Here is a 55,619-nt window from a genome sequence, read left to right as displayed (position 1 = left end):
CTCATGATCGATGTAGAGATAGTGATTCTTTGATATTTTTACAGTTTCGAATTGATTTATAGACGTTGAATTTTCTGAGTATTAATTGAAGTATAGCCATAGATTGATTTATCATTTTATGAATAACAGCGCGATATAAGGGCGATATCGAAAATTTGAGGGGAGATCTGGCGCTGCGCGTGCCGGCGCCAACCGGATTTACCGGGATCTCGCAGCCTTTCGTTGACTCTCTCGCCTCGACGGCAACCTGTGGGGTAAAATATCCGGTCCGGCCTCTTTCCAGGCGTCGCCTTCCACGCTTAAGCTTGCCGCGTTCCAAAGTCGTCCGCAAGTCTCGTCCGGGAAGGTTCTGTTCATGATGAAGCATTGTCTGGTCGTGGCCTGCCTCGCGGGCGCCTTCGCGCTGGCCGGGGCAGCACCGTCGCGGGCGCAGAGCGCCGGCTCCGTGCTCGGCGGCCTCGCCGGCGGTGTCATCGGCGGCATGATCGCCGGCTCGATCGCCGCGCAGGCGGCCCGCCAGCGTCCGGTCGTCGTCTACGCGCCGCGTCGGCGGACGCGCGTCGTGCGCTACGCCCGTCCCCGCCCCGCCTACCCGGCCGCCGGCCCGGCCCGGGTGCAGGCGGTGAACGCCTCGGGCGATCCCTTCGCCTCGCCCCGCAGCGGCGTAACCGTCGTCAACCAAGCCCGCTGACGCGCCCCCTCGCACGCCGGATCCCCGCCCCATGCTCCGTCCGATCGCCCTCGCCTTCCTCGCCGCGGCCGTGACCGCCTTCCCGGCGGCGGCCTCCCCGGCCCCGCCGCGGCTGACGGTCGACAAGAGCTTCGGCAAGGTGGCGGGGTGGTCGATCGGCTACAGCGAGAGCCTCGGCGGGTGTCTGGCCGCCGCGAGCTACGGCGACGGCACCACCCTGTGGTTCGGCATCGGCGGGACGCGGGGAACGTCGTACCTCGCCCTCACCAACCCGAAATGGCGCTCGCTCGAGGTCGGCGGCCAGTACGAGCTCCACATGCTCGCCGGCCGCGAGCGCTGGCACGGCACCTTCACGGGCTTCGAGCGCGACGAGGCCCGGGGCCTGTTCCAGGCGGGCCTCAAGGAGCGTTTCGTCGCCGACCTGTCGCGGTCCGGCAGCATCGCGGTGCGGTTCCAGGGCCGGCAGATCGCGACGCTCTCCCTCGTCGGCTCGACCGAGGCCTTCGATGCCGTGCTGAGCTGCCAGAAGGAGGCGGTGACCGCCGCCGCCAAGGCGGGGCCCGACCCGAAGCCGGGTCCCGACGCGCCGCGCAAGGCCGGCATGGTCAGCACCGGCACCGGCTTCTACGTCTCGGAGCGCGGCCACCTTTTGACAAACCACCACGTCGTCGCCGGCTGCACCGACATCCAGGTCCGCCAGCCCGGCTCCGGCATCCTCAAGGCGCGGCTCGTGGCCGGTGACGCGGCCAACGACCTCGCGGTCCTCGCCACCGACGTGCCGCCCAAGACCGTGCCGCCGCTCTCGGTGCGCGCGCGCCTGGGCGAGAGCGTCTACGTCTACGGCTTTCCCCAGAGCAGCATCCTGGCCTCGACGGGCAACTTCACCATCGGCAACGTGACGGCGGTGGCGGGCTCGGGCGACGACACCCGCAAGATCCAGATCTCGGCGCCGGTCCACCAGGGCAACAGCGGCGGCCCGATCCTCGACCAGTACGGCAACGTCGTCGGGGTGGTGCAGTCGAAGCAGGTCGCCTTCGCCTCCGGCGACGTGCCGCAGAACGTGAACTTCGCCATCAAGTCGGCGATCGCCCTGAGCTTCCTCGAGGCGAACGGCGTCGAGGCGCCGATCACCGTGCGCACCGCCGACGCGCTCGACGGCGCGGCGCTGGCCGAGAAGGCACGGGACTTCACCGTGCAGGTCGTGTGCGAGTGAGCCGTCCGCGGGCGTTCCGCCGGCCCCCGCTCACGGATAGCGGACCGGCGGCGGGTCCTCGGGCAGCGGGATGAACTCGGCGTCGTTCGGCACCGTGTCGAACCGGCCCTGGCGCCAATCCTCCTTGGCCTGGGCGATCCGCTCGGGCCGCGAGGAAACGAAGTTCCACCACAGGTGGCGTGGACCGTCCATCGGCTCGCCGCCCAGCACCATGAAGCGGGACTTTTCCGTCGCCCGCACGCTGATCCGGTCGCCGGGGCGGAAGACCAGGAGCTGGCCCGGGCCGAAGCCGTCGCCGGCGATCTCGATCGCCCCCGACACCGTGTAGATCGCCCGCTCGTCGTAGTCGGCATCGAGCGGCAGGACGGCCCCGGCCTCGAGCGCCACGTCGGCATAGACCATCGGGCTCGAGGTCCGGACCGGCGAACGCGCGCCGTAGGCCTCGCCGGCGATCAGCCGCACGGTCTTGCCCTCGGCGGAGACGACCGGCAGGGCGGCGGCGTCGTAATGATCGAAGGCCGGGGCGGTCTCCTCGTCCCGTGCCGACAGGGCGACCCAGCTCTGGAGGCCGAACAGCCGCGAACCCGTCCGGCGCAGGGCGCTGCCGGTGCGCTCCGAATGGGTGATGCCGCGTCCCGCCGTCATCCAGTTCAGCTCGCCCGGGCGGATCGGCAGCTCGGTGCCGAGGCTGTCGCGGTGCATGATCTCGCCGTCGAACAGGTAGGTGACGGTCGACAGCCCGATATGCGGGTGAGGCCGCACGTCCATGCCCTGGCCGAGCAGGAACTCGGACGGGCCCATCTGGTCGAAGAACACGAACGGGCCGACCATCCGGCACTCGGTCGAGGGCAGCGCCCGCCGCACCGCGAACGAGCCGAGGTCGCGCGAGCGCGGCACGATCAGGGTCCGGATCGCGTCGCAGCTGAAGGCATCGCCCGGGACGGGGTCGTCGGCACCGTGCCAGCTCATCGCATCTGCTCCTTCCGAAGGGGCCTCGCGAGGTTTTATGTCGCCCTCCGGGAGGCCGTCCCGTGAGCCAGCATCCTGGCTCCACCGGATCGGCCTGAAAACAGAAACGATCGAAACGCATCGTTTCGATTTGCAGCCATGGGCCGGACAGGGGTTCCATCGGGCGCAAGCTTCGCGCAATCCAGCTCCGGCACGCTGGGCGCTCCGGTGAAGGGAAGGCGGGCCATGGGCGACGAAGCACTGACGGAGGAGCAGGCCGCCGAGCGCCTGGCCCATTACCTCCTGAAGGAGGCCTACCACGACCTCGCCGCGGTGCTGCTCAGCGCCAACGCCAAGGCGGCCGAGACCCTGTTCTACGCCGTCGAGAAGCGCACCGCCGACGCGTTGCGCGCCATCGTGGCGGATCGGACCGAAGGCACCGCCTCGACCCGCATCGCCCGCACCGTCGGCGGCGAGCTCAACGAGCTGTTCGCCGGCGCGCACGGCCGCACCGGGGCCCTGGCGCCGCAGCAGGTCGCGTAAGCTCGACACGGGGCGGGCCCCGGGATTACGCTGGGGCACCACGACGCCTCTCGCCCGACGGTCCGCCATGCGCAGGCTCCTCGTCACCGCGCTCCTCCTCCTGTGCACGGCGGTGCAAGTCCGCGGGCAAGTCCGCGGGCAAGGACCGGGGGAGAAGCCCCGGGAGGAGCCGCCGCCGCTCTGGCTGCGCGAGCCGGCCCTGTCTCCGGATGCAAGCCGCCTCGCGTTCCGGTACCGCGGTCGGATCTGGACCGTTCCGGCGGCGGGCGGCGAGGCCCGGGCCCTGACCGAGGCCGGCGCCCACGCGGAGACGCCGGTGTGGGCGCCCGATGGGCGGAGCCTCGCCTTCGCCTCCGATCGGTCCGGCGCCCTCAACCTCTACGGTGTTCCGGCGGCCGGCGGCGAGGCCCGGCGCCTGACCTGGTACTCCCTCGACGAGCGGCCGATGAGCGTGACGCCCGACGGGCGCTCGGTGCTGTTCGCCTCCGCGCGCCTCGGCGATGCCACCCGCACCTTCGCGCCCCCGCTCCGCTCCGAACTCGCGAACCAAGTCTACGCCGTGCCGCTCGCGGGCGGGCGCGAGACGCTCGTCCTGCCCAACGCCGCCCTCGACGCAACCTGGGATCCGGAGGGGCGGCGCCTCCTCTACACCAGCCCCAATATCGAGCAGCGCTTCCGCCAGCACCAGGTCTCGCAGGCGGTGCGCCAGGTCTGGCTCTACGATGCGGCCACCGGCCGCCACGAGCGGCTGACCGCCGGTACGCGCGAGAGCCGCGGCGCGGTCTGGCTGCCGGGCGGCGAGATCGCCTATCTGAGCGAGACGTCCGGCTCGCTCAACGTCTGGCGCCTGTCCCTGGCCGACCGGGTGCCGCGCCAGGTCACGCGCTTCGACGGCGCGCCGGTGCGCTTCCTCTCCGCCTCCCGCACCGGCGACCTCGCCTTCGCCCGCGACGGGCGGGTCTATCGCCTGCGGGCGGGGGGCGAGAGCCCCGAGCCCGTGCCGATCACGGCGCCGGAGGCGACCTTCGCCGACGAGGTGGCGGCCCGCACCTCCGACTTCGCCGACCTCGCCCTGTCGCCGTCGGGTCACGAGGTCGCCCTGGTGGCGCAGGGCGAGATCTACGTCGCCGCCCGCGACGGCAAGTCGGTCAAGCGGATCACCCGCACGGCGGGCGAGGAGCGCAACCCCGCCTTCTCGCCCGACGGCCGGCGCCTCGCCTACGCGGCCGAGCGCGACGGGCGGTGGGGCCTCTACGAGGCGGTGCCGGCCGATCCCGACGAGCGGGGCTTCGCTCAGGCGACCCGCCTGATCGAGCGGGCGCTGCCGACCCCGCCGGGCGACGCCTTCCTGCCGACCTGGTCGCCGGACGGACGGCGGCTCGCCTACATCCACGACCGCGGCGCGGTCCACGTCCTCGATCCCGCGACCGGTGCCGACCGCGAGGTGGTGCCGCCGGGCCGGTTCTACCCCTATCGCGACGCGTCGTGGTGGCTGTCCTGGTCGCCGGACGGGCACTGGCTGGCGCTGCCGGTCCAGCTCGACCGGGGCTTCACAGACAACGTCGCGGTGGTGCCGGCGGACGGCTCGCGACCGGCCGAGCGGGTAGCGCCGGCGGGCGAGGGCCAGGGCGAGGCGCGCTGGAGCCCGGACGGCGGCATGCTGGTCTGGCGCAGCGAGCCGGAGGACCTCCACTCCGCCTCCGGCGCCACCGAGCCGGCCGACATCGACGCGGTCTTCGCCTCGCGCCGGGCCCGGGACGCCTACGAGGCGCGCCTGCGCGTACCCGTCGAGCCCGAGGCGCCCCGCCCGGCCGACCCGCCCCGGGGAACGGAGCCCGACACCACCGAGATCAGAAGCGCCGAGCCCGGGGGGCTGCCGCAGCGGGCCGCCGCGCGGCCGGCCGCCCCACCTCAGCCCATCGACCCGGACGGCCTCGAGGACCGGCAGCACCGGCTGTCGCAGGGCCATGTCGACGTGGTTCTCGCCGCGATGCTGCGCGACGGGACGAGCCTGCTCGTCGTCGAGCGCAGCGAGCGGCCGAAGGGCGAGGGCTACGCCCTGACCGGCACCATCCGCGACCTGCGCCGGGGTACCCGGCGCACGGTCTTCTCGGACCTGGCCTACAAGGCTTTCACGCCGGTGCGGCTGAGCCGCGACCAGAAGATCCTCGTGGTCCTCTCCGGGACCGGCTTCACCGAGATCGACCTCGCCAAGGGCACCCCGCACCACGTCCGGGTCGAGGCCGATGCGAGACACGACCCGGCGGCGCGCCTCGCGGCGGGCTTCGATCAGTATTGGCGCCTGACGCGGGCGAAGTTCCTCGATCCCGGCATGCACGGGGTCGACTGGGATGCGGTGCGGACCCGCTACGCCCGCTTCCTGCCGGCGCTGGCCGACGCCCGCGACCTCGCCGAGCTCCTGTCCGAGATGGCGGGCGAACTCGATGCCTCGCATACCCGGGCCTTCGTCGCCCCGAGCGTGCCGGCGGGCGAGCAGACCGCCTCCCTCGGCCTCTACTACGACGAGACCTTTGCCGGTCCCGGCATGCGCGTCGCCGCGATCCTGCCCGCCGGCCCGTTCGACGCCGGCGACACCCGGCTCGCCCCCGGCGACGTGATCACGGCGATCGACGGCGAGGCCGTGCCCGACGACGGCGGCCTGCGCCGCCTCCTGCGCGGCGCCAGGGACCGGCGGATCGAGGTGGCATTCGCCAAGCCGGACGGGACCGCGTTTCGCGAGCGCCGGGTGCCGGTGAGCCTGGAGCGGGAGCGGGACCTCGCCTTCGAGCGCTGGCGGCGCCGGCGCCGGGACGCGGTGGCGGCGCGCTCCTGCGGCCGCCTCGGCTACGTCCACGTCCGGGCGATGAACGCCGCTTCCTACCGCAGCACCTTCGCGGAGGTCTTCGGGCGCTTCGGCCGCGCCGAGGGGCTGGTGGTCGACGTGCGCTTCAACGGCGGCGGCAACCTGCACAACCAGTTGCTGACGATGCTCTCGGGCCGGCCCTATCTCACCTTCGCGCCCCGGACCGGCCCGGTCCAGAGCGACCCGCGCGACCGCTGGAGCCGCCCCTCCGCCGTGCTGATGAACGGCGCGAGCTACTCCGACGCCTCGATCTTCCCGCAGGGCTATCGCGACCTCGGCATCGGCCCGCTCGTCGGCGAGCCGGTGGCCGGCACCTTCGTCTGGTGGGTGCCCTCCCCGATCGTGCCGCGCCTCACCTACGGGCTGCCGCAGGTCCCGCTCCATCGCATCGACGGCACGCGGCTGGAAAACACCGACGTGCTGCCCGACCTCGCGGTCCCCTCCGACCCCGCCGCCTGGGCGGAGGGCCGCGACCCGCAGCTCGACGCGGCGGTGGACCGGCTGCTCGGCGGGACGGGCGGGGCCTGCCGGCCGTCGGGGGCGGCGCCGGGATGACCCAGGGCCAGAATCGGGCCGGTCTGGCGATATGAGTAGCTAACTTCGATCTCTTGCGGACAATACGAATCAGCTGAGCCAAGATGGTAGTGGAGATCAGGATGGCTTCGCCCGGCGAACTGGATCTCGTGAGGGGCTTGGAAGAACGTCTGCATGATCCCGCCATTCGTAGCTCGCCGGATAAGGTGGCCGCACTCCTGGCAGATGATTTTCTTGAATTTGGAAGATCTGGTGAGGCATACGGGAGAGATGAAATTGTTCGCAGACTGGCCACAGAGCAGGGCCGCGAGCGATCGGAGCTGACCGCCTACGGATACGAGCTGAGGCCACTCTCTACGGGCGTCGTGCTTTTAACCTATAGAACCTTCCGAAAGGAGGAAGGAGTGCCGGACCTGCACACGCTGCGCAGTTCAGTTTGGAAGCTGATCGACGGCAACTGGCAGATGGCATTCCATCAGGGAACGCCAACCGTTGCCAAAATCTAACGTCTGCCCACACCCCAAGCGGTCCTCCGCGCGGTCAGAGTGTTTGGGTTTCCACGCTACAGAAAACTCTGCGGATCGACGTCGATCCCGACCCTGAGATTCCCCCGCACCTTCGGTCCCCGGGCGAGCCAGTCGCGAAGATAACCCTGGAGGTCGATCTCGCGCTCGGTCTTGACCAGGAGGCGGAAGCGGTAGCGGCCGCGCACGAGCGCCAGCGGCGCCTCGGCGGGGCCGAGCACCATCACGCCGGGCGGCGGCTCGGCGACGCGGGCGAGCGCACGGCCATGGGCCTCGGCCGCCTCGCGGTCGGTGCAGGAAATGACCAGAGCCGCGAGCCGGCCGAAGGGCGGCAGGCCGGCGACCTCGCGGGCGGCGGTCTCCTCGGAATAGAAGCGCTCGGCGTCACCCGAGATCAGCGCCGAGATCACCGGGTGCTCGGGCTGGTAGGTCTGGACCAGCGCCCGGCCCGGCTTCTCGCCGCGCCCGGCGCGGCCCGTCACCTGCTGCAGCAGCTGGAAAGTGCGCTCCGCGGCGCGGGGATCGCCGGAGGTGAGCCCGATATCGGCGTCGAGCACGCCCACCAGCGTCAGGTGCGGGAAGTTGTGGCCCTTCGCGACGAGCTGGGTGCCCACCACGATGTCGCAGCCGCCCTCCGCCACGGTCTGGAGCTCGGCCCGCAGCCGCTCGGCCCCGCCGGGAAAGTCGCTCGAGAGCACGATCACCCGCTTGTCCGGGAAGGTGGCGGCGACCTCCTCGGCGATGCGCTCGACGCCCGGACCGCAAGCCGTCAGGTTGTCGAAGGTGCCGCACTCGGTGCAGGCCTCGGGCCGGCGCTCGGCGTGCCCGCAATGATGGCAGACGAGCGCCCGGCGGAAGCGGTGCTCGACGAGCCAGGTCGAGCAGTTCGGGCATTGGTAGCGGTGGCCGCAGGCGCGGCAGAGCGTCAGCGGCGCGTAGCCGCGCCGGTTGAGGAAGAGCAGCGCCTGCTCGCCCCGGGCATTGGTCTCGGCGATGGCGGAGACGAGGCTCGGGGACAGGTAGTGTCCGCGCGGCACCTTCTCGCGCCGCATGTCGATGGCCTGGATCTCCGGCAGGCGCCGGCCGCCGAAGCGCTCGGGCATCACCACCCGGCGGTAGCGGCCGCGCTCGGCATTGACCCGGGTCTCGATCGCGGGCGTCGCCGAGGCCAGCACCACGGCGGCGTGTTCGAGCTTGCCGCGCACCACCGCCATGTCGCGGGCGTGGTAGCACACCCCGTCATCCTGCTTGTAGGCGCCCTCGTGCTCCTCGTCGACCACGATGAGGCCGAGCCTGCGGAACGGCAGGAACAGGGCCGAGCGGGCACCGACCACCACCTGCACCTCGCCCGACGACACGCCCGCCCGGATCTTCTCGCGACGGCGCCCGCCGACGCCGGAATGCCACGCGGCGGGACGCACGCCGAAGCGCTTGGCGAAGCGGTCGAGGAACTGGGCGGTGAGCGCGATCTCGGGCATCAGCACGAGCGACTGCACGCCCCGGCGCAGGGCTTCGGCCACGACCTCGAAATACACTTCCGTCTTGCCCGAGCCGGTCACGCCCTCGAGCAGCGTCACCCCGCCCTCGCCCGCCGCACCGCCATCCGCCGGCGGCGCGGTCAGGGTGGCGATCAGCGCCCGGGCGGCCTCGGCCTGGGGCCCCGAGAGGGGATCGTGCGGATGGTCGGGGTCCGGCGGCTCGGCGACCCGGTCGGGGGCGAGCGCCACGGTCTCGAGCACCCCGTCGTCGATCAACCCGTCGACCACGCTGGCGCTGACGCCGGCTTCCAGGCTCAGCGCGCGCTTGCCGCGCACCACGCCGTCGGCCGCCACCGCCACCACCTTGCCCCGGGCCGGGGTCATCCGGCTCGGCGGCATCCCGGTCGCCCGCACGCCGACCTTGGCGGTCTCGGTGCGGCCCTCCTCCGGCAGGCGCAGGGTCATGGCGAGCGCCAGGCCCTTCGGCGCCAGGGTGTAGCGGGCGATCCACTCGACGAGGCGGCGCAGCGCCGGGCTCAACCCCTCGACGCCGACCCGCCCGCTGACGCGGCGCAGGTTCGAGCCGGCCCCGTCGCGCAGGGACCAGACCACGCCCACGGTCTCCCGCGGGCCGAGCGGTACCTGCACCACGTCGCCCTCCTGGAGGGTGAGGTCGGGCGGCACGGCGTAGCTGTAGGCCTGGTCGAGGGCGAGCGGGATCAGGACGTCGGCGATCGGGGCGGTCATCGGACTTCGAAGGTCGGGCGGGGCTGCCTCGTCATATAGGAACGGTCACGCCGGCTCGCCCCCGGAGGTTCCGGATCCTGCGGTGTCCTCGTCCTCGCCGATCCGCCGCCGCACGCCCCACTCGGCCAGCACGGCGTTGAGGTCGTCGAGGACGAAGTGGCGGGCGCTGTCTTGGTCGTAGCCCTCCTCAAGGAGGGAATCGTACTCGGTGAAGACGTGGCGGGCATACGACACCAGGCCGAGCCAGGCGGCGGTCTCGGGCGCGGCATTGCGCAGGCCGGTGCTGGCCAGCGCCCGGTCGACGATCGCCTCCGATTCGAAGTCCGGCACCCGGGGCGCCAGGCGGACGAGCGCCGCCGTCACCGCCTCGCGGCGCGTGGGCAGCGCGCGGGGCGCGGGATCGGGGCGGCGGGTCATCGGGGCCTCCGGCGCGGGCGGGAGGGTGACCCTGCCGGAGCGGGCCCGCCCTGTCACCCCCGGCGGCCACGCTGCGAACAGGGCACGCGGATGCGCCGATCGGCGCCGGTGTCGCGCGCTGCGGAAACCGCATAAGGTGCGACGCCCGTTCCTTGTCCCAGCCTCCCGCGACGCGGCGGGCGGCTCCGAGACCCCGCCATGCGCCTCCTGCTCGCCAGCACCCTTCTCGCCCTCGCCGCCGGCACCGCCGCGGCGCAGACCGAGGCCCCCGCCCCGGCCGGCGCGGCCCCCCTCGGCGTGACCGCGCCCGCGGCGAACCCGGCTCCCGCGAACGGCCGGCGCCAGCCCCGCCGGGGCGACGCCGCCCAGGCGGCGGTGAAGCCCGAGGGCGCGAAGCCCGACATGGCGGAAGCCTCCCGCAAGGCGCAGGCCGCGACCGCCGCCCGCGACAAGGCCTGGGACGCCCGGATGAAGCGCACCCTCGGGTCGATCTGCCACGGCTGCTGAAGAATCCGGCGATCACCCCGATGATCCGCTTCGAGGGCGCGGCCAAGACCTATCCCGGGCAGTCCCGTCCGGCGCTCGACGATGTCGACCTCACGGTCGAGGCCGGCACCACCTGCGTGCTGATCGGCCCGTCGGGCTGCGGCAAGTCGACCGCCCTGCAGATGGTCAACCGCCTGGTGACGCCGAGCGCCGGCCGGGTGCTGGTCGAAGGCCGGGACGTCGCCGGGCACGACCCGATCTCCTTACGCCGGCGCATCGGCTACGTGCTCCAGGGTGTCGGGCTGTTTCCCCACCGCACGGTCGCCCAGAACGTCGCGACGGTGCCGGGCCTCCTCGGCTGGGACCGCCGGCGGATCGCCGAGCGGGTCGACGCGATGCTCGACCTCGTCGGCCTCGATCCCGGCGAGGTCCGGGACCGGCGGCCCGACGCGCTCTCGGGCGGCCAGCGCCAGCGCGTCGGCGTCGCCCGGGCGCTCGCCGCCGACCCGCCGGTGCTGCTGATGGACGAGCCCTTCGGCGCCGTCGATCCCGTGGCCCGCGCCCGCCTGCAGGACGAGGTCCGGGGCATCCTGGCCCGCCTGAAGAAGACCGTGCTGATGGTCACCCACGACCTCGACGAGGCGGTACGGATGGGCGACACGGTGGCGCTGATGCGCGAGGGGCGCCTCGTCCAGGTCGCTCCCCCGGAAACGCTCCTCGCCGCGCCCGCCGACGCCTTCGCGGAGCGCTTCATGGGCGCCGATCGGTGGCTGCGGCGCCTCTCCCTGATCCCGGCGACGACGGCCCGGCTGGCGGAACGGGTGCCGGACGGCGCCCCACGCCTGCCCGGCGGGGCAACTCTCAAGGATGCCCTCGGGCTGCTGCTCGCGGGCGAGGCGGAGCGCATCGGTCTCGCCGAGGACGGAAGCGTCACGCTCGCATCCCTGCGCATCGCCGCGGCCCGCCACGCCTCCTGAATGAGGGGGACGATGCGGCGTCGCGCCCGGGGTATAAAAGACTTGCGGCGCGAACGGCGACCGTGTGCGAGCCCGTTTGACTTGAGCAGAAGATTTTGTCCCACACGAGACCTCATCCTGAGGTGTCAGTCCATCAAAGATGGACTGACCTCGAAGGAGGGCTCCAGGGATCACTGTGCCTGCTGGAGGTCTCCTTCGAGGTCAGTCGATTTTCAATCGACTAACAACTCAGGATGGGGTTGCGCGTGGAGGCAACATCATCCGCTGAACCATGGCGTGTGTCGAATAGGCTTTGACGCTGCGTAGGTCCTATGCTCAAGCGGTTCGCGAGCTCAGGACGTCCATCCATTCCCTGCGGAAGACGACGCTCCTCCGGCCCGATCGACACAGAGGAGATTTCGCAATCGTGAACGCGCTTCGGATTCGCAACTTCAGTCCCGAGGACATGCGGGCCGTCATCGGGATCATCCTCCCGATCCAGCGGGACGAGTTCGGGTTCGCGATCACCGAAGACGACCAGCCCGATCTGCACGATATCCCAGGCTTCTATCAGGTCGGGCGCGGGGCCTTCCTGGTCGCGGAGATCGACGGCCGGCTCGTTGGTACCCTCGGCCTGAAGGATATCGGTGCGCGGCAGGGCGCCCTTCGCAAGATGTTCGTGGCGCCCGAGTTTCGCGGGCGCGAGCACGGCGTCGCCCAGGCCCTGCTGCATCGCCTGATCGATGACGCCAGGGTGCAAGGCCTGCGCGAGATCTATCTCGGCACGACCGAGAAGTTCCTGGCCGCGCACCGCTTCTACGACAAGAACGGCTTTCATGCCGTTGCGGCGGATACGCTGCCATCCGCCTTTCCCAGAATGGCCATCGACACCCGGTTTTATCGCCTGGCCCTCGCGTGAGGCACGCCCGCGCCGGGTGGCCCGACGGCCCACGCGGCCGCGCCGCCGCGCCGGGCCGGCTTCACCTCGGCTCCCCAATGGTGTAGCGCGACGGCTTCGCCCCGCCCCGAGCCCGCGCGTGATCGACACGCTGGCCGCCGCTCCCGGAGGCCTGAGAGATCGCATGACCACCCGTCTCGCCGATACCTTCGCCCGCTGCCGTGCGGAGAACCGCGCCGCCCTCGTCACCTACGTGATGGCGGGCGATCCCGACCCCGAGACCTCGCTGCAGGTGCTGCGCGCCCTGCCGGAGGCCGGCGCCGACATCGTCGAGTTCGGCCTGCCGTTCACCGACCCGATGGCGGACGGCCCGGCGATCCAGGCGGCGGGCCTGCGCGCCCTGAAGATCGGCCAGACGCTCGCCGGCACCCTGGAGCTGGTGCGCCGCTTCCGGGCCGAGAATGCCGGTACGCCCGTGATCCTGATGGGCTACTACAACCCGATCTACATCTACGGCGTCGCCCGCTTTCTCGACGAGGCCAAGGCGGCCGGCATCGACGGGCTGATCGTCGTCGACCTGCCGCCGGAGGAGGACGACGAGCTCTGTCTTCCGACGCTCGAGGCCGGCCTCGCCTTCATCCGGCTCGCCACGCCGACCACCGACGAGGCGCGCCTGCCCGCCGTGCTCGCGAACACCTCGGGCTTCGTCTACTACGTCTCGATCACCGGCATCACCGGCACCGCGACCCCGGATTTCGGCGTGGTCGGCGGCGCGGTCGAGCGCATCCGCCGCCACACCGACCTGCCGGTGGTGGTCGGCTTCGGCGTCAAGACCGGCGAGCACGCCGCCTCGATCGCCCGCTATGCCGATGGCGTGGTGGTGGGCTCGGCGATCGTCGACACGCTCGCCCGCACCCTCGACGGTGAGGGCCGGGGTGGCGCGGCCGCGGTCGAGGCGGTGACGGCGCTGGTGCGCGAACTCGCGGCCGGGGTGCGCGCCGGTCGCGCCGGCTGAGCCGCGTCCCCATCTAGAACCGATACGATTCCGACGACCGAGGAGCGATCATGGTCGAGGCGATGAACTGGATCTCCGAGGTCGTGCGCCCGAAGATCAAGACGCTGTTCAAGCGCGAGACGCCGGAGAACCTCTGGGTGAAATGCCCGGAGACCGGCCAGATGGTCTTCCACAAGGAGGTGGAGGCCAACGGCTGGGTGATCCCCGGCTCGGAGCACCACCTGCGCATCACCGCCCAGCAGCGCCTGAAGCTGATGTTCGACCAGGGCACGTGGCTCGACGTGCCGCTGCCCGACGCGCCGGCCGATCCGCTGAAGTTCCGCGACGAGAAGCGCTACGCCGACCGGCTGAAGGACGCCCGGGCCAAGACCGGCATGACCGACGCCTTCAAGGTCGGGTACGGCCGCGTCGCCGGCCTGCCGATGACGCTGGCGGTGCAGGATTTCGGCTTCATGGGCGGCTCGCTCGGCATGGCGGCCGGCGAGGCCTTCGTGCGCGGCGCCGAGACGGCGCTCGAGAAGCGCACGCCCTACGTGCTGTTCGCGGCCTCGGGCGGGGCGCGGATGCAGGAGGGCATCCTGTCGCTGATGCAGATGCCCCGCACCACCGTGGCGGTGCGCCGGCTGAACAACGCCCGCCTGCCCTATCTGGTGGTGCTGACCAACCCGACCACCGGCGGCGTCACCGCCTCCTACGCGATGCTCGGCGACGTGCACCTCGCCGAGCCCGGCGCCCTGATCGGCTTTGCCGGCCCGCGGGTGATCGAGCAGACCATTCGCGAAAAACTGCCCGACGGGTTCCAGCGCGCCGAGTACCTGAAGGAGCACGGCATGGTCGACCAGGTCGTCCACCGCCGCGAGATGAAGACGACCATCGCGGGACTGTGCGGGCTCCTGATGCAGGTCCCTGTCGCGGCCCCGGCCGAGGCGGTGTCCGAGCCGAAGGCCGAAGCCGGGCCCGAGCCGAAGGCCGAGTCGAAGCCCGAGCCCCGCGCCGTCCCGGCCTGAGCCGGATCGCGCTCGCGCTTTAGTACCGCGCGGGGGCCGATCTCTGTCTTGCCGTCCGCTCGCCCGGTCGTCGTATGATCCCCACTCGCGCCCGCCGCACCGGCGGCGGGCCGGATGGAAGACCCCGCGGAACACCCCGATGGAATCCTCCGACGCCTTGATGGCGCGCTTCCTGGCCCTGCATCCGCGCACCATCGATTTGTCGCTCGGACGGATCGAGCGCCTGCTCGCGGCGCTGGGCCACCCGGAGCGGCGGCTGCCGCCGGTGATCCACGTCGCCGGCACCAACGGCAAGGGCTCGACCATCGCGACCATGCGGGCGATCCTGGAGGCCGGCGGCCTCTCGGCCCACGTCTACACCTCGCCCCACCTCGTGCGCTTCCACGAGCGCATCCGGCTCGGCGCCGTCGGCGGCGGCCGCTTCGTGCCCGAGGACCGGCTGGCCGAAGCCTTCGCCCGCTGCGAGGCGGTGAATGCCGGCGCCCCCATCACGGTGTTCGAGATCACCACCGCGGCGGCCCTGCTGCTGTTCTCCGAGGCGCCCGCCGACGTGCTGCTGCTCGAGGTCGGGCTCGGCGGCCGGGTCGACGCCACCAACGTCATCGACCGGCCGGCCTGCGCCGTGGTGACGCCGATCGGCCGCGACCATGCCGAGTATCTCGGCGACACCGTCGAGGCGGTGGCGGGCGAGAAGGCCGGCATCTTCAAGCGCGGCTGCCCGGCGGTGATCGCCCCGCAGGACTACGCCCAGGCCGACGCTGTGCTCTGCGCCCGGGCCGAGGCGGTCGGCGCCACGCCGATCCTCGTCGGCAACCAGGATTTCTCCGCCCACGAGGAGCGCGGCCGGCTGGTCTACCAGGACGAGGACGGGCTCCTCGACCTGCCGCGGCCGAAGCTCGCCGGGCGCCACCAGATCGTCAATGCCGGTACGGCGATCGCGGCCTTGCGCGCCGCGGGCTTCGGCGACATCGGCACCGAGGCGTTCGAGGCCGGGCTTTCCGCCGTCGAGTGGCCGGGCCGGCTCCAGCGCCTGCGCCAGGGCCGTCTCGCCGGCCTGCTGCCGCCGGGCTCGGAACTCTGGCTCGACGGCGGCCACAACGTCGATGGCGGGCGCATCCTCGCCGCCGCGATGGCCGACCTGCAGGAGCGGGGCGACGCGCCCCTGGTCCTCGTCTCGGCGCTGCTCGGCACCAAGGACGCGGAAGGGTTCCTGGCCAATTTCAGCGGGCTCGCCCGCTTCCTGGTGGCGGTGCCCCTCGCCGGCCAGATGGCGGCGCGGCCGCCCGAGGAGGTGGCGGAGATCGCCGGCCGGGCCGGCCTCACGGCCGCGACGGCCCCGAGCCTCGAGGCGGCGCTCGCCTCGCTCGGCGACCGGGCCTGGGAGCGCCCGCCCCGGGTGCTGATCTGCGGCTCGCTCTACCTCGCCGGGGCGGTGCTCGCCGCCAACGGCACGCCGCCGGTGTGACGCCGGACCTTCGTCCCTGCCCGCATCCGCGCCACCGCCGCCCGGTGGATCCCTTGGATCGTTTGCCGGCAGGCTTGACATTTCCCGCGGAAGCCCGGCCGTCGGCCGTGTCGTTGCCTCCCCGATGTGACCTAACTGCTACATCGCGCGCCACGGAAATGGTCTAGCTTGGTTTCGATAGGGGAACCTGCTGGGGACCATCATGAAGAAACTCCTGAGTGCTTTCGCTGCCTTCACCGCGCTGACCGCCGCCGCTTCGGCCGCGGACCTGCCGCGTCGCGTCGCCCCGCCGCCGGTCTTCACCCCGGTGCCGGTCTTCACCTGGACCGGCTTCTACGCCGGTTTCAACGCCGGTTACGGCTTCAACACCGCTGACACCCGCGCCCCGACCGTCGTCGGCGTGCCGGCCGGCGTCAACGCCGCCAGCAGCGTGTTCGTGACCGCCGCCGGCGCCCCGACCACCGGCGTGCTCGCCTTCGGCAACCGCAACAGCAACGACGGCTTCGTCGGCGGCGGCCAGATCGGCTACAACTACCAGTTCACCCCGGGCTCGGGCGTGGTCGTGGGTATCGAGGCCGACGCCCAGTACGTCGACTTCGGCCGCAGCCGCAACCAGTACGCCTTCGCCACCGTCGCCGGCGGCGCCATCAACCCGGGCACCCTGGTCTTCAACCCGAACGGCATCTCGGGCCTGGACTTCTTCGGCACCGTGCGCGGCCGCCTCGGCTACGCCTGGGACCGCACCCTCGTGTACGCCACCGGCGGTTTCGCCTACGGCTCGGGCGGCGGTCGCGACTTCGGCCTGCCGAACAGCTCGCGCGACACCTTCCAGACCGGCTGGGCCGTCGGCGGCGGCGTCGAGTACGCTCTGCCCACCGACTCGTTCCTGAACTTCTTCCGTTCGTCGGCCGTGACCCTCAAGGTTGAAGGCCTGTACGTGAACCTGGATCAGGGCAACCGCAACAACGGTGTGTTCGCCCAGACCGTCAACGGCACGCAGTACTCGGTGTTCTCGCCGGGCGTCGTGTCGGTCGGCCCGGCCAACCTCTACCGTCGCGAGACCGAGTTCGCGGTCGTCCGCGCCGGCCTGAACTACAAGTTCGGCTCGTACTAAGACCCGACTTTCCGTCCCCGGATGGAGCGGAGCCCGGCCTCACGGCCGGGCTCTTCGCGTTTGGGACATCGAAAGACGTCTTCGGGGCGGCCTGCTGGGTTGGACGATCCCGTCGCTTGACAGTGGACGGGCACGCCGCCGCATCTGCGGAACGACGGCACGGGGCGCACCGGCACCGCCGCGGCCTCACCCGATCCCGCCTGCCCTCGCCGCGCTCCCGCCGTTCCGGCATCGCGCCGCGGCCGATACCTTTGCGTCATCCGGGCGAGGGCGCACGCTTGGCGAGCCACCTTCGCTCAAAGGACGGCGACGCCCACCGAAGAGGCGTGCACCGCACCTTTAGGACGACCTGCGGGCTTCCACACCGAGGCCTTCCGGACCGGCCTGCGCCTCCAGCCTCAGCGATAGTCGTTCGGGTCGAGGCCGTGGCGGGCGATCTTGTCGTAGAGGGTCTTTCGGGGTGTCCCGAGCGCCTCGGCCGCCACCCGGACATCGCCGCCGGCCATGATCAGCTCGTCGCGGATCAGGCCGCGCTCGTGGCGGTCCATCTGCTCGGCCAGCGTCGCGGCCTTGGCCGGCTCAGGCACGGCCGGGCCGGTCGGGTTGAGGCCGAGCGCGCAGCGCTCGGCGAAATGGCCGAGCTCGCGCACGTTGCCTGGCCAGTCGTGCCGGCTCAGGTGCTCGCGGATCGACGGGGTGACCGGCGGCGGCTCGCGGTTGAAGCGGGCGGCGGCCTTGCGCAGGAAGTGCTCGAACAGCAGCGCCACGTCCTCGCGCCGCTCGCGCAAGGGCGGGATCGTCACCGAGACGACGTTCAGGCGGTAGTAGAGGTCGTCCCGGAACGTCCCTTGCGCAGCCGCTTGGCCGAGGTCGATCTTGGTCGCGGCCACCACCCGCATGTCGACGGGCTGGACCGCGTTGGTGCCGAGCGGCTCCACCACCCGCTCCTGCAGCACCCGCAGGAGCTTGACCTGGATGGTCAGCGCCATGCTCTCGATCTCGTCGAGGAACAGCGTGCCGCCATCCGCATGCGCGATGCGCCCGACCCGCTTCTTGAGCGCACCCGTGAAGGCGCCGGCCTCGTGGCCGAACAATTCGCTCTCGACCACGGTGTCGGGGAGCGCGCCGCAATTCATCGCGACGAAGTTGCCCTTGGCGCGCCGGCTCCAGCGGTGGAGCGCGCTCGCCACCACCTCCTTGCCCGAGCCGGTCTCTCCCAGCACCATCACGTCGACGTCGGCCTCGGCCACCTCGCGCACGAACTGGCGCAGGCGGGTGATCGCCGGCGAGACGCCGAGGAAGGCCGGGTCCTCCGCCACCGCGGCATCGAGGCGGGAACGCAGGGAGCGGTTCTCGATCACCAGCTTGCGGCGCTCCAGCGCGCGCCGCACCGAAGCGACCAGCGTCTCGGCCGGGTAGGGCTTGGCCAGGAAGTCGTAGGCGCCGGCTCGCATCGCCCGCACCGCCATGGTGATGTCGCCGTGGCCGGTGATCAGGATCACCGGCAGCTCGGGATCGGCCTCCTGCAGGGCGGAGAACAGCCCGAGCCCGTCGAGGCCCGGCAGGCGCACGTCGGTGACGACGACCCCCGGCGGATCGGCGAGGACCGCCCGCAGGGCCGATTCGGCGTCGCCATGGGTCTCGACGGAAAAGCCCGCGAGGTCGAGGCTCTGGCCGTTGGCCCGTCGCACCTCCTCCTCGTCGTCGACGAAGACCACGCGGTCGGACGGCGCTCTCATGCGGCGGTTCCCTCGGTTGCGGACTTGTGGGGTCCGGGCGTCCCGGATCCGGTGGGCGAGGTGGGGGCCAGCGGCAGCTCGACCCGGAACAGCGCCCCGCCCTCCGGCGAGGCGCCGGCCGAGAGGCTGCCGCCGTAATCCTCGACGATGCCGCGCGAGATGGCGAGGCCGAGGCCGAGGCCGCCGGTCTTGGTGGTGAAGAAGGCGTCGAACACCTGGGCGCCCCCGTCGGGCAGGCCGCCGCCGTTGTCGCCCACCTCCAGCACCGCGCGCTCCCCCGCGACCCGCACCGTCACGGTGACGCGGGGATCGGCGACGCCCGCGACCGCGTCGAGGGCGTTCTGCACCAGGTTGACGACGACCTGCTCCACCCGCGGCCCCTCCCCCAGCACATAGGGCGAGGGTTCTGGCAGCGCGAGGTCGAGGGCGATGCCGGCGAGCCGCCCATCCACCACCTCGAGGCTCGACCGAACCACGCCGGCGAGCGCGACCGGATCGCGCCGGCCCGAGGCCTTGCGGGCGAAGCCCTTGAGCTGGCGCGTCAGGCCAGCGATGCGCTCGGTCAGGCGGCCCACCGCCGCGAGGTTCTCGCTCGCCTCCGGCAGACGCTCGCGCTGGATCAGGATGCCGGCATTGTCGGCGTAGGAGCGGATCGCCGCGAGCGGCTGGTTGATCTCGTGCGCCATGCTGGCGGCGAACTGGCCGAGCGCGGCGAGGCGGCCCGCATGGGCGAGCTCGCGCCCGAGGCGCTGGCGCTCGGCCTCCGCCCGCCGGCGCTCGGCGATCTCGCCCTTGAGCTTCTGGTTGGCCTCCGTCAGCGCCCGGGTCCGCTCGCGGACCCGCGCCTCCAGCTCGGTGCGCCGCGCCGCCGCCTCGGCGAGGCTCGCCCGCAGGCGCCGGCGGCGCCCGACGATCTCGGCGAGGCCGAGGCAGGCGAGGCCGACCATCAGGCCGGCGATGACCTGGGCCTGGATCCGCTCGCGGGCCACCGCCACGCCGATCCGCGTCAGGGTGTGGAGTCGCCAGGTGGTGCCCGGGATCGCGGCGTCGAGGGGCATGGCGAGGCGCGCCGGCTCGGCCCCGTGGCCGACCCGCACCAGGGTCCCGTTGGCCGCCGGGTGCAGCGGCAGCGCCTGGAGCGGCGCCTCGCCGAATTCCAGCCGCTCGCGGATCAGCCGGCGCTCGTCGTCGGGCACCGGCCGCAGGGCTCCGAAGCGCCAGGCCGGCTCGCTCGCCACCAGCACGATGCCGCGGGGATCGGTCACCATCACGGTCTCGCCGCCGGTCTCGGCCCCTTTTCGCCAGGCGGCCTCGATGGCGTCGAACTCGACCTTGACCACCACCACCCCGGTCTGCCCGCCGGGCCCGGCGACCCGGCGGCTGAGATAGAGGCCGGGCCGGCCGCTGACGGTGCCGAGGGCGAACTGGCGCCCGGCCCCCTCGGCGAGCGCCTGCTGGAAGTAGGGCCGGAAGGCGTACATCGCCCCGACGAAGCTGCCCGGCTCGCCGGCATTGCTCGCCGCGACCGCCCGCCCGTCCCGGCGGATGACGTAGACGACCGCCGCACCCGACGCCCGGGCGATCTCGGCAAGGCGGTCGTCGACCCGGGCGACGAGGGCCGGGTCGGGCGAGGCGCCGACCACCGCGGCGATCTCCGGGTCGCTGGCGAGCGCGAGCGGCAGCGAACCCTGCTTCTGCATCTCGGTGCGGAAGGCGGCGACGTGGAGCGCGAGCGTCGCGGTGGCCGAGCGCCGCACGTCCGCGAGCGCCGCCCGCTCGGCGTGGCGGCCGGCCAGCACCGCGGCGGCCAGCACCGCGGCGAGCCCCAGGAGCCAGGGCAGCGCCGGCGAGCGCGGCAGGGCGCGCCAGCCGGTCACGGCCGCCCCGCGCGGCACGCCCGGACGGTTGCGGATTTCCGCACGGTTTCCATCCCGCCGTTGCGGCGCGCCGGACCGGTGCGGCGGGCGGTTTCCCCCTGTGTCATGAAAACTCTTTTATTCTGTTGGGTTTAACAAAAAATTTCGGCTTTTCGCCGGCTGGCACGCCGGTTGCCATTGTGTGTCCGTCCGCAGCCTTCCGGTGCGCGGCCGGCCTGTCGCCAGGCCGAAGTTCCCGCCGCAAGGCCAGAGACCCGCCGCAAGGCGCAACAGCAAGAGCATCCCGCGGTCCGCCGCCAACGCCCGTCCTTTCAACGAGCCATTATAGGGAGAACGTCCGATGGCTACGATCCCGTCCCCGCTGACCGCGCCGCACGCGCCGCCGGCCCCCAAGCCGCTCTACAAGACCCTGTACTTCCAGGTCCTGGTCGCCGTCGCGATCGGCATCGCGCTCGGGCACTTCTACCCGCAGCTCGGCGCCGACATGAAGCCGCTCGGCGACGCCTTCATCAAGCTCGTCAAGATGATCATCGCCCCGGTGATCTTCCTCACCGTGGTCTCCGGCATCGCCGGCATGACCAACCTCGAGAAGGTCGGCCGGGTCGGCGGCAAGGCGCTGATCTACTTCCTCACCTTCTCGACGCTCGCGCTGATCGTCGGCCTGGTCATTGCCAACCTCGTCCAGCCGGGCGCGGGGATGCACATCGATCCGAAGTCGCTCGATCCCAAGCAGATCGCGATGTACGCCGACAAGGCGAAGACGCAGACGATCACCGACTTCCTGATGAACATCATCCCGTCGACGGCGGTAGGTGCGTTCTCGGGCGGCGAGATCCTGCAGGTCCTGTTCTTCTCGGTGCTGTTCGGCTTCGGCCTCGCCTTCCTGGGCGAGCGCGGCAAGCCGGTGCTCGACTTCATCAAGATCCTGTCCGAGGCGATCTTCGGCGTCGTCCACATCATCATGAAGGTCGCCCCGATCGGCGCCTTCGGCGCGATGGCCTTCACCATCGGCAAGTACGGCATCGCCTCGCTCGCCAACCTCGCCTACCTGGTCGGCGCCTTCTACCTGACCTCGGCGATCTTCGTCTTCGGCGTCCTCGGTCTCGTCGCCCGCTACAACGGCTTCTCGATCGTCAAGCTGATCCGCTACATCAAGGAGGAGCTGCTGCTCGTGCTGGGCACCTCGTCCTCCGAGTCGGCCCTGCCCTCGCTGCTCGAGAAGATGGAGCGTGCCGGCTGCTCGAAGCCCGTCGTCGGCCTGGTGGTCCCGACCGGCTACTCGTTCAACCTCGACGGCACCAACATCTACATGACCATGGCGGCCCTGTTCATCGCCCAGGCGACGGACACCCCCCTCTCCTACGGCGAGCAGGCCCTGCTGCTCCTCGTCGCGATGCTCTCCTCGAAGGGCGCGGCCGGCGTCACCGGCTCGGGCTTCATCACGCTGGCCGCGACGCTGGCGGTGGTTCCCTCCGTGCCGGTCGTCGGCATGGCGCTGATCCTCGGCATCGACCGCTTCATGTCGGAGTGCCGCGCGCTCACCAACTTCATCGGCAACGCGGTGGCCTGCATCGTGGTCGCCCGCTGGGAGAACGAGGTCGACATGGACCGCCTGAAGGCCGCCCTCGACGGCAACCCGATGCCGCTGGAGGCCCTCCCGCCCCTGCAGCCGACGCTGCAGCCGGCCGAGTAAGGCACGATCCCGGGGTCTCACGACCCCGGATTCCGGATGGGGGCGGCCCTGCGCGCGGCGCGGGGCCGCCCCTTCGCGTTTCCGGGTATCGTCACGCCGAGAGCTTGTCCGACCGGAACGACGCGCGTCCTCCCACCCACGACCTCCTTCGAGGTCGGTCCATCGTTGATGGACCGACACCTCAGGATGAGGTCCTGGGTGGGGAAAAGACACGTGTTCTTCTCGTTCGATGAGTTTCGAGATTCGCTCGGAGGGCGACGATGGCGGGCGGCGACTGGCGCGGGATGGACCGCGCGACCTTGAGCAGGGCCTACGACAATTCCGGCGCGGTGGCCGGCAGCGGCGCCTTCATGGCCTCCCTGCGCGCGCGCAGCGCGGCCTTCCGCGAAGCGAGGGCCGGCGAGCTCGACATCCCGTACGGCACGGGCGAGCGCCAGCGTTTCGACCTCTTCCGATGCGGCCGTGACGGCGCGCCGCTCCTCGCCTTCATCCACGGCGGCTACTGGCAGCGCAACGACAAGGCCGGCTTCGCGGCTTTGGCCGAGGGCCCGCTCGCCCGCGGCCTCGACGTCGCGATGGTCGGCTACACCCTCTGCCCGGAGGCGACGATGACGGCGCTCTGCGCCGAGATCCCGGCGGCGCTGGCGCGCCTTCGCGCCCATGCCGCCCCGCCGCGCCTCGTCGTCTCGGGCTGGTCGGCCGGCGGTCATCTCGCAGCGCTCGCCATGGCCTGCCCGGAGGTCGATGCGGGGCTGGCGGTCTCCGGCGTCTTCGACCTCGCGCCGATCCGGCGCACGGCGCTCGACGACGCGCTCCGCCTCACCGCGGACGAGGTCGCGGCGCTCTCGCCGATCCGGCACCTGCCGCGTCGCGCCGGTCCGCTCACGGTGGCCTACGGCGCCGGCGAGCTGCCGGAGCTGTGCCGGCAGTCGCACGTCTACCAGGCGGCCTGGGCCGGGACCGGCCTCCCCGGCGACCTCCTGCCGCTTGCCGGCGACGACCATTTCACGGTGCTCGACCAGATGGCCCGGCCGGACGGGGCTCTGACCGAGGCGGCCTTGCGGCTGGCGACCGGGTGACCCTGCCCGGGCGGGGCTCGCCGCTCCGCCCTTCCCGCCCTAAAGCTAACGGCGCCGCGACGACCGCGCGGGCCCCGAGGGCGGCCCGGGGGAGGAACAGGAACCGGGCATGGGCCAGCACCACGACCACGCGCACGATCATGGCGACCACGATCACGGCCACGATCACGAACATGCAGGGCACCGCCACGGCCCCGGCCACGTCCACGCCCCGGCGAGCTTCGGCCGCGCCTTCGCGATCGGCATCGCGCTCAACACCGGGTTCGTGCTGATCGAGGGGGCCTACGGCTTCCTCACCGATTCGGTGGCGCTGCTCGCCGATGCCGGCCACAACCTGTCGGACGTGCTCGGCCTCGTCGTCGCCTGGGCGGCGGCGACGCTCGGCCAGCGCCGGCCGACGGCGCGGTTCACCTACGGGCTGCGCTCGTCCTCGATCCTCGCCGCCCTGTTCAACGCGGTGTTCCTGCTGGTCGCGGTCGGCGCCATCGCCTGGGAGGCAGTGCAGCGCTTCCAGGAGCCCGCCCCGGTCCCGGGCCTCACCGTGACCATCGTGGCGCTGATCGGCATCGCGGTGAACGGCGTCACCGCCTGGCTGTTCGCCTCGGGCCGCAAGGGCGACCTCAACATCCGCGGCGCCTACCTGCACATGCTGGCCGATGCCGCGGTGTCGGCCGGCGTGGTGGTGGCGGGCCTCGTCATCCTGTGGACCGGCTGGACCTGGGTCGACCCGCTGACCAGCCTCGTCATCGTGGCGGTGATCGTCGCCGGGACCTGGGGCCTCCTGCGCGACAGCGTCGTGCTCTCGCTCGACGCCGTGCCCCCGGGCATCGACCCGGCGGACGTGCGCCGCTGCCTCGCCGAGCGGCCGGGCGTGACGGAAGTCCACGACCTCCACGTCTGGCCGATGAGCACCACCGATACGGCGCTCACCGCCCATCTGGTGATGCCGGAGGGCCACCCCGGCAACGCCTTCCTCAACGACTGCGCCGCCACCCTACGCGGCCGCTTCGGCATCGCCCACGTCACGCTCCAGGTGGAGCTGGCCGGGGGACCGGCCTGCGCGCTGGCGCCGGACCACGTGGTGTAGGCGGCGCACCGGCCCGGGACGGGGTCCAGACGGCAGCTGTGCGGGCGCGAAGAGCCGTCGCTATAAGGGCGAACAGGCCCGGGACGGCGGGCAACGACGGGAGAGTGCCGGATGCCCGAGATCGATATCGACCATCTGCGCGGCTGGATCGGGCGCAGCCGGGAGGTCGAGGACATCGTGACGCCGCGCCTCGTCGCCGAGTACCGGGCGACGCTCGCCCCCCATCTCGCTCCGGTGGCGTCGGGCGAAGCGCCGCTGGCGCTGCACTGGTGCCTCGCCCCCGAGACCCCGGCGGCCGACGCGCTCGGGCCCGACGGCCACGCGGCGAAGGGCGGGTTCCTGCCGCCGGTACCGCTGCCGCGGCGGATGTGGGCCGGCGGCGAGATCGAGACCCTGGCGCCGCTGCGGATCGGCGACAGGGTGGTGCGGCGCGAGACGGTTTCGGACGTGGCGGTGAAGCACGGGCGTACCGGTATACTGTGCTTCGTCACCGTGCGGCACGAGTACGAGACCGCGCGCGGCCTCGCGATCCGCGACCGGCAGGACATCGTCTACCGCGAGGCGAGCCGGCCGGGCGACGCCGCGCCGACGGCGAAACCCGTTCCCGCCGAGGACGAGGCCGCCTGGTCGGTCGAGGCGAATTCCGTGCTGCTGTTTCGCTACTCCGCGATGACCTTCAACGGTCATCGCTTCCACTACGACCATCCCTACGCCACGCAGGTCGAGGGCTATCCCGGCCTCGTCGTGCACGGGCCGATGCAGGCGAGCCTGCTCCTCAACCTCGCGGCTTTGCGCCTCGGCCGGGTGCCGGCGCGGTTCCGCTACCGCGGCGTCGCGCCGATGATCGCCGGCTCGCGCTTCGCGGTGGCGGGGCGACGCGAGGGCCAGGGCGAGGCGTTCCAGGGCTGGACCGCCGTCGACGGCGCGGTGTGCATGGAGGCGGAAGCCGAGGGCTGAGGATGGAGGCGGAGGCTGGGAGTTAGGCGATCGGCGCATTGCGCCGCGGGGCCCGAACTGTCAGCCTCGCGACCAAACCAGAACGCGAAACAGACCGCGAAGACGAGGAAACGCCATGCCGACCCTGACCCGCCGCGCGCTCGCGGCCGGCACCGCCCTGCTGCTCCTGTCGGGCGCCGCCCTGGCCCAGGCGCCGATCGTGATCAAGTTCAGCCACGTCGTGGCGCCCGACACGCCGAAGGGCCGCGGCGCCGACAAGTTCAAGGAGCTGGCGGAAAAGTATACCGGCGGCAAGGTGAAGGTGGAGGTCTACCCGAACTCGCAGCTGTTCAAGGACAAGGAGGAGGTCGAGGCGCTGCAGCTCGGCGCGGTGCAGATGCTGGCGCCGTCGCTGGCGAAGTTCGGCCCGCTCGGCGCCAAGGAATTCGAGGTCTTCGACCTGCCCTACATCCTGCCCGACAAGGCGGCCCTGCGCCGTGTCACCGACGGGGCGCTCGGCAAGCGGCTGTTCGACAAGCTGCAGTCGAAGGGCATCACCGGGCTCGCCTATTGGGACAACGGCTTCAAGGTGATGAGCGCCAACAAGCCGTTGCGGATGCCGGCCGATTTCCGCGGCCTGAAGATGCGGATCCAGTCCTCGAAGGTGCTGGAGGCGCAGTTCCGCGCGCTCGGCGCGCTCCCGCAGGTGATGGCCTTCTCGGAGGTCTACCAGGGCATGCAGACCGGCGTCGTCGACGGCTCGGAGAACACCCCCTCGAACATGTTCACCCAGAAACACCACGAGGTGCAGAAGTTCATCACCCTGTCCGATCACGGCTATATCGGCTACGCGGTGATCACCAACAAGAAGTTCTGGGACGGCCTGCCGGCCGAGATCCGCACCGAGCTCGACAAGGCGATGACGGAGGCGACCGTCTACGCCAACCAGGTCGCCGACAAGGACAATGCCGACGCGCTCGAGGAGATGAAGAAGTCGGGCAAGACCACCTTCGTCACCCTCACCCCCGACGAGAAGGCGGCCTGGAAGGCGGCCCTGGAACCGGTCACCGCCGACATGGCCAAGCGCGTCGGCAAAGACGTGATCGACGAGTTCCAGAAGGAGGCGAAGGGCGGGACGCAGTAGCCGCCCGTCACGACACCACGCCTCATGGTTCCCGTCAGGCGGTCGTCGAGCGCGGTGCGGCAGCGGTGGACCCCGCTGGCGCCGGCTTCGACGCCGCGCTGCGGGTCGCGGGGCCACCGGATCTGTCGCTGGTCTCGCGCCGGGGCATGCCCGTCGCGGCCCCGGTCGTGGCTTCGCCCGCCGATCTCGCCTGCCATTGCCGGCCGTCCCACCCGGACGATCTCGATCCCGGGCACTGCCTCGGCGACGCCTACCGGGCGCTGCGGGGCGTCCGGCATTTCGACGGTCCCGGCGGCGCGCACGCGACAATCGTCCCGTCGGGTCGCGTGTGCGTCACCAATGCCGACGCGCCGATGGCAGCGATGAAGTCCGGCCGCTCGACGGCCTCGGCAGCGCCGAGCGGCCGGACTTCATCGCCGCCGAGCACCTCGCCGACAGGCGGCGCGCTGTCCTTCGTGACCCGCAGCGAATCAGGCGCGGCCTGCGAATGGCGCGGCCCGTAGACCCCGTGCCCGAGGTCAGCCCGGCTCGACCGCCGCCCGCGCCTCCGTCAGCCGGGCCGCGTAGCGGGCGATCAGGTCGACCTCGAGGTTGAGCCGGTCGCCGACACGGCGCTCGCCCCAGGTGGTGACCGCGAGGGTGTGGGGGATCAGCAGCACCGTGAAGGTGTCGCCCGCGACGCCGTTGACCGTGAGCGAGGTGCCGTCGAGGCAGACGGACCCCTTCTCGGCGATGAAGCGGGCGAGCGCCGCCGGGGCCCGGAGCACGAAGCGCTCGCTCGGCGCCCAACTGTCCCCCGCCCCGGACGCGTCGCCGGCCTGGCCGGTCACCGGCTCGCGGGCGACGATCTCGGCCAGCCCATCGACATGGCCGGTGACGAGGTGGCCGCCAAGCTCGTCGCCGATCTTGAGCGAGCGCTCCAGGTTCACCCGCATGCCCGGGGCCCACGCACCGACGGTGGTGCGCGCCAGGGTCTCGGCGGCGGCGTCGACCTCGAAGGTACAGCCGCCCTCGCGCGGCGTCACCGTGACGGCAGTGAGGCAGGGGCCCGCGCAGGCGATCGAGGCGCCGATCAGGATGCCGGCTGGGTCGTAGGCGCAGTCGATGGCGATGCGCTTGAGTTTCGAATCGCCGGACACCGCGGCCACGCGGCCGACATCCGAGACGAGGCCGGTGAACATCTAGGGGCTCCGTGCGTGGCAGGTGAAGAGATCGGTGCCGATCCGGTACTCCTCGGCGACCGGGAAGTCCGGCGAGGCGAGGCGCGCGGCGAGGTGCGGACCGACCGCCGGCAGGCCGGGCTGCCCGAGGGCGCGGTCGCCGGTGACGAGGAGGCACTCGTCGACGAGGTTCTCGCGCGCGAGCGCCTCGGCGAGCGTCGGCCCGCCCTCCGAGCAGATCCGGGTCAGCCCGAGGGCGCCCAGGATCCGCATCGCCTCCGGCAGGTCGATGCGGCCGTCCGGCGTCACCGGCACCCGCTCGACCTCCGCGCCCGCGGCGACGAGGGCGCCCTCCGCCAGGGCGGGGGCATCGGGACCGCACAGGATCAGGGTCGGGACGACCGCGCTGGTGCGCACCAGGCCGGCGCTCGGCGGCGTGCGCAGGGCGGGGTCGAGGACGATGCGCAGGGGCGAGCGGTCCGCCATCCCGGGCAGGCGCACGGTGAGCTGGGGATCGTCGGCGAGCACCGTGCCGACGCCGACCATGATGGCGTCGCAATGGGCCCGCTGCAGGTGGATCTCCGCGGTGGCGCGGGGGCCGCTGATCATCAGCCGCCCCTCCCCGCCCGCCGCGTAGCCGTCCGCCGTACGGGCGAGCTTGAGGAAGAGCGCCGGCCGGCCGCGGACGACCCGGCTGACGTGACCGCGCTGGTCGCGCGCCGCCTCGGCCCCGAGCAGCCCGACCGAAACCGCAAGTCCCGCCTGTGCCAGCCGGGCGTGGCCGCGCCCGGCGACCCGCGAATCGGGATCGTCCATCGCGCTCACCACCCGGGCGATCCCCGCCTCGATGGTGGCGTCGGCGCAAGGCGAGGTGCGGCCGTGATGCGAGCACGGCTCGAGGGTGACGTAGAGGGTGGCGCCGCGGGCGGCCTCGCCGGCCGCCGCGATCGCGACGCGCTCGGCATGCGGGCGGCCGCCGGCCTGCGTCACGCCCTGGGCGAGGATCCGCTCGGCGCCCGGGGGACCGCCGACCAGCACGGCCCCGACCGACGGGTTCGGCCAAGCGCGGCCGAGATGGCGCCGGCCGAGGGCGAGGGCGAGGCGCATGTAGCGCCGGTCGGCCTCCTCGCGCGTCGGGTCCGGCGCGCTCACGGCGCGCGGCTCCGGGGCCGGCGGGCCGGCGGCGGCTCCTCGGCGGCCGGCTCCTCCCCGGGCGTCGCCGCCGGGAGCGCGGCCTGCGCCGCACCGGCGGCGAGATGGCCGAGCAGCTCCTCGAAGTCGCGGGCCTCGCGGAAGTTCTTGTAGACCGAGGCGAAGCGCACGTAGGCCACGTCGTCGAGGCCCTTCAACCCCTCCATCACCGCCTCGCCGATCGCCTCGCTGGTCACCTCGGCCTCGCCGGAACTCTCCAGCCGGCGGGTGATGCCGCTCACCAGGCGCTCGATCCGCTCCGCCTCGACCGGCCGCTTGCGGAGCGCCGTCTCGACCGAGCGCTGGAGCTTGTCGCGGTCGAACGGGACCTTGCGGCCCGAGCGCTTGACGACGATCAGCTCGCGCAATTGCACCCGCTCGAAGGTGGTGAAGCGGCCGCCGCAATCTGGGCAGATGCGCCGGCGCCGGATCGCCGAGCTGTCGTCGCTCGGCCGGGAATCCTTCACCTGCGTGTCGAGGCCGCCGCAATAGGGGCACCGCATCGGCCGCCCGTTCCTCTGTGTACGGAAAAAGGGCCGGTCCCGCGAGGGACCGGCCCCGGAAGGGCCGTGTTCTAGAGCGCTCCCGGCAGAAGGGGAAGCCGGGAGATCGCTCCCGCGATCAGGCGTAGATCGGGAAGCGGTCGGTCAGGGCGTGGACCTCGCGCTTGGCCTGCTCCTCGGCGCCGGCATCGCCCGTCTCGCCGGCGCGGTGCAGCCCGTCGAGGACCTGGACGATCAGCTCGCCGACCTTCTTGAACTCGGCGACGCCGAAGCCGCGCGAGGTCGCGGCCGGGGTGCCGAGACGGATGCCCGAGGTGATGGTCGGCTTCTGCGGGTCGAACGGCACGCCGTTCTTGTTGCAGGTGATGCCGGCACGGGTCAGCGCGGCCTCGGCCGCCTTGCCGGTCAGCTCCTTGGCGCGCAGGTCGACCAGCATCAGGTGGTTGTCGGTGCCGCCCGAGGTGATGTCGTAGCCGCCCGAGATGATGGTGTCGGCGAGCGCGCGGGCGTTCTCCACCACCTGCTTGGCGTAGAGCTTGAACTCGGGGGTGAGCGCCTCGCCGAAGGCCACCGCCTTGCCGGCGATGACGTGCATCAGCGGACCGCCCTGGAGGCCCGGGAACACCGCCGAGTTCAGCTTCTTGGCCAGCGCCTCGTCGTTGGTCAGGATCATGCCGCCGCGCGGGCCGCGGAGGGTCTTGTGGGTCGTGGTGGTGACGACGTGGGCGTGCGGGAACGGCGACGGGTGCACGCCGCCGGCCACCAGGCCGGCGAAATGGGCCATGTCGACGAAGAAGATGGCGCCGACGCTGTCGGCGATCTCGCGGAACTTGGCGAAGTCCCAGTGGCGCGGATAACCCGAGCCGCCGGCGATGATCACCTTGGGCTTGTGCTCCTGGGCCAAGCGCTCGACCTGCTCCATGTCAATGCGCTGGTCCTCGCGGCGCACCGTGTAGGAGACCGGCTTGAACCACTTGCCCGAGACGTTCGGGGGCGCGCCGTGGGTGAGGTGGCCGCCGGCCGCCAGATCGAGACCGAGGAAGGTGTCGCCCGGCTGCATGGTCGCCATGAACACGGCCTGGTTCGCCTGCGAGCCGGAATTCGGCTGCACGTTGGCGAAGTCGCAGCCGAACAGGCGCTTGGCGCGCTCGATGGCGAGGTTCTCGGCGATGTCGACGAACTCGCAGCCGCCGTAGTAGCGCCGGCCCGGATAGCCCTCGGCGTACTTGTTGGTCAGCACCGAGCCTTGAGCCTCGAGCACGGCGCGCGAGACGATGTTCTCCGAGGCGATCAGCTCGATCTCGTGCTGCTGACGGCCGAGTTCCTGCGCGACCGCGCGGGCGAGCTCGGGATCGGCATCGGCCAGCGACGCGGAGAAGAACGAATTGGACCGGGTGTTGGCGGCGGTGCCCACGCTCATGATGGCCTCGGAGTTGTCGGGAGCCGCCCGGGCGACGCGCCGGTGCGGAAGTCAAGGACGGGGATCGGCCAGCTTCTACACGCGGGCGACGGGGGAGTCCAAGGCCGGAGCGCCGCACATTTGTCTGTGAGCGACATCTCCCGCCGCCTGCGGGTCGAGGTCCCGGACCTCGCATCGGGGCGATCGGTGCCGGCGACCGGTCGGCCGGGACCGATCCGCGTGCAGGGTGGATTTGAAACGTCGGAAAAGGAACTCAAAAAATTCTAAAGCGCCGTTGATGAAAATTCGTGGTCCGCCGGACGTCCCGCACGAGCCGGCACGGCTCGCGCGATCACGGACCGGCCCGGCCAAAAGCCCCGATCAGGCCAGTCGTACCACTCGGCGCCGGCTCTGCCGTCGCGCCTCCACCAAGAATGCCTGCCTTAATCCAAGGTCACGGAAATTTTATCGACATCCCATTCAGTGCGAAAACCTGTGTCGGCCAGATCACTCGGCGCGAGAAACCGAAGAGAAACCGTCCGTATCTGGCAAGGAAGCACGGCACCGTAGCCTGTCAGCCCTAGGCAGCGCAGCGTTGCGGCGTCACAGATCGTCCGCCTTTTGATTGCACGAGAGGGAAACCGCGCTTCATGTTCAAGTCGCTGCTCACCGCCGGCGCCGCCGTCGCCCTGTCGGTCGGCGCCGCCTCGGCCGCCGACCTGCCGCGCCGGGTCGCGCCGCCGCCGGTCTTCACGCCGGTGCCGGTCTTCACCTGGACCGGGGCCTATTTCGGCATCAATGCCGGCTACGCCTACACGGAAGCCGATACCGTCCGCACGGTCGGTATCGGCGCGCTCCAGGCCAACGTGACCAACGGGCTTCGCCGCGAGGCGGTCCCGCTGGCGCAGGACGGCTTCACCGCCGGCGGCCAGGTCGGCTACAACTACCAGTTCACGCCCGGCTCCGGCATCGTCGTCGGCCTCGAGGCCGATGCGGCCTACACCGACCTGAACCGCCGCCGCACCGAGTCGATCTTCCTGCCGGCGTTCAACGCCAACCAGCTCACCAACACCTACCGGGCGGATCTGAGCTTCCTCGGCACGGTACGGGGCCGGATTGGCTACGCCTTCGACCGGTTCCTGGTCTACGGGACCGGCGGCTTCGCCTACGGCGACGTGACCCAGACGGTCGCCTTCCAGACCGGCGTGCCGCAGACCTACTTCGGCAACCGCTCGCGGATCGAGACCGGCTACGCCTATGGCGGCGGCGTCGAGTACGCCCTGCCGACCGACTCGTTCCTGAACTTCTTCAAGTCGAATGCGGTGACGGTGAAGGCGGAATACATCCGCTACGACCTCGGCAGCCGCAACCTCCTGGTCGCCTCGACCGGCGGTCCGGGCGTCGGCTACATCTCGCGCTTCCGCACCGAGGGCAGCCTGGTGCGCGCGGGCCTGAACTTCAAGTTCGGCACCTTCTAGAGCATTTCTCGACGAGGCGGATGCCGGCTCGTCGAAGGAAATGGGGCGAAAGCGAAAATCCAGAGAGCTTCGCGACTGCAACGCGATCGCGGAGCGCTCTGGCGCCTGCTCCGCCCCGGGCTTCAGGTCCGGGGCGGTTCTCCTTCAGTAATGCGGCGGGGGAGGCTCGTCCCCTGCCTCGGTTGGCCGCTCGGCCATCTCGCGCACCCGCTCGCGCAGGGCGGCGAGGTGCCGCGTCAGGAGGTCGATCGCGCTCCACTGCTCGGTGACGATGCGGTTCAGGTCCTCGATCGTCGCGTCCTGGTGGGCGATGCGGGCTTCCAGCGCGTCGAGGCGGGATTCGGGATCGGGAGTCATGAGGGTGTCCACTCACGCGAAAACGGCCCGGGCGCAAGCCCGGGCCGTTTTCGATTCGGACTGTCGAAGGGCGATCAGTTTGTCTGATCGTCGTCGGGCGCGTCGGGGTTGAAGTTGCGCGGGCCGGCGGCGGCGGCGGCCATCGAGGCGGTCGGGGCGCCGGCGCCGTCGCGCTTGTAGATGTCGTCGCGGAACTGCACGAGGCCGTCCGGGGTCGACCAAGCGGTGATGTAGGTCCAGTAGACCGGGATCGGCGCCACCGGTCGGGCATCGACCCGCTGGCCGCCCTGGATGATCGCCTCGATCGTGTCCGGGTTGGCGTTCGGGGTGCCCTGCAGGATCCAGGACACGTACTCGCGCACGTTCTGCACGCGCACGCAGCCCGAGGAGACGAAGCGGAAATCGTCGCCGAAGATGCCCTTGGCCGGCGTGTCGTGCATGTACACGCCGTGCGGGTTCGGGATGTTGATCCGCACGAAGCCCATCGAGTTCAGGTCGACGCCCGGATCCTGGCGGAAGCGGTAGCGGGTCGCCTCGTCGGAATGCCAGTTGACCTGGGACGGCGGGATCTCGCGGTCGCCGTTGAAGATGCGGATCTTGTTGTCGGTCAGGTAGGCCGGATCCTTCTGCATCTTCGGGATCAGGTCCTTCTTGATGATCGAGGCCGGCACCGTCCAGTAGGGGTTGAAGTTCACCTCCTGGATCTTGGCGTTCATGATCGGCGACTGGCGGTCGATCTTGCCGACGCCGGCGGCGTGGCGGGTCGCGACGTGGTCGCCGTCGACCGTCTCGACGAGCGCCGCCGGGATGTTGACGATGACGTAGCGCTCGCCGAGGTTGCCCGAGTACGACCGCAGGCGCACCGCGTTCAGCTCGAGCTGGCGCAGGCGCACGTCCGCCGGGACGTTCATCGCCTGGACGGTGGTGACGTTCATCGCGCCGGTCTGGTTCAGGCCGTGGCGGGCCTGGAACCGGCGCACGCCGGCCTCGACATAGGAATCATAGACCGGCGAGGAGCCGGCCGCCGGGTCGAGGTCGCCGGAGACGATCAGGCGCTGGCGCAGGGCGGTGACCGCCGGGCTCTTCGAGCCGACGCGCAGGCGCTCGGCGCCCGCCACCGCCTGCCAGCCGCCGCGGGCGACGATGTCGCGGTAGCGCTCGACCATCTGCTCGGTCGCCGCCAGGGTCTGGGGCGAGAGGATCGGCGTGTTCGAGCGCTGCACGCGCATCGTGGCGGCCGAGTCGTAGTTCTGCGCCCACTCCGCCTGGGCCAGCGAGCCGCCCCGGTCCTGGGCCAGGGCCGGGAAGGCGGTGGCGGCCAGGAGAGCCAGGCCGAGCGAACCGGTGAGGGAAACGCGTGTCAGCATGGGAAATTTGCTCTCGAACCTGTGACGCGGGGCGAATAGTTCGGCATCGTGCCGCTTGCGCCCCATTCTATGGCCCGTGACGGTGCCGGTGTGCGGTTAAGACTCCATGAGGAGCGGGCCAGATTGTGGCGCCGGGCGGGCGCCGCTGTGGAGCGGTCAGCTGGGCTGTGGACTGCGGCAATCGCGCAACAGGATGCAGACGATGCGGCTGTGGATCCCGGACCCTGGACATTCCGCGCCATGGCGCGACCGCGACGCCTGGGCTATGTCGGACGCATGAGCGATCTCGGGCACGGACGGAGCGGGAGGACGGCGCGCTGGCGCGCTGTCGCCGCCGTGCTGTCGCTCTACGGTCTCGTGCTCCAGGCCTTCCTCACCGGCCTGGCGCCGGTGCCGGCTGCCGCGGGCGCCGGCATCATCTGCCAATCCCATCAGGGGGCCGGCGGGAGCGAGGCTGTCGCCCACGCCCATGCCTGCTGCACCGTCGCCTGTCCGGGGCTCGCCGCCCCGCCGGAGCCGGCTGCCGCCGAGGCGTGGCCCGCCCGCACGGCGACTGACCTGTCCTGGCCCGGCGAGGCCGCCGCGCCGATCCGCGGTCCACCCGCCCGTCCCGCTTCCGCGCGCGGTCCACCGGCCGCGTGACGCCCATCGGGCAGCGCCGCTGCCCATGCCCCGTCACGCTCGTTGTCCGGACCCGATTCCCATGACCTTCTCGCTTCGCGCCGGCCTTACCGCCGCGCTCTCCCTCGCCGCCGCTCCCGCCCTCGCCCACGCCGTCCTGGCGATCACGCAGGCGAGCCCGAACCAGACCTATCGCGGCGTGGTCCAGATCGGGCACGGCTGCGACGGCCGGGCCACCAAGTCCGTCACCGTCACGATCCCCGAGGGCGTGATCGCCGCCAAGCCGATGCCGAAGGCCGGCTGGGAGCTCGCCACCGCGAAGGGGCCGTACGCCCGCGCCTACCCGTCCTACCACGGCACCGTCGCGGAGGGCGTGAAGACGATCACCTGGACGGGGGCGCTGCCCGACGACCAGTACGACGAGTTCGTGTTTCAGGCCCGCCTCACCGACGCCGTGGCGCCGGGCGGCACGGTCTACTTCCCGGTGCGCCAGGATTGCGACGGCGCCGTCGCCGACTGGCGCGAGATCCCGGCCGCCGGCCAGTCCGCCCGCGACCTGAAATCGCCCGCCCCGGGCGTGCGGATCGTGGCGGCCGCCACCGCGGCTCCCGCCGCCGCGCCGGCCGCGTCCCCGGCGACGATCAAGGCCGGCGACCTCGCCATCACGGCGCCGTGGATCCGGGCGACTCCCGGCGGCGCCAAGGTGGCCGGCGGCTATCTCGAAGTCACCAATACCGGCAAGGAGCCGGACCGGCTGCTCTCGGCCTCGATCCCGCTCGCGGCCCGCGGCGAGGTGCACCAGATGTCGATGGACAAGGGTGTCGCCAAGATGGCGCCGGTGGAGGGCGGCCTCGTCGTCAAGCCGGGCGAGACCGTGGCGCTGAAGCCCGGCGGCTACCACCTGATGTTCCTCGACCTGAAGGGACCCGCCAAGGCCGGCGAGACCCTGGAGGGCACCCTCACCTTCGAGCGCGCCGGCACCGTCCCGGTCCGTTTCGCCGTCGGCGCCATCGGGGCGTCGGCGCCGGAGGCGGGCGGCCATCACCATCATTGATGGGGTAGCCGGCGCCTCTCCGGATCGTAGGGCTTGTCCACCTCTCCGCTCGAGCGACAGGGCTGACCGGACAACGGGGAAGGCGCGGGTCTCCCCTCTCCAGGCATACCGGGCTTGCCCGATATCGGCTGGAGAGGGAATCCCGCCGTCGATCTTCCAAGGATTGACGCATCCGGTCCTGCGGGAGCGGTCAGTCGGACTCCGCCGGGACGGCACTCGGGTCTTAAAGACGAGATCTAAAAGCCCAAGTCTCGAACCCCGAGTCTCGAAGCCCAAGTCTCGAAGCCCAAGTCTCGAAGCTCAAGACGACAACGGTGAGCGCGCCTCTCGACCGATCCCTCCCCGGTCGGCGCGCTGCCTCCACTCGAAGAACTCCCATCCCGTCTCCCGCGCCGTCGAGCCCCGCCCGGCTCCGGCCCGAGAAAGGTCGCGCCTCATGTCCCTCGTTCTGCGGGGCGGCTCCGTGCTGCCCGCCCTCCTCTGCCTCGTCCCGCCGGCCTTCGCGCAGGATGCCGGCGCCATCCCGCTGGAGCAGATCGAGGTAGCGGGTCGCGCCGCCACCGCGGCCGGCCCCGGCTCGGGCTCGCTCACCGTTCCCTCGGTGGCCGAGCAGCGCCGCAGCCTCAACCAGACCGTCGGCTCGGTCGGGTTCGTCGACGCGGCCGGCATCCAGAACCGCTACGCCAACACCCTGCGCGACGTGATCAAGGACGTGCCGGGCGTCACCGTGCAGGAGCGCTACGGCCAGGAGGTGCGCCTCTCGATCCGCGGCTCGGGCGTCGCCCGCGGCTTCCACCTGCGCGGCATCGAATTGTTGCAGGACGGGATCCCGCTCAACCTCGCCGACGGGTCGGGCGACTTCTACCAGATCGACCCGCTCGCCCTGCGGTCGGTCGAGGTCTACAAGGGCGGCAACGCCCTGACCTTCGGCGCGACGACGCTCGGCGGCGCGGTCAACCTCGTCACGCCGACCGCCCGCACGGCGCTGGCGCCGACCATCGTGCGGATCGACGGGGGCAGCTTCAACGCGGTGCGGGAGAATTTCCAGGTCTCGCGGGTCGTGGGCCCGGCGGACTTTCTCGTCAACGGCACGATCACCAACGCCGACGGCTTCCGCCAGCACGAGGTGCAGCGGACGCAGAACTTCAACGCCAATCTCGGCTACCAGATCGCCCCCGGCGTCGAGACCCGGTTCTATGCCGGCCTCTACTTCACGGACCAGAAACTCCCCGGCGCGCTCACCCTCGACGAATCGCTGCGCACGCCCCGGATCGCCAACCCGGCGGCGCTGTCCGGCAACCAGTCGCGCCAGGTCGCGACCGAGCGGATCGCCAACCGGACCTCGTTCCTCCTCGACGTCGGCAAGCTCGACATCGATTCCTGGGCGATCCACAAGTCGCTCTACCACCCGATCTTCCAGGTCATCGACCAGGACGGATGGACCTACGGCGTCTCACCGCACTGGGCCGGCACCTTCGACGTGGCGGGATTCCGCAACGATACGATCCTGGGCCTGCGCGCCTATGCCGGCCAGAACGCGGCGCTGCAATTCGTGAACGTGGCGGGCAACCGCGGCGCGCAGACCCGCAACAGCCTGCAGAGCGCCTCGAGCCTGGAGGCCTACGGCGAGAACCGGTTCTGGTTCCTGCCCGACGTGGCGCTGATGACCGGCGCCAAGCTGTTTTCGGCCAACCGCACCTACAGCGACAAGGGCGGCCTGCCCGGCAACCTCGCGGCGCAGTTCGCCAACCGCACCTACGAGGGCGTCAACCCGAAGATCGGCCTGCTCTGGCAGGCCCTGCCCGACCTCCAGGTCTTCGGCGACCTCACCCGCTCGCGCGACGTGCCGGATTTCTCCGATCTCGTGCAGTCGAATGCGGCCAACACCACCTTCGTGCCGCTCCAGGCCCAGCGCGCCTGGACGGTGGAGGCCGGCGCCCGCGGGCGGATCGACCGCCTCGGCTTCGACGTGACGGTGTATCGGGCCGAGATTCGCGACGAGCTGATCAACTTCTCGATCAATGCCGGCCTCGGCATCCCGGCCGCGACCTTCAACGCGCCGCGCACCCGCCACCAGGGCGTCGAGGCGGCAGTCTCCCTCGATCTCGCCCGCGACCTCACCGGCGTCGGCGACAGCCTGACGCTGACGCAGATCTGGACCCGCAACGACTTCCGCTTCGTGCGTGATCAGGTCTACGGCGACAACCGGATCGCCGGGCTGCCGCGGGACGTCCTTCGCACGGTGCTGGCCTATACGCGCGGCTCGTTCACGCTCGCGCCGTCGCTCGACTGGGTGCCGACCGGCGCCTTCGTCGACCACGCCAACACCCTGCGGGCGCCGGGCTACGCCCTCGTCGGCCTGCAGGCCTCGGTCAGTGTCGATCCCGGCCTGACTCTCTTCCTCGATGCCCGCAACCTCGCCGACGCCCGCTACGTCTCGGACGTCTCGGCGGTGACCAACGCCGCGGCGCTCACCGGCAGCGCCGCCCGGATCTTCTATCCGGGCGACGGGCGGAGCGTGTTCGCGGGCCTGCGCGGCACGTTCTGACGCGGACGGTGCCCGAGGGCGAGCCTACTTCGCCCCCGGCCCGTAGGGCGGCCGCGGGATCGCCCGGTGGGCGGCCCGCAGGGCCGCCGACCACCGCTCGCGCAGGTCGTGGAAGTAGGGTTCGCCGGCCTCGATCCGATGCAGGACCTCGGTATCGCAGGTGTTGCGGCGGATCACCGCGAGGTCGATCGGCAGGCCGACGCCGAGGTTCGACCGCATGGTCGAGTCCATCGAGACGAGGCCGACCTTGAGCGCATCGTAGATGTCGGTCTTGAAGGTCACGGCGCGGTCGAGGATCGGCTTGCCGTACTTGTGCTCGCCGATCTGCAGGAATGGCGCATCCTGGCTGCAGGCGATGAAGTTGCCGGCCGAGTAGATCATGTAGAGCCGCATCGGCCCGTCGCCGATCTGGCCGCCGAACAGGAACGACACCTCGAAGCGCAGCTGCGCCGCCTCGAATCCGGCGCGCTCGATCGCCCGCACCTTGCGGATCGCGCGGCCGATGAGCTGGGCGGCGCGGAACATCGTCGGCGCGTCGTAGATCGTCTCGGGCTTGCCGGTGTCGGGGTCCTCGACGCCCTCGGTCAGGAGCGAGAGCACCGACTGGGTCACCGAGAGGTTGCCGGCGGATGCGAGCGCCAGCACCCGCTCCCCGGGCTTGGTGAACATGTGGAGCTTGCGGTAGGTCGAGATGTCGTCGAGCCCCGCATTCGTGCGGGTGTCGGCGATCATGACGAGACCCTCCTCCACCAGGATCCCGACGCAATAGGTCATCGTTCACCGCCCCCCGGCGATCGTCAGGCGGGCGGTCCGTCACCGCGCGCGGCGCCACCCTGGCTCAGGCCGGTTCGCGAATCCAGCCGAATTCGTTGACGCCGCGTGAGGTGGCACCCGCCTATCGCGGCGGCGCCACAGAGGTCAGCCGGCCTGGGCCTGGCGCTGGACCGCGCCGCCGGGCGCCGCGGCGTCGGTTTCGCGGTCGTCCTCGCCGGTCGCCGGGTCCTGGCTCTGCTGGGCCTGCGCCTGGGCGCGGGCGTCGTCGACCCGGACCCGGACCGTCATGGTCTCGGTGCCGCCGCCGGTACGGCTGCCGCGGACCGGGGCGGCGTCGAGGTAGTCGAGGCCGATCGTCACCCGCAGGTGGGTCTCGGTGACCGCGATGCCGTGGGCGGGATCGAACCCGACCCAGCCGAGATCCGGTACCCGGGCCTCGACCCAGGCGTGGCCGGCTTCCTGCTCGGGAGCGTCGGGACGCCAGCAATAGCCCGAGACGTAGCGCACCGGGATCTCGAGGTGGCGTGCCGCCGCGATGAAGACGTGGGCGAGGTCCTGGCCGACGCCCTTGCGCAGGGCGAAGGCCTCCGCCGCCGTGGTGGCGGCCCCGGTCGGGCCGGGCGCGTAGTCGACCGTCTGGTGGACGCCGGCAAGCAGCCGGTGCAGCTGGTCGAGCCGGTCGCTCGCGCCGCCGGCGACTTCCTCGGCGAAGGTCCGGATCGCCTCGTCGGCGACGGCGAAGCGCGATTCGCGCAGGTAGAACGGATCGGGCAGCCACTCGGAGATGCCGCGCATCACCCCGTGGGTCTCGGTGGTCTCGACCTCCCCGACGACGCGGATCGCCAGGGCCTCCTCGGGCCCGTCGGCGCTGAAGACGTGGACGATGTTGCCGAAGCCGTCCTCGCGCCGGATCAGGCGGCCGTCCACCGTCGGCTCGATGCGCCAGGAGCGGACGTGCTGCCCGTCATGGTCCCGCGGCGTCAGCCGCAGCATCTGGATCAGGTTCCGGGCCGGGTTGTCGTACTGATAGACCGTCTCGTGGACGACGCGGATGCGCATGGGATCGCGAAGCTCGCTGTCACGATTAAAGCTGGGCCGTGCGGGGCGGTGCTATACACCGTCCCGCGCGAGGGGGGAACCGGAGAGCGCCCCCCGTCCCCGCCCCCGGCCCGGCGGGGCTCACCCGAGATACTGCTCGACGATCGCCGCCCCGAGGCGGTTGTTCTCGGCGATGAACTCCTCGATGAACTCGTGCAGGCCGGAGGCGAAGATCTCCTCCACCGTCAGGTCGTCGAGCCTCGCCAGCATGCCGCGGGCGAGGCGCTGGCTCGGCCCATGGCGTCCATACGCGTCGGCGATGAGATCGAGGTTGCGCACCAGCATGCCGTAGCAATTGGCGAGCGAGCGCGGCATCTCCCGGTTGAGGATCAGCAGGTCGGCCACCAGCCAGGGCTTGATGCTCTCGCGGTAGACCCAGTGATAGGCGGTGAGCGCGGAGACCTCGCGCAGGATCGTGGTCCACTGGAAGTAGTCGAGGCTGCCGCCGACCCGCTCGGTCTCGGGCAGGAGGACGTGGTACTTCACGTCGAGGATGCGGGCGGTGTTGTCGGCGCGCTCGATGGCGATGCCGAGCCGGGTGAACCAGAACGCGTCGTTGCGCAGCATCGTCCGGTAGGCCGAGCCGTCGAAGGCGAGCGACACGCCCTTCACCCAGTCGAGGAAGCGGGCGAACTCCTCCCGGGTCATGTCCCGGCCCTCGAAGCTGCGCAGGTGCAGGTAGGCCTCGTTGATCGCCTCCCACATCTCGCTCGTCAGCGCCGTGCGCACGCTGCGGGCGTTCTCGCGGGCGGTCTGCAGGCAGGACCGGATCGAGGACGGGTTGTTGGGGCTGAAGGCCAGGAAGTCGCGGACGGTGTGCTCGTTGACGCTGTCGTAGAGCGGGCGAAACAGCTCGATGTTGCCGGCCGAGGCGAGCGCGGATTCCCACTCGTTCGCGTCGCTGCCGCCGTAATTGGCCGGCAGGGCGGAGAGGCGGAGCGCCGCATCGAGGATGCGGGCGACGAAGTCGGCGCGCTCGGCGTAGCGCGAGAGCCAGTAGAGGTTGTCGGCGGTGCGGGAGAGCATGGCGGCGGAAGGAGGCTCACGCTGTGGCGGTGCGGGCGGACCGGGCCGGGCGCGGGGGCGCACGGCCGGGTCCTGAATGCGGGGCGGGCGGCGCGGGGCCGCGGATCAGCCGTCGAGCACCCAGGTGTCCTTGGTGCCGCCGCCCTGGCTCGAATTGACCACGAGCGACCCCTCCTTGAGCGCCACGCGGGTGAGACCGCCCGGCACGATGCGGATGTCGTCGGCGCCCGCGAGCACGAAGGGCCGCAGGTCGACGTGCCGGGGCGCGACGCCGGAGGCGACGAAGGTCGGGCAGGTCGAGAGCGCCAGCGTCGGCTGGGCGATGAAGCCGTCCGGCGCGTGGCGCAGCTTGCGGCCGAACTCCTCGATCTCGCGCTTGGTGGCGTGGGGGCCCACCAGCATGCCGTAGCCGCCCGAGCCGTTGACCTCCTTGACCACGAGGTCGCCGAGATTGGCCAGCACGTGCGACAGCGCCTCCTTCTCGCGGCAGCGCCAGGTCGGCACGTTGTGCAGGATCGGCTCCTCGCCGGTGAAGAAGCGCACGATCTCCGGCATGTAGCTGTAGACCGCCTTGTCGTCGGCGATGCCGGTGCCGACGGCGTTCGCCAGCGTGACGTTGCCGCTCTGGTAGGCGCTCATCAGCCCCGGCACGCCGAGGACCGAATCGGGCCGGAACACCAGGGGGTCGAGGAAGTCGTCGTCGATCCGGCGGTAGATCACGTCGACCCGGCGCGGGCCCTCGGTGGTCCGCATGTAGACCACGTCGTCCTTGGTGAAGAGGTCCGAGGCCTCGACGAGGTCGACGCCGAGCTTGTCGGCCAGGAACGAGTGCTCGTAGAAGGCCGAGTTGAACCGGCCGGGGGTGAGCAGCACCACGCTCGGATCGCGGGCGGCGCGCATCGGCGCGAGGCTGCGCAGGGTGGCGAGCAGCGCGTCCGGATAGGCCTCGACCGGGGAGACCCGGTGCTTGGAAAACAGCTCGGGGAAGAGCCGCAGCATCACCTCGCGGTTCTCCAGCATGTAGGAGACCCCCGACGGCGTGCGGGCGTTGTCCTCCAGCACGAAGAACTGGTCCTCGCCCGTGCGCACGATGTCGATGCCGGCGATGTGGACGTACTTGCCGTGCGGCACCTCGAAGTCCCGCATCTCCAGCCGGTAATGCGGATTGCGGTAGACGAGGTCGCCCGGGATGATCCCGGCCTTGATGCATTCCTGCGGGCCGTAGATGTCGGCCAGGAACATGTTGAGCGCGGTGACGCGCTGCTTGAGGCCGCGCTCCAGGAAGCCCCATTCGGGCTTGGTCAGCACCCGGGGGATGATGTCGAACGGGATCAGCCGCTCGGTCGACTCGTTGTCGCCGTAGACCGCGAAAGTGATGCCGATCCGGCGGAAGAACAATTCCGCCTGGCTGCGCCGCGTGTCGAATTGCTCGGGCGGAGTCGTGTCGAGCCAGGTCTTGAGCGCCGCGTACGCCTCGCGCACGGCGGCCGGGTCCAGTCCGCTCTCCTGGGCACCCGTCATCTCGTTGAACGCACTGAGCGGCATGGGCGTCCCTCTGTTTGCGCCGAAGCTAGACGCAAGACGGGGGCCAAGGCAAAGGAAATGCGTCCTCTCCCGCCCGGCGTCACCGCTCTTTGCGCAAGGTCAGGCGGGACGGGGCCGGCGCGGCCGGTAGCGGCGCGTATCTGATGAAATTTTAGGCGAAATTTGGCGGCGGGATCGGTCGCGCGCCGTCAGATCAGCTTCAGCCCACGGAAGCTCGCATGGCCCTCGCGGCCGACGATGATGTGGTCGTGGACCACGATGCCGAGGGGGCCGGCCACCGCCACGATGTCCCGGGTCATCTTGATGTCGGCCTGGGACGGCGTCGGGTCGCCCGAGGGGTGGTTGTGGACGAGGATCAGGGCGGTGGCGGAGAGCTCGAGCGCGCGGCGCACCACCTCGCGGGGATAGACCGGGGTGTGGTCGACGGTGCCGCGGCCCTGCACCTCGTCGGCGATCAGGCGGTTGCGCTTGTCGAGGAAGAGGAGCCGGAACTCCTCGCGCGGCGCGAACGCCATCGCGGCGCGGCAGTAATCGATCACGGCGGCCCAGGACGAGAGCAGCGTGCGCTCGGCCACCGCGCCGCGGGCGAGGCGCCGTCCGGCCGCCTCCATGATCTTGAGGTCGGTGACGACCGCGGGACCGATCCCGTCGACCTCCATCAGCCGCTCGGGCGGGGCGCTGATCACCTCGGCGAAGCTGCCGAAGCGGGCGATCAGCGCCTTGGCAATCGGCTTCACGTCCCGGCGCGGGATGGCGCGAAAGAGCACCAGCTCGAGGAACTCGTAGTCGGGCAGCGTGTCGCCCTGCGCGAAGCGGGCGCGCAGCCGGTCGCGATGGCCGTGGTAATGCGGCTCCTCGGCCTTCGGCGGGGCCACGGCGGGCGCGCCCACCTCCGCGAAACCCGGATTGCTGCGGGGCGGGCGGGCCATGGCGACGCGCTCAGGCTGTGGCGGCGGTGTCGATCGGCTTGTCCAGCCCCTTGGGCGAGAGCGTGAAGATCTCGAAACCGGTCTCGGTCACCGCCACGGTGTGCTCGAACTGGGCCGAGAGCGAGCGGTCGCGGGTCACCGCCGTCCAGCCGTCGGCCAGCACCTTCACGTGCGGGCGGCCGAGGTTGATCATCGGCTCGACGGTGAAGAACTGGCCCGGCTTCAGGGCGACGCTGTAGCTCGGCTCGACGTAGTGCAGGATCGTCGGCGCGTCGTGGTAGGTCCGGCCGAGGCCGTGGCCGCAGAAGTCGCGCACCACCGAGCAGCGCTCGCCCTCCGCGAAGGCCTGGATCGCCGCGCCGATGTCGTTGGTGGTGCCGCCCGGCTTGATCGCCGCGATGCCGAGCATCAGCGCCTCGTGGGTGATCTCGCACAGGCGCGCCGCCTTGCGGGGCACCTCACCGACATAGGCCATGCGGCTCGAATCGCCGTGCCAGCCGTCGACGATCAGGCAGATGTCGAGGTTGACGATGTCGCCCTCGCGCAGGGGCTTGTCGTTCGGGATGCCGTGGCAGACGACGTGGTTGATCGAGGTGCAGATCGACTTCGGATAGCCGCGGTAATGCAGCGAGGCCGGGTAGGCGCCGTGGTCCATCGCGAAGGTGTAGGCGAGGCGGTCGAGCGCCTCGGTGGTGACGCCGGGCGCCACCGCCTCCATCAGGAGGTCCAGGGCCTCGGCGGTGAGCCGGCCGGCCTTGCGCATCGCCTCGAAGGCCTCGGGGCCGTGGATCGGCGGCTCCTGCCGGCGGCCGTCCTTGACCGCACTCTGCTCGTCACGACTCATCGGGGGCCCGAAAAAGATGCTGCTGGCGCGGCGTGGGATGCCGTTCGATGTAGGGGGTTCCGGCGACGAAGCCAAGGACCCGAGAAGCCAAGGACCCAAGAAGCCAAGGACCCGAAACGATGCGCGTCCTCAGCGCGGATCGACCCAGGCTCGCGGCCGGCTGCCCTCGCGCTGGGCGATCCGGGCGACCGGACGCGGCGCGGCGTGCCGCGCGGCGTGCCGCGCGGCGACGGGGTGGCGGCGCGCCCGCCGGGCGACCCGGCGCGGGCGCCGGCCCGATTCGCCCCAGGCGGCGCCGACGACCCCGCCCACCACCGCGCCGATCGGCCCGGCGACGAGGGCGCCCGCCACCGCGCCGGCCCCGGCGCCGACGACGGTGCGGCTCTGCGCCTGCGCGGCCGGCGCGGCCAGCAGGGAGGCGCCGAGGGCGGCGGCGAGGAGGGCGAGCCTCGGCGGGAAACGGGTCACGGGCGATCCTCTCGTACGATGAAGCCTTGTCGGGGCCCCGATGCCGCAGGACCGTGACCAAACGGCGGCGGATGGCCCCGGGTGGGGCACGGGCCTGCGCCCGCACCCCTAGGCGCGGCGCCCCCGAGGGGCTAGGAGAGCGCGAGGATCGGGGCCCGCGCGCGCCCCGCGAGAATCGGGGGCTCACGCCCCGCGCAGTCAGGAACCCGGACGCGATGGCAGACAAGGCGGTCCCGCACTTCCACAACCAGGACGGCGTCCAGGTCATCCAGGTGGGCTCGAAGGAGTTCATGTGCATCGGCGCGCTGCCGCCGTTCGACCATCCCCACGTCTTCCTGGACATGGGCGCCGATTCTGAGATCATCTGCCAGTATTGCTCGACGCTGTACCGCTACAACCCGAGCTTGAAGGCCGGGACCGCGGCACCGGCCTCCAGCGTCTGGGACGACCGCGCCCGTCTCGCGGCCGAATAAGCCTTGGCGCTCCCCCCCGCGCCGGGACGGCCGGTCGCCGACCGGCCGGGCCTGCGCGTCGCGATCGTCGGGGCCGGCATCGGTGGGCTCACCGCCGCCCTGGCGCTCGCCGCCCGCGGCCACGCGGTCACCCTCGTCGAGCGCCGCACCGCCTTCAGCGAGGTCGGCGCGGGCCTGCAGCTCTCCCCCAATGCCAGCCGGGTGCTCACCGATCTCGGCCTCGGCCTGCCGCTGCGCCGCGTCGCCGGCGAGCCGGAGCGGGTGCGCATCCGCGGCATCGCGCACGGGCGGGAGATCGGCGCGATCGCGCTCGGCGCCGCGATGCGCGAGCGGTTCGGCGCGCCCTACTGGGTCGTCCACCGCGCCGACCTCCAGACCATCCTGCTCGACGCCGCCCGCGGCCGCCCCGGCATCCGCCTGCTCGTCGGCCGCACCGTCGCGGGCGTGCGCGACGCTCCCGACCAGGCCACCCTGACGCTCACTAGCGACGGCGGCCGCAGCGAGACCCTGGAGGCCGACCTCGTGGTGGCGGCCGACGGCGTGCGCTCGGGCCTGCGCGCCGCCCTCGACCGGCAGCCCTTGCGCCCCCGCGGCGAATCGGCCTGGCGCGCCACCCTGCCGCGCGAGGCGGTGCCCGAGGTTTTTCTCGCCGACGAGACCGGCCTGTGGCTCGGCCCGCGCCGCCACGTCGTGCATTACCCGATCAATGCCGGGCGCCGGCTCAACCTCGTGGCGGTGATGCCCGACCAGCCCGGCGGCGAGGACTGGGCCGGGGCGGGCGACCCCGCGCGCCTGCGCGCCGCCTTCGCGGATGCCGCCCCGCCGCTCGCCGACCTGCTCGCCCGGCCCGAATCCTGGCTGGTCTGGCCGCTGACCGACCGCGCCGCCGCCCGCCCGATGGCCCGCGGCCGGATCGCGCTTTTGGGAGATGCCGCCCATCCGGTGCTGCCCTTCCTGGCCCAGGGCGCCGCGATGGCGATCGAGGATGCCGCTGTGCTGGCCCACAGCCTCGAGGCCGACCGGCCGGTGCCGGCGGCCTTGTCCGCCTACGCGGCGGCCCGGGTCGAGCGGGTACGCCTGATCCAGAGCCACGCCCGCCGCAACGGCCGCGTCTACCACGCCGGCCCCCTCGTCGCGGCCGCCCGCGACCTCGTGATGGGACGCCTGCGGCCCGAGCAGATGACCGAGCGCTACGCCTGGCTCTACGGCTGGCGCCCGACCTGAGGGTTGTGAGACCGCGACGGGGCCTTGATCTGGGCCCCGCCCCCGGCTAACCCGGACGGATCGGGCAAGCCCCGCGCGGACGTGGCGGAATCGGTAGACGCACGAGACTTAAAATCTTGCGACCTCTGGTCGTGCGGGTTCGAGTCCCGCCGTCCGCACCAGCACTTAGCTCGATGTCAGGGGTTACGGTCGAGGTCCGGGGTAACGCCACGGGTAACAGCGAACCCCGCCTCCTCCTGGTTCAAAATGCCTCAGTCGGCACTGCGCTGACTTCCCTAGGGTCATAAAGTCCGGCCGGTGAGGCAGGGGCATCATGCACCTACCTGCGGCCGGGCCGGATTGTCAGACGCGATGCGTCAAGGCTGTGCGCTGTGCCTCAAGGATGGCATCGGCCACGTCGAGGCGGGCAGTCGCGCGGGCGCAATACGCCTTGGCGATTTCCCGGTGTCGCTCGCTGCGGTCGTAGTCAGTACGGGCGGCGCGCATCAGCCATCGGGCGCGGATGAGACGGAAGAAGGTCACCACGATACCTCCACGCCCCAGCGCTGATTGAGCAACGACGCTAAATCCTCTTTCACGATCCATTCTTGTTCAAGCGAGGCGGCATAGCGAGCCTTTAGCAGAACTCCCTCAAGTGTCGCGGGCCGATATTTCAAGAACGGCTCGAAAATTTCCACGGCCTCATCTATGATGTCGTTATGCCTTTCCCATATGGCGTTGTAGCCATTAGCTTCACGGACTGCGTCGAATGCATCGCTGCCCGCTTGCCAGTCAGCTCGCTTATAGGCTTCCTGGCGGGCATCATCAGCGAGTTGATACAAACGCTCTTGCTCGGGGATCAAAGCATCTGCCCGATCAAGGACGGGGAGCAGACGCGGGGCGATAGCGAGCAAGGCGGCATCGGGCGAGATGCCTGCGCCCGGGTTGGCGAGACCGATGCTGGCGGGTACCGTTGAGACGGCGGCGAGACCCGCGAGGATCGCGCGGCGGGAGGTGGAGTGCTCAGCCATGACGCGCCTCCTCGCCCCGGAGCGCGTGGCAAAGGCGCTTGTAGCGGACCAGTTGCTCTTGCAGCCCGTCCCCATCGCCGATGCCGGTATCCCTGTCGTCCTCGCGGTCATCCGGGCTCGGCGGCGATACGAACGTGCCGCACAGGCTCAGCTCCGCGTCGCAACCGTCCTCAAGATCGGGGTCGCCGTCGAGGGCGTCGAGCAAGGCGATGTCCGCCTCAATGCGGTTGGCGATTGCCTCGCGCAGCTCGTGGATGCGGTGGCGCTCCACATCCATCTGAGCGGAGAGGTCGGCCGGCATGCCGGCGTCGGCGAAGTAGGCCTCCAGGCCCTGGCGAAGGGCGAGTATGGCGGGAGCCTCGGGCTCGACCTGCCGCATAGTGCGGAGCGCGACCGTGACTGGTCCGAGCTGTGAGGAAGGCGTGCGGCCGCGTTCACCGGCGCGGGCCGGTGCTATAGAATGACAGGTAGCCATGAAACGTCTCCTGGGGACGTGTGTGGTCAGGGCCGGCCAGGAGGGTGCAAGCTCTTGGTCGGCTCGCACATTTCTGCTATCATCAATTTGCCATGTCAATAGCCGATAGCAGAAAACCGCGGGGTCGCCCGCCTACCGGGATCGGCAAGGCCATTGGCCTGCGGCTCTATCCCGAACTCGATGCGTCTCTTGACGCCTGGATCGCAGACCAGCCCGATCCAAAGCCATCGCGACCAGAGGCGATCCGGGAGGCGCTGGCAGAGCACCTGAAGGCGAAAGGCTACCTGAAATGAGAGCAGCGCCGGCCCTCATGATGATTGCGATCACAATGCTGGCGCTGAGCGCCGAAGCGTCAGCACAGGCGACAGACGCCGCAAGCTGCTCGACCACAAAGAAGGGTCTTAAGCGATGCCGTCAAGAAACCCTCGGCGGTGCTTTGACAATCGATACAGACCCAGCCGGCAACACCGTTGTAGCTAGGTATTTGACGTTTGGAACGGAATGGCCGCCAACTGAAGCCCAGAAGACATTGCTGGGCATTGCTCTCGCGCGTTTTGGTGACGGCAATAACACGACCAAGATGCTCACTGCATGGAAGGCTTGCATGAATGCAGAAGGACGTTTAATTACAATCAAATTAGGGAATACAAATTGGACATTCTCTAATCCAACCGATGACGTGTGTGGGATCGATATTACGAACGCTGCGCCAAGAGAAAAATCTTATTAGCGTTATATTTGGGCGTTCTCTGAAGCGCTGTGATGAGGGCTATACAAACAACCGCGCTTGATAGCGGCCTGCTTAAGCCTCTTGGCTATGTTTTTCTGCGCAGAAGGTTTATGAGGATTGTAATCAGCGTATGCGTGAGCAAGATTTTCGGGCGTACTTTCGGTCGCCGCGATTGGATCTGAAATACAGCCAATTGATTGCTGCTGGAATTCATCCACTGTCAATCCGTAGACGGCAGCAGAGGCGAGACCTTTTGCAACTGTGTGTAATTCAAATGAAGATTGCGCTGTTGTAAGAGAACTCCTATCAACAGATAGCTTATTTTCGTCCTTTGGAGTCGGACAAAAGGGCTGACTAGATGGCTCACCTTTATCAAAAAAGCTGGGATGGATCTGGCGGAGGAGCACTTCGTCAGCGGTCGGCAGTTGCCCAGACATAATTTCAGCCGTCCTTATCGAGCAACACGACTGTCGAACAGCGCCGTAAATGCGTCGCCTGGACCATCAAATTGCGTGGGATCCATCTCGTTCGAGCCGTTGAGTTCAACGCCATACATCTCTATGCTTCCATCTGCGTGGAATTCGACTGAATAATCCCAATTGCCACTCTGGAATTCGAAACTAACGCCGCCTTCATTGGTCGGATAAATCCTAAATATGGCTGAGAGACCTGGCCGCCTAGCTACTAATTGCCTTGCCGCGTCGATGGCAGTTTTACTAATAGACGATCCATCGCCATCATTCCAGCCGTCGCGCAAAGAGCTAAGCTCAGCAAGCCGAGAGTTGCAGCGATCAAATTCGATTGCAGCTTCATCATCGACCAGATCTATATATATAATTTCGCGCAGAGATCTAATTTTGTCCAAATGATCAAGTTCTATGATTAGATGAAATTGTACGTCCCGGCCTAAGTTTCCATCGAATGTCCCAAGAACAGCCTCGGGACCTACAGCAATTGTGATCTCCCCGTGTTGCTCTGTATGAATTAAGATCGAGCCGTCTTCTCGGTTAGATGTAAGTCGGCCGCTACCCTCAAATTTTGCGAGATAGGTTTCTTTAACATGCGTAATAAGATTTTTGCGACGCTGGAAATCAACAAATATTACATTACCGTCGCTTCCAATAGCACCTTCAAATTCTATGCGCTCGTTGTCTTGTAGGCCAGATCCCAGACGATCTAACGCTCGAATATGCCCCGGAGAAAGAAATGCAGGGAGCACCCCCTTGCCGGCTTTATCAAATAATGAGACGAGTTGATCATACGAAGCTGAGATCAACTCATCGAGTGTATCGGCTTGGCTTGGGAGTGCTGCATACGCAGCTTCACGGTCCCATTTTAGACAAGGGACAGCGCTCCCGTCCTCGACGGCGACCAGGCTAAAAGAGATACTGCTCTCGAAGCCTTTTGGCACGCGTTGACGTGCTGAATTTTCATTGAGCCATGTATCTCGGGCGAAGGCGGCCAAAAGATCGCGAAAGGCTGGGAGATCCGACAGCACGTCTAAGGGAAGCCGCCCGCCTTCAAAGCGAGTGCCGACATACCTTAGCTTAATGAGGCTTGGCGCGTCCGTCATGTTTCCCTCAGCCCACGTAGGCTGCAGAGGTCCGTTTGCCAATCGCTAACTGGTCGCACCTCGCTCCCCGCCGACCGTGTGATGAGCGCTCTTTATGATGGGTTCACAAAGACGCACCATTCCTAGGTTTGGTTAACTGCGCAACCCCCCACCCCGCCCCGATGAGCGGGACGCACACTTATCCTTCAGCCACCCTCGCTCAAACGCTACCGCACGGCACTCTGCGCGTTCCTCAGGCTCATATCCTGAAAGCGCGTCAGGCCCCGCATCGCGGCGTGCGGTCCGGCAGCGCTCTAGCGCGGCCCCTTCACGCTCGGGTCGGTGTTGCCGTAGTTGGGCGTGCCGTAAGACGGATCGTTCTGCGCCGCGGTCGCTGCCTTCAGCGACTGCTGGTCATCATCGACGTTGCTGCCGATGCCTTGGGCAAGCAGCGATGGCGAATAGCCGCCGTCGTTCTTCACGCAGATGATTTCGGTGTACCAGTTGGGGCCGCGAGTGTCGCCGTTGTGCTCAACCAACTCGCAGCGATAGATACCGTCCGCAGCGATGCCAAGAATGCCGTTATTGGATAGATTTTGGTTGTTCACTTCAGCGAGATAGGCGGGGCTCACCGCGGCTCGCGTGATGCTCGCTTCATTTATCTGCACTTTCACGCCCGGATAGAGCTTCCGGTTCATAAGGCAGCGCGCGACCACGCCGTCTAGCGTCTGTTCCGCCAGTCCGATTAGCCCGGTCGTGGAATTCAGTACGTAGGTTTCACCCTTGAGGGCGTTCCCGTTCTTGACGACGTGGATCCGGTCGTCTTGTATCCACCATCGAGCGCCGGTCGCGAAGCACACCTCACGCAACAGGCTTTTAGCGTCGCCTAAATAGGAGAAGCCACGGGCAAACTTACGCTCGCTCAGCTTGTCGATCTGTCCAGGCTTTACCCCGAACTCCTTCATAGCCTCTACCGCCATCTGCACCCGATCGTTGTGAGTGTGACCAGCGGATAGGGATTTGTTCGCTACGGCGAAGTTTCGTGCCTTCTCGGCAGATGTCGCAATGACGTGCGTGGCTACGTCCGTGATGTTCTCTCGGAAGGTGCGGACCTGAAGGATTTGGCCTCGAAATAGGGGGCCGCAATCGCTTTCGTAACCAGCCTCAAGCGTAATTTCTTTGTATTCTTCCCGGATTGATTGAATAGTCTCTTTCTTGAGATTGTAAATATACAGATTTATCATCCACGGTGAAGACGTGGTGTCCTGATGCGTATCAAACCTGATACGCAGCTCTGATGCTTCAAGCTTCTTGCCATTGCCGCCGAAGCTGACTTTAGCCGCTCGCAAATACTGCTCACTCATAGCGCCGCCCTCAGCCGATAGCATTCTGGATGTTGCGCAGGTTGATGGCTGATGAGCGGTTCATGGCCCGCTCAGTCTGCCGGCCGGCCGCAACAGGATCGCCCCCGGCATCAATCTTAACGGTCGTGTTGTTGTTCTGAACGACGCTGTTCGTATTGCCGTTGTTGTTCGTGGTCGTGTTGGCGCCCATAGGCGCGGCGGGAGCAGTGAGCTTGTTGACGTCGAACCCACCTTGGCCTGGGCTGAAAGCGCTCGGCGGCTTCGGCAGGTTGAGCGGAACGACGCCGGGCCGCTCTCGGGTAAGGTGTCCGTCCGATCCACGGACGTACCAGTTCATGCCGTCATAAAACCGATCGTTGCCGTGCCAGCCCGAAGCGGGCCGCTTGGAGGAAGTGGGGGCTTCCGGCCCCGCCTCCATCGCACTACGCACCGCGCCCGATCGATCATTCGCGAACCGCGGCGCCTCAAATGTCCTAGTGATCGTCATAGCATCGGCCGAGACGTTGCCGCTTCCCTGGCCCATGAGGACGCGACGTGTCGCAGGGTAATGCTTGCTCATTGCCTCCACGGCCATGTAGCGCATCTGCCCTTCGGCAGAGTTCTTCGCGTACCCGTTCGCGGCAAGCCAGTTCAGCATGAGCGTGCGGCGCTGCCGTCCGGCTCCGCCAGGATCGCGAGCGCCATAGATGCCATATCCGGTCCCGTGGTCGTGGACCGTGTTCGGGTTGAGCCCGCTTTCCATGTACGCTTGCCCGACGAGGTGGGCGGCGGCTTGGCGGAGATTGCCTTCGGGCACGCCCTCGCGCCGAAGCTGTTCCATCGCGTAACCCATCATCTCGCCCATGCGAGCGCGGCCGGCGGTCCCCACGCCGTTTCCCCGCGGGGTCGTGCCGCTACCAGCCGCCGCGCCCGGCGCACCTCCGGCGCCCGCCTCGCCAGCGTTCGCCACGCCACCAGAGAACACGCGCTTGACGCCGTTCCATCCCCTTTTCGCCCAGCCCGGCACCCACGATCCGGTTTCGTTCGGACCATTGCCAAGAATGCCAGTAACGGCCTGACCGATCGGCTTGTTAGATTTCTGACCGAAATCATCAAGCCACATTATAAATTTGACAACTTTCTCTAGTGCGCTGACTAGCTTCAATGTTTTGTCTAAAGTTTCATCCCACATCTTAAGCCAACGGCCGTCCTTTATCATATCGGCCGCAATATCGGTGAATTTGATAAGCTCCTTGCCAAGCCACTCGACGGCTTCCGTAATCTTCTTGAAAATCAATTCGACCTTTTCAGGGTTCGACTTGATCCAATCCGTGATAGCAGTGGCGACCCTCTCAATAGCAGGCGCCAGGAAGGTCAACAGCTTGTCGGCGGCTACGGTCCCGATCATCGAAAGCGATCGGAGGCTAGTCGCCATCTTATTGTGCGACTCTGCCGCCCGATCGTTGTTCAGGCCCATCATGCGAGCCGTTTGATCGTATTCCTCGCGGTATTTTTTGATTTCGTCCCGGCTCTTGGACAGCAACAGGAACTGATGCTCGTCAATCCCGAGGATGCTGGCAAGCTGCGCCCCGGCAAAATGCGGATTGCGCGCCCGGATCTTCTCGACGGACTCTAGCAGAACGTCGAGGGTATCCCTCGCCTTGCCGCCGACTTCGGTAGCGACACCCAAGGACCGCACGAACCCGCCGACGCCAGGGTTCGTGCGCATCGCACGCGCGAAGTTCTCGACGGCGGCGGATGCCTCGCCGCCAGTGCCGCCGACCTGTGTAAAGGCGTAGGAGAGAGCGCGGATGTTCTGAACGGATGCGCCAGTCCTGCGGCTGGCAAAATAAAGCTTGTCGAAGCCTTCGGACATGCTGAAAAGGTTTTTGGCGACAGCAACAGCCGCCCCCTCAATCGCCGAAGCGAGCAAGTTGGCTTGAGTGACGGCGCTTTTAACTGCCGACTGAAACTTTTTCTGGCTGGCATCGTCAATCTTGAAGCCAAGAGAGACCAGAAACCCCTTCAGAACGTCGTCAGCCATCGATGTTGTTTCCTTCGTTCAGTAGAGCATCCATGTTGCGGCAGGCAATGCGCAAGGTTTGCTCGATTACTTCCAGCATATCGCCGAAAAACGGCGCGAATGTCTCGGGATCAGTCACGCGGAGCGTGCAAATCAGCGTGTCGGGAAGGGCGTCGCGCCGGAAGATAACCGCCCACGTCTGACAGCCATCGGTCGCGATTACCTGTGCCGTGACGATCTGCGCGGTTCCGATCGTCGTATAGACGGTCTGGTCGCCCAAATTGATATCGGCAATGCGTCGGATCGGCAGATGTACGATATCGCCCATGGATGCCCTATTGAAGAATTTGCCGGCCACCGGCCCATGCAGAACCGCGCCGGCTGTCGTCGTTACTTCCGGCGCCACTGAACGACTTGGCGCCATCGACGGCCCTGACGGCGCCGATCGGGTTGGCCTCACTCCCCGATGCGGGGGAGCGGGCAATTCGGATCGTCCAGAAGGCCCCGCATGGCGTCTTCCCAGGCGAGTTGTTCGGCCGTCGCCGGCACCTCGTTGGACCGCTCGAAGAACGTCGATCGGCCAACGTCGTCCGCCTCGCTCAGCAAGGCGCGCTCGCCCGGCCCGATGCTCGGGCCGGTGTGCTCGCTCCGCAGGACGTTCAGGACGCGGCCGATCCCCAGAAGCTCGGCCCGGAGCACCTTCGCCCGGTCGATCAGGCCGGGAAGGGCTTCTTGCATGACGGCGGCCCGCGCCTCGCGGACACTCTGGTCCGCCCACCGTAGGCGGTCGCTTGCGCGGTCCAGGGCGGCCCGGAGGCTGTCGCGGGCAACGGCGAGCTGGTCGCGCTCCCGGCGGGCGTCCTCGACCCGCGCACGGGCCTCCACGATCGGGGCCTGGATATCGACCGTCTCGCCCCGGAGCGTCGCGGCTACCACATCGGCTTCCGGCATCGGCCGGGCTTCCGCGAGGGCGTCTTGCGCCTCGACAAGGGCGAGGGTCGCCGCGCTGTGTCGCCCCTCGACTTCGTTCAGGGCCCTAAGGGCGTCGTCGCGAGACTGCCGCGCAGCGGTGCGGCGTTCGATCTGTTCGGCGAGGGCGGCGCGCGACGGATCGCGCGAGGCCTCTTGCCTGACCTTCGGCAGAGCCATGACGCTCACCCCTGCCGGTACATGTGCGGGAAGGCCTTGGCGATTTCGGCCGCATCGGCGGCGCTGGCCGCGTAGGTCTGAGCACGGCCCTTGCGGACGCCGTGCCGGGCCCGCGCGTCGAGCGCCAGCCAGTTGCGTTGGTCTCGCAGTCGGGCATCCGAGGCCAGGTTCTCGGCGCGGCCCTCGCCGGCAAGCTGCGCATCGAGTTCGGCGAGATCGCTCTCGGACAGCTTGGACATCAGGAATTTGAGGATGGTTTCGACTTCGGTCGGACCCATGTCGTTCGCTCCATTGTAGTGCGAGGCGTTTTGCTTGCTTCGTGTCGGGAGATGTTTCGTCGCAGACAGGATCTGGGCGTCGCTGATGCCGTAGCTCGCCAGCAAATCGGCCTGTTGCTGCCAGTCCGTCGGATCTGCGACAGCGAGGGCGGCGTCGGCGACGACCACATCCGGCCCGGCTCGGCCCTTCGGTACGAGGGCGACGTGATTGCCTGACAGGTTCGTCATTCGGCCGTCGAAGCGAACGCCCTGGTATGTCCCGGGCGTCATCACGGGGGTGTAACGGTAGCTCGCCGAGATCTCCCGGGCCGTGCCGTCGTTGATCCCGTCGATCGCCGGCCGGGACCAGCACGACAGATCCATCTTGAGGTACGGAGGCACCCACCTGGCGCCGCTCACCGATCCGACGGTGCGGGCATGTGATCAGCCCCCACGGGGTGGCCCGAGTGGAATGTTAGTGAACCGTGGGCCTTTCCACCACGGGTAGCTTGGCCGGCGGAGCCGGTCGGGCGAGCGCAGCCGGCCAAGCGGTTAAAGCTGGCACGA

53 protein-coding genes and 1 tRNA gene are annotated in these 55,619 nt (G+C 69.7%); 26 read left to right on the top strand and 28 right to left on the bottom strand.

Going from position 1 to position 55,619, the window contains the following annotated elements:
• Positions 1-355 precede the first annotated feature (355 nt).
• Both V3T34_RS05890 and V3T34_RS05885 read left to right on the top strand, forming a co-directional pair.
• On the top strand, positions 356-691 hold the full coding sequence (locus tag V3T34_RS05890) for a hypothetical protein (protein WP_091753776.1): 336 nt from the start codon (positions 356-358) through the stop codon (positions 689-691).
• Between the two features lie 31 nt (positions 692-722).
• Positions 723-1,904, top strand: coding sequence for a S1C family serine protease (locus V3T34_RS05885; RefSeq protein ID WP_305079566.1), 1,182 nt, complete (start codon positions 723-725; stop codon positions 1,902-1,904).
• Positions 1,905-1,934: 30 nt separating this feature from the next.
• Here the strand turns inward: V3T34_RS05885 and V3T34_RS05880 are convergent, their stop codons facing one another.
• On the bottom strand, positions 1,935-2,873 hold the full coding sequence (locus V3T34_RS05880) for a pirin family protein (RefSeq protein ID WP_305079567.1): 939 nt from the start codon (positions 2,871-2,873) through the stop codon (positions 1,935-1,937).
• A gap of 225 nt (positions 2,874-3,098) precedes the next feature.
• Between V3T34_RS05880 and V3T34_RS05875 the strand changes: the two genes are divergently transcribed.
• The 3 genes from V3T34_RS05875 to V3T34_RS05865 all read left to right on the top strand — a co-directional run bounded on the left by V3T34_RS05875 (position 3,099) and on the right by V3T34_RS05865 (position 7,298).
• The gene (locus V3T34_RS05875) at positions 3,099-3,395 is read left to right on the top strand and encodes a hypothetical protein (RefSeq protein WP_060848768.1); all 297 of its coding nucleotides are present in this window, start codon (positions 3,099-3,101) and stop codon (positions 3,393-3,395) included.
• 67 nt (positions 3,396-3,462) lie between these two features.
• Positions 3,463-6,813, top strand: a complete 3,351-nt coding sequence (locus tag V3T34_RS05870; protein ID WP_305079568.1) for a S41 family peptidase — start codon at positions 3,463-3,465, stop codon at positions 6,811-6,813.
• 101 nt (positions 6,814-6,914) lie between these two features.
• The gene (locus tag V3T34_RS05865) at positions 6,915-7,298 is read left to right on the top strand and encodes a nuclear transport factor 2 family protein (protein ID WP_331369125.1); all 384 of its coding nucleotides are present in this window, start codon (positions 6,915-6,917) and stop codon (positions 7,296-7,298) included.
• 56 nt (positions 7,299-7,354) lie between these two features.
• Here the strand turns inward: V3T34_RS05865 and V3T34_RS05860 are convergent, their stop codons facing one another.
• Together V3T34_RS05860 and V3T34_RS05855 are read right to left on the bottom strand one after the other, a co-directional pair.
• Complete coding sequence (locus V3T34_RS05860) at positions 7,355-9,541, bottom strand: primosomal protein N' (RefSeq protein ID WP_305079570.1); 2,187 nt, start codon at positions 9,539-9,541, stop codon at positions 7,355-7,357.
• Positions 9,542-9,586: 45 nt separating this feature from the next.
• Positions 9,587-9,958, bottom strand: a complete 372-nt coding sequence (locus V3T34_RS05855) for a DUF2293 domain-containing protein (RefSeq protein WP_305079571.1) — start codon at positions 9,956-9,958, stop codon at positions 9,587-9,589.
• 198 nt (positions 9,959-10,156) lie between these two features.
• Here V3T34_RS05855 and V3T34_RS05850 point away from each other — a divergent pair, with 198 nt between their 5' ends.
• The 7 genes from V3T34_RS05850 to V3T34_RS05820 all read left to right on the top strand — a co-directional run bounded on the left by V3T34_RS05850 (position 10,157) and on the right by V3T34_RS05820 (position 16,899).
• Positions 10,157-10,465, top strand: coding sequence for a hypothetical protein (locus tag V3T34_RS05850; RefSeq protein WP_091884423.1), 309 nt, complete (start codon positions 10,157-10,159; stop codon positions 10,463-10,465).
• Between the two features lie 20 nt (positions 10,466-10,485).
• Complete coding sequence (locus tag V3T34_RS05845; protein WP_305079572.1) at positions 10,486-11,421, top strand: ABC transporter ATP-binding protein; 936 nt, start codon at positions 10,486-10,488, stop codon at positions 11,419-11,421.
• A 445-nt stretch (positions 11,422-11,866) separates the two neighbouring features.
• On the top strand, positions 11,867-12,319 hold the full coding sequence (locus tag V3T34_RS05840) for a GNAT family N-acetyltransferase (RefSeq protein WP_407942677.1): 453 nt from the start codon (positions 11,867-11,869) through the stop codon (positions 12,317-12,319).
• A gap of 163 nt (positions 12,320-12,482) precedes the next feature.
• Complete coding sequence (gene trpA, locus V3T34_RS05835) at positions 12,483-13,313, top strand: tryptophan synthase subunit alpha (protein ID WP_060848763.1); 831 nt, start codon at positions 12,483-12,485, stop codon at positions 13,311-13,313.
• Positions 13,314-13,363: 50 nt separating this feature from the next.
• Positions 13,364-14,320 carry an acetyl-CoA carboxylase, carboxyltransferase subunit beta gene (gene accD / locus V3T34_RS05830; RefSeq protein ID WP_305079574.1) on the top strand — a complete coding sequence of 319 codons (957 nt, stop codon included), beginning with the start codon at positions 13,364-13,366 and terminating at the stop codon, positions 14,318-14,320.
• A gap of 139 nt (positions 14,321-14,459) precedes the next feature.
• Positions 14,460-15,785 carry a bifunctional folylpolyglutamate synthase/dihydrofolate synthase gene (locus V3T34_RS05825; RefSeq protein ID WP_305079575.1) on the top strand — a complete coding sequence of 442 codons (1,326 nt, stop codon included), beginning with the start codon at positions 14,460-14,462 and terminating at the stop codon, positions 15,783-15,785.
• 202 nt (positions 15,786-15,987) lie between these two features.
• Positions 15,988-16,899 (top strand): outer membrane protein, encoded by a 912-nt coding sequence (locus V3T34_RS05820; RefSeq protein WP_060848760.1) that lies wholly within the window; start codon positions 15,988-15,990, stop codon positions 16,897-16,899.
• 398 nt (positions 16,900-17,297) lie between these two features.
• On the opposite strand, the gene V3T34_RS05815 is transcribed toward V3T34_RS05820, so the two are convergent.
• Together V3T34_RS05815 and V3T34_RS05810 are read right to left on the bottom strand one after the other, a co-directional pair.
• Positions 17,298-18,638: a sigma-54-dependent transcriptional regulator gene (locus tag V3T34_RS05815; protein ID WP_305079797.1), complete on the bottom strand. Its 1,341-nt coding sequence runs from the start codon at positions 18,636-18,638 to the stop codon at positions 17,298-17,300.
• Complete coding sequence (locus tag V3T34_RS05810) at positions 18,635-20,515, bottom strand: sensor histidine kinase (RefSeq protein ID WP_331369124.1); 1,881 nt, start codon at positions 20,513-20,515, stop codon at positions 18,635-18,637. Before V3T34_RS05810 ends, V3T34_RS05815 begins: the two co-directional genes overlap by 4 nt.
• Positions 20,516-20,855: 340 nt before the next feature.
• Between V3T34_RS05810 and V3T34_RS05805 the strand changes: the two genes are divergently transcribed.
• From V3T34_RS05805 to V3T34_RS05780, 6 genes are all read left to right on the top strand, one after another.
• The gene (locus V3T34_RS05805) at positions 20,856-22,208 is read left to right on the top strand and encodes a dicarboxylate/amino acid:cation symporter (RefSeq protein WP_305079539.1); all 1,353 of its coding nucleotides are present in this window, start codon (positions 20,856-20,858) and stop codon (positions 22,206-22,208) included.
• Positions 22,209-22,468: 260 nt separating this feature from the next.
• Positions 22,469-23,287 (top strand): alpha/beta hydrolase, encoded by an 819-nt coding sequence (locus tag V3T34_RS05800; RefSeq protein WP_305079538.1) that lies wholly within the window; start codon positions 22,469-22,471, stop codon positions 23,285-23,287.
• Positions 23,288-23,396: 109 nt separating this feature from the next.
• Positions 23,397-24,374, top strand: coding sequence for a cation diffusion facilitator family transporter (locus V3T34_RS05795; protein WP_305079537.1), 978 nt, complete (start codon positions 23,397-23,399; stop codon positions 24,372-24,374).
• 111 nt (positions 24,375-24,485) lie between these two features.
• Positions 24,486-25,331, top strand: a complete 846-nt coding sequence (locus V3T34_RS05790; RefSeq protein WP_305079536.1) for an HTD2 family dehydratase — start codon at positions 24,486-24,488, stop codon at positions 25,329-25,331.
• Positions 25,332-25,446: 115 nt separating this feature from the next.
• The gene (locus tag V3T34_RS05785) at positions 25,447-26,454 is read left to right on the top strand and encodes a TRAP transporter substrate-binding protein (RefSeq protein WP_091884455.1); all 1,008 of its coding nucleotides are present in this window, start codon (positions 25,447-25,449) and stop codon (positions 26,452-26,454) included.
• Positions 26,455-26,519: 65 nt separating this feature from the next.
• Positions 26,520-26,957 (top strand): type 2 periplasmic-binding domain-containing protein, encoded by a 438-nt coding sequence (locus tag V3T34_RS05780; RefSeq protein WP_305079535.1) that lies wholly within the window; start codon positions 26,520-26,522, stop codon positions 26,955-26,957.
• Positions 26,958-26,972: 15 nt separating this feature from the next.
• Here V3T34_RS05780 and V3T34_RS05775 read toward each other — a convergent pair whose 3' ends face one another.
• From V3T34_RS05775 to glyA, 4 genes are all read right to left on the bottom strand, one after another.
• Entirely contained in the window at positions 26,973-27,635 is a 663-nt protein-coding gene (locus V3T34_RS05775; protein WP_305079534.1) for a riboflavin synthase, read from the bottom strand.
• Positions 27,636-28,721: a bifunctional diaminohydroxyphosphoribosylaminopyrimidine deaminase/5-amino-6-(5-phosphoribosylamino)uracil reductase RibD gene (ribD, locus tag V3T34_RS05770; RefSeq protein WP_305079541.1), complete on the bottom strand. Its 1,086-nt coding sequence runs from the start codon at positions 28,719-28,721 to the stop codon at positions 27,636-27,638. It lies immediately after the preceding gene.
• Positions 28,722-28,762: 41 nt separating this feature from the next.
• Positions 28,763-29,308 (bottom strand): transcriptional regulator NrdR, encoded by a 546-nt coding sequence (gene nrdR, locus V3T34_RS05765; RefSeq protein WP_060848752.1) that lies wholly within the window; start codon positions 29,306-29,308, stop codon positions 28,763-28,765.
• A 118-nt stretch (positions 29,309-29,426) separates the two neighbouring features.
• Complete coding sequence (gene glyA / locus V3T34_RS05760; protein WP_060848751.1) at positions 29,427-30,728, bottom strand: serine hydroxymethyltransferase; 1,302 nt, start codon at positions 30,726-30,728, stop codon at positions 29,427-29,429.
• 629 nt (positions 30,729-31,357) lie between these two features.
• Here glyA and V3T34_RS05755 point away from each other — a divergent pair.
• Complete coding sequence (locus V3T34_RS05755; RefSeq protein ID WP_060848750.1) at positions 31,358-32,185, top strand: outer membrane protein; 828 nt, start codon at positions 31,358-31,360, stop codon at positions 32,183-32,185.
• A gap of 144 nt (positions 32,186-32,329) precedes the next feature.
• Here the strand turns inward: V3T34_RS05755 and V3T34_RS05750 are convergent, their stop codons facing one another.
• On the bottom strand, positions 32,330-32,542 hold the full coding sequence (locus V3T34_RS05750) for a SlyX family protein (RefSeq protein WP_060848749.1): 213 nt from the start codon (positions 32,540-32,542) through the stop codon (positions 32,330-32,332).
• A gap of 74 nt (positions 32,543-32,616) precedes the next feature.
• A complete protein-coding gene (locus V3T34_RS05745) occupies positions 32,617-33,909 on the bottom strand; it encodes a L,D-transpeptidase family protein (protein ID WP_060848748.1) in 1,293 nt (430 codons plus the stop codon).
• A gap of 240 nt (positions 33,910-34,149) precedes the next feature.
• Here V3T34_RS05745 and V3T34_RS05740 point away from each other — a divergent pair, with 240 nt between their 5' ends.
• From V3T34_RS05740 to V3T34_RS05730, 3 genes are all read left to right on the top strand, one after another.
• On the top strand, positions 34,150-34,551 hold the full coding sequence (locus V3T34_RS05740; RefSeq protein ID WP_305079532.1) for a hypothetical protein: 402 nt from the start codon (positions 34,150-34,152) through the stop codon (positions 34,549-34,551).
• A gap of 61 nt (positions 34,552-34,612) precedes the next feature.
• Positions 34,613-35,584, top strand: a complete 972-nt coding sequence (locus V3T34_RS05735; protein WP_305079531.1) for a DUF1775 domain-containing protein — start codon at positions 34,613-34,615, stop codon at positions 35,582-35,584.
• A gap of 436 nt (positions 35,585-36,020) precedes the next feature.
• Complete coding sequence (locus tag V3T34_RS05730) at positions 36,021-38,132, top strand: TonB-dependent receptor family protein (protein WP_305079530.1); 2,112 nt, start codon at positions 36,021-36,023, stop codon at positions 38,130-38,132.
• A gap of 24 nt (positions 38,133-38,156) precedes the next feature.
• Here V3T34_RS05730 and V3T34_RS05725 read toward each other — a convergent pair whose 3' ends face one another.
• From V3T34_RS05725 to V3T34_RS05695, 7 genes are all read right to left on the bottom strand, one after another.
• Positions 38,157-38,906, bottom strand: coding sequence for a peptidase (locus V3T34_RS05725; RefSeq protein WP_060848744.1), 750 nt, complete (start codon positions 38,904-38,906; stop codon positions 38,157-38,159).
• Positions 38,907-39,050: 144 nt separating this feature from the next.
• Positions 39,051-39,965 (bottom strand): transglutaminase family protein, encoded by a 915-nt coding sequence (locus V3T34_RS05720; protein ID WP_305079529.1) that lies wholly within the window; start codon positions 39,963-39,965, stop codon positions 39,051-39,053.
• A gap of 120 nt (positions 39,966-40,085) precedes the next feature.
• Positions 40,086-41,030 (bottom strand): alpha-E domain-containing protein, encoded by a 945-nt coding sequence (locus V3T34_RS05715; RefSeq protein WP_060848743.1) that lies wholly within the window; start codon positions 41,028-41,030, stop codon positions 40,086-40,088.
• 105 nt (positions 41,031-41,135) lie between these two features.
• Entirely contained in the window at positions 41,136-42,575 is a 1,440-nt protein-coding gene (locus V3T34_RS05710; RefSeq protein ID WP_060848742.1) for a circularly permuted type 2 ATP-grasp protein, read from the bottom strand.
• 188 nt (positions 42,576-42,763) lie between these two features.
• The gene (gene radC, locus V3T34_RS05705; RefSeq protein WP_060848741.1) at positions 42,764-43,504 is read right to left on the bottom strand and encodes a RadC family protein; all 741 of its coding nucleotides are present in this window, start codon (positions 43,502-43,504) and stop codon (positions 42,764-42,766) included.
• Positions 43,505-43,514: 10 nt separating this feature from the next.
• The gene (map, locus tag V3T34_RS05700; RefSeq protein WP_060848740.1) at positions 43,515-44,348 is read right to left on the bottom strand and encodes a type I methionyl aminopeptidase; all 834 of its coding nucleotides are present in this window, start codon (positions 44,346-44,348) and stop codon (positions 43,515-43,517) included.
• A 129-nt stretch (positions 44,349-44,477) separates the two neighbouring features.
• Positions 44,478-44,816 carry a DUF456 family protein gene (locus V3T34_RS05695; protein ID WP_331369123.1) on the bottom strand — a complete coding sequence of 113 codons (339 nt, stop codon included), beginning with the start codon at positions 44,814-44,816 and terminating at the stop codon, positions 44,478-44,480.
• A gap of 215 nt (positions 44,817-45,031) precedes the next feature.
• On the opposite strand from V3T34_RS05695, the gene V3T34_RS05690 reads away from it, so the two are divergent.
• The 3 genes from V3T34_RS05690 (at position 45,032) to V3T34_RS05680 (ending at position 46,674) form a co-directional block, all read left to right on the top strand.
• On the top strand, positions 45,032-45,289 hold the full coding sequence (locus V3T34_RS05690) for a zinc-finger domain-containing protein (RefSeq protein WP_048428697.1): 258 nt from the start codon (positions 45,032-45,034) through the stop codon (positions 45,287-45,289).
• A 3-nt stretch (positions 45,290-45,292) separates the two neighbouring features.
• Positions 45,293-46,513, top strand: a complete 1,221-nt coding sequence (locus V3T34_RS05685) for an FAD-dependent oxidoreductase (RefSeq protein WP_331369122.1) — start codon at positions 45,293-45,295, stop codon at positions 46,511-46,513.
• A 75-nt stretch (positions 46,514-46,588) separates the two neighbouring features.
• Positions 46,589-46,674, top strand: a tRNA-Leu gene (locus tag V3T34_RS05680).
• Positions 46,675-46,855: 181 nt separating this feature from the next.
• On the opposite strand, the gene V3T34_RS05675 is transcribed toward V3T34_RS05680, so the two are convergent.
• The 3 genes from V3T34_RS05675 to V3T34_RS05665 are packed head-to-tail and all read right to left on the bottom strand — an operon-like array spanning position 46,856 to position 47,902.
• A complete protein-coding gene (locus tag V3T34_RS05675) occupies positions 46,856-47,038 on the bottom strand; it encodes a hypothetical protein (protein ID WP_331369121.1) in 183 nt (60 codons plus the stop codon).
• A complete protein-coding gene (locus tag V3T34_RS05670) occupies positions 47,032-47,523 on the bottom strand; it encodes a hypothetical protein (protein WP_331369120.1) in 492 nt (163 codons plus the stop codon). The genes V3T34_RS05675 and V3T34_RS05670 overlap by 7 nt, the downstream gene beginning before the upstream one ends.
• The gene (locus tag V3T34_RS05665; RefSeq protein ID WP_331369119.1) at positions 47,516-47,902 is read right to left on the bottom strand and encodes a hypothetical protein; all 387 of its coding nucleotides are present in this window, start codon (positions 47,900-47,902) and stop codon (positions 47,516-47,518) included. The genes V3T34_RS05670 and V3T34_RS05665 overlap by 8 nt, the downstream gene beginning before the upstream one ends.
• 406 nt (positions 47,903-48,308) lie before the next feature.
• Here V3T34_RS05665 and V3T34_RS05660 point away from each other — a divergent pair, with 406 nt between their 5' ends.
• Positions 48,309-48,728 (top strand): hypothetical protein, encoded by a 420-nt coding sequence (locus V3T34_RS05660; RefSeq protein ID WP_331369118.1) that lies wholly within the window; start codon positions 48,309-48,311, stop codon positions 48,726-48,728.
• Positions 48,729-48,730: 2 nt separating this feature from the next.
• Here the strand turns inward: V3T34_RS05660 and V3T34_RS05655 are convergent, their stop codons facing one another.
• The 7 genes from V3T34_RS05655 to V3T34_RS05625 form a co-directional block, all read right to left on the bottom strand.
• Complete coding sequence (locus V3T34_RS05655) at positions 48,731-49,165, bottom strand: hypothetical protein (protein WP_331369117.1); 435 nt, start codon at positions 49,163-49,165, stop codon at positions 48,731-48,733.
• 14 nt (positions 49,166-49,179) lie between these two features.
• The gene (locus V3T34_RS05650) at positions 49,180-50,301 is read right to left on the bottom strand and encodes a hypothetical protein (RefSeq protein WP_331369116.1); all 1,122 of its coding nucleotides are present in this window, start codon (positions 50,299-50,301) and stop codon (positions 49,180-49,182) included.
• A 293-nt stretch (positions 50,302-50,594) separates the two neighbouring features.
• Positions 50,595-51,644 (bottom strand): phage protein, encoded by a 1,050-nt coding sequence (locus V3T34_RS05645; RefSeq protein WP_331369115.1) that lies wholly within the window; start codon positions 51,642-51,644, stop codon positions 50,595-50,597.
• Positions 51,645-51,654: 10 nt separating this feature from the next.
• Positions 51,655-53,667, bottom strand: coding sequence for a phage tail tip lysozyme (locus tag V3T34_RS05640; RefSeq protein ID WP_331369114.1), 2,013 nt, complete (start codon positions 53,665-53,667; stop codon positions 51,655-51,657).
• A complete protein-coding gene (locus V3T34_RS05635; RefSeq protein WP_331369113.1) occupies positions 53,660-53,974 on the bottom strand; it encodes a hypothetical protein in 315 nt (104 codons plus the stop codon). The genes V3T34_RS05640 and V3T34_RS05635 overlap by 8 nt, the downstream gene beginning before the upstream one ends.
• Positions 53,975-54,102: 128 nt before the next feature.
• On the bottom strand, positions 54,103-54,795 hold the full coding sequence (locus V3T34_RS05630; protein WP_331369112.1) for a hypothetical protein: 693 nt from the start codon (positions 54,793-54,795) through the stop codon (positions 54,103-54,105).
• A 5-nt stretch (positions 54,796-54,800) separates the two neighbouring features.
• Positions 54,801-55,472: a DUF2213 domain-containing protein gene (locus V3T34_RS05625; RefSeq protein ID WP_331369111.1), complete on the bottom strand. Its 672-nt coding sequence runs from the start codon at positions 55,470-55,472 to the stop codon at positions 54,801-54,803.
• Positions 55,473-55,619 lie beyond the last annotated feature (147 nt).

The organism is Methylobacterium ajmalii, from assembly GCF_036448855.1.
In the GTDB taxonomy this organism is placed as follows: Bacteria; Pseudomonadota; Alphaproteobacteria; order Rhizobiales; family Beijerinckiaceae; genus Methylobacterium; species Methylobacterium ajmalii.
The sequence above is the reverse complement of the archived record's forward strand: the minus strand, read 5'-3'. Positions and strand labels throughout refer to the sequence as shown.

Excerpts from the sequence above, each read along its gene's own strand:
- V3T34_RS05880 (WP_305079567.1), bottom strand. The coding sequence starts at position 2,873 with ATGAGCTGGCACGGTGCCGACGACCCCGTCCCGGGCGATGCCTTCAGC.
- V3T34_RS05730 (WP_305079530.1), top strand. The coding sequence starts at position 36,021 with ATGTCCCTCGTTCTGCGGGGCGGCTCCGTGCTGCCCGCCCTCCTCTGC.
- V3T34_RS05710 (WP_060848742.1), bottom strand. The coding sequence starts at position 42,575 with ATGCCGCTCAGTGCGTTCAACGAGATGACGGGTGCCCAGGAGAGCGGA.
- V3T34_RS05650 (WP_331369116.1), bottom strand. The coding sequence starts at position 50,301 with ATGACGGACGCGCCAAGCCTCATTAAGCTAAGGTATGTCGGCACTCGC.
- V3T34_RS05745 (WP_060848748.1), bottom strand. The coding sequence starts at position 33,909 with ATGCTGACACGCGTTTCCCTCACCGGTTCGCTCGGCCTGGCTCTCCTG.
- V3T34_RS05800 (WP_305079538.1), top strand. The coding sequence starts at position 22,469 with ATGGCGGGCGGCGACTGGCGCGGGATGGACCGCGCGACCTTGAGCAGG.
- V3T34_RS05805 (WP_305079539.1), top strand. The coding sequence starts at position 20,856 with ATGGCTACGATCCCGTCCCCGCTGACCGCGCCGCACGCGCCGCCGGCC.
- V3T34_RS05670 (WP_331369120.1), bottom strand. The coding sequence starts at position 47,523 with ATGGCTGAGCACTCCACCTCCCGCCGCGCGATCCTCGCGGGTCTCGCC.
- V3T34_RS05775 (WP_305079534.1), bottom strand. The coding sequence starts at position 27,635 with ATGTTCACCGGCCTCGTCTCGGATGTCGGCCGCGTGGCCGCGGTGTCC.
- V3T34_RS05815 (WP_305079797.1), bottom strand. The coding sequence starts at position 18,638 with ATGAGAGCGCCGTCCGACCGCGTGGTCTTCGTCGACGACGAGGAGGAG.
- V3T34_RS05630 (WP_331369112.1), bottom strand. The coding sequence starts at position 54,795 with ATGGCTCTGCCGAAGGTCAGGCAAGAGGCCTCGCGCGATCCGTCGCGC.
- V3T34_RS05790 (WP_305079536.1), top strand. The coding sequence starts at position 24,486 with ATGCCCGAGATCGATATCGACCATCTGCGCGGCTGGATCGGGCGCAGC.
- V3T34_RS05660 (WP_331369118.1), top strand. The coding sequence starts at position 48,309 with ATGATGATTGCGATCACAATGCTGGCGCTGAGCGCCGAAGCGTCAGCA.
- V3T34_RS05755 (WP_060848750.1), top strand. The coding sequence starts at position 31,358 with ATGTTCAAGTCGCTGCTCACCGCCGGCGCCGCCGTCGCCCTGTCGGTC.
- V3T34_RS05875 (WP_060848768.1), top strand. The coding sequence starts at position 3,099 with ATGGGCGACGAAGCACTGACGGAGGAGCAGGCCGCCGAGCGCCTGGCC.
- V3T34_RS05795 (WP_305079537.1), top strand. The coding sequence starts at position 23,397 with ATGGGCCAGCACCACGACCACGCGCACGATCATGGCGACCACGATCAC.
- V3T34_RS05715 (WP_060848743.1), bottom strand. The coding sequence starts at position 41,030 with ATGCTCTCCCGCACCGCCGACAACCTCTACTGGCTCTCGCGCTACGCC.
- V3T34_RS05845 (WP_305079572.1), top strand. The coding sequence starts at position 10,486 with ATGATCCGCTTCGAGGGCGCGGCCAAGACCTATCCCGGGCAGTCCCGT.
- V3T34_RS05645 (WP_331369115.1), bottom strand. The coding sequence starts at position 51,644 with ATGAGTGAGCAGTATTTGCGAGCGGCTAAAGTCAGCTTCGGCGGCAAT.
- V3T34_RS05890 (WP_091753776.1), top strand. The coding sequence starts at position 356 with ATGATGAAGCATTGTCTGGTCGTGGCCTGCCTCGCGGGCGCCTTCGCG.
- map (WP_060848740.1), bottom strand. The coding sequence starts at position 44,348 with ATGAGTCGTGACGAGCAGAGTGCGGTCAAGGACGGCCGCCGGCAGGAG.
- nrdR (WP_060848752.1), bottom strand. The coding sequence starts at position 29,308 with ATGCGGTGCCCCTATTGCGGCGGCCTCGACACGCAGGTGAAGGATTCC.
- V3T34_RS05785 (WP_091884455.1), top strand. The coding sequence starts at position 25,447 with ATGCCGACCCTGACCCGCCGCGCGCTCGCGGCCGGCACCGCCCTGCTG.
- V3T34_RS05870 (WP_305079568.1), top strand. The coding sequence starts at position 3,463 with ATGCGCAGGCTCCTCGTCACCGCGCTCCTCCTCCTGTGCACGGCGGTG.
- V3T34_RS05635 (WP_331369113.1), bottom strand. The coding sequence starts at position 53,974 with ATGGGCGATATCGTACATCTGCCGATCCGACGCATTGCCGATATCAAT.
- V3T34_RS05735 (WP_305079531.1), top strand. The coding sequence starts at position 34,613 with ATGACCTTCTCGCTTCGCGCCGGCCTTACCGCCGCGCTCTCCCTCGCC.
- V3T34_RS05850 (WP_091884423.1), top strand. The coding sequence starts at position 10,157 with ATGCGCCTCCTGCTCGCCAGCACCCTTCTCGCCCTCGCCGCCGGCACC.
- V3T34_RS05840 (WP_407942677.1), top strand. The coding sequence starts at position 11,867 with ATGCGGGCCGTCATCGGGATCATCCTCCCGATCCAGCGGGACGAGTTC.
- V3T34_RS05725 (WP_060848744.1), bottom strand. The coding sequence starts at position 38,906 with ATGACCTATTGCGTCGGGATCCTGGTGGAGGAGGGTCTCGTCATGATC.
- V3T34_RS05865 (WP_331369125.1), top strand. The coding sequence starts at position 6,915 with ATGGCTTCGCCCGGCGAACTGGATCTCGTGAGGGGCTTGGAAGAACGT.
- ribD (WP_305079541.1), bottom strand. The coding sequence starts at position 28,721 with ATGCGCCTCGCCCTCGCCCTCGGCCGGCGCCATCTCGGCCGCGCTTGG.
- radC (WP_060848741.1), bottom strand. The coding sequence starts at position 43,504 with ATGGCCCGCCCGCCCCGCAGCAATCCGGGTTTCGCGGAGGTGGGCGCG.
- accD (WP_305079574.1), top strand. The coding sequence starts at position 13,364 with ATGGTCGAGGCGATGAACTGGATCTCCGAGGTCGTGCGCCCGAAGATC.
- V3T34_RS05820 (WP_060848760.1), top strand. The coding sequence starts at position 15,988 with ATGAAGAAACTCCTGAGTGCTTTCGCTGCCTTCACCGCGCTGACCGCC.
- V3T34_RS05690 (WP_048428697.1), top strand. The coding sequence starts at position 45,032 with ATGGCAGACAAGGCGGTCCCGCACTTCCACAACCAGGACGGCGTCCAG.
- trpA (WP_060848763.1), top strand. The coding sequence starts at position 12,483 with ATGACCACCCGTCTCGCCGATACCTTCGCCCGCTGCCGTGCGGAGAAC.
- V3T34_RS05825 (WP_305079575.1), top strand. The coding sequence starts at position 14,460 with ATGGAATCCTCCGACGCCTTGATGGCGCGCTTCCTGGCCCTGCATCCG.
- V3T34_RS05740 (WP_305079532.1), top strand. The coding sequence starts at position 34,150 with ATGGCGCGACCGCGACGCCTGGGCTATGTCGGACGCATGAGCGATCTC.
- V3T34_RS05655 (WP_331369117.1), bottom strand. The coding sequence starts at position 49,165 with ATGTCTGGGCAACTGCCGACCGCTGACGAAGTGCTCCTCCGCCAGATC.
- V3T34_RS05860 (WP_305079570.1), bottom strand. The coding sequence starts at position 9,541 with ATGACCGCCCCGATCGCCGACGTCCTGATCCCGCTCGCCCTCGACCAG.
- V3T34_RS05640 (WP_331369114.1), bottom strand. The coding sequence starts at position 53,667 with ATGGCTGACGACGTTCTGAAGGGGTTTCTGGTCTCTCTTGGCTTCAAG.
- V3T34_RS05665 (WP_331369119.1), bottom strand. The coding sequence starts at position 47,902 with ATGCGGCAGGTCGAGCCCGAGGCTCCCGCCATACTCGCCCTTCGCCAG.
- V3T34_RS05750 (WP_060848749.1), bottom strand. The coding sequence starts at position 32,542 with ATGACTCCCGATCCCGAATCCCGCCTCGACGCGCTGGAAGCCCGCATC.
- glyA (WP_060848751.1), bottom strand. The coding sequence starts at position 30,728 with ATGAGCGTGGGCACCGCCGCCAACACCCGGTCCAATTCGTTCTTCTCC.
- V3T34_RS05885 (WP_305079566.1), top strand. The coding sequence starts at position 723 with ATGCTCCGTCCGATCGCCCTCGCCTTCCTCGCCGCGGCCGTGACCGCC.
- V3T34_RS05720 (WP_305079529.1), bottom strand. The coding sequence starts at position 39,965 with ATGCGCATCCGCGTCGTCCACGAGACGGTCTATCAGTACGACAACCCG.
- V3T34_RS05855 (WP_305079571.1), bottom strand. The coding sequence starts at position 9,958 with ATGACCCGCCGCCCCGATCCCGCGCCCCGCGCGCTGCCCACGCGCCGC.